The 57,671-nt window shown below is 60.6% G+C and carries 49 protein-coding genes and 1 tRNA gene (2 of these 50 running past the window's edge); 20 read left to right on the top strand and 30 right to left on the bottom strand.

The annotated features are described in order from the left end of the window. From ACIROY_RS12025 to ACIROY_RS12000, 6 genes are all read left to right on the top strand, one after another. A protein-coding gene (locus ACIROY_RS12025; protein WP_402272869.1) for a DUF1120 domain-containing protein crosses the window boundary here: on the top strand, positions 1-347 show its 3' portion. The gene continues 337 nt to the left of window position 1, outside the view; the window shows 347 of its 684 coding nt (coding positions 338-684); the start codon falls outside the window, past its left edge; the stop codon is at positions 345-347. A gap of 148 nt (positions 348-495) precedes the next feature. After that, positions 496-1,206 (top strand): fimbria/pilus chaperone family protein, encoded by a 711-nt coding sequence (locus tag ACIROY_RS12020; RefSeq protein ID WP_402341714.1) that lies wholly within the window; start codon positions 496-498, stop codon positions 1,204-1,206. Between the two features lie 35 nt (positions 1,207-1,241). Next, positions 1,242-3,824 carry a fimbria/pilus outer membrane usher protein gene (locus ACIROY_RS12015; protein WP_402341712.1) on the top strand — a complete coding sequence of 861 codons (2,583 nt, stop codon included), beginning with the start codon at positions 1,242-1,244 and terminating at the stop codon, positions 3,822-3,824. Next, on the top strand, positions 3,811-4,401 hold the full coding sequence (locus tag ACIROY_RS12010) for a hypothetical protein (RefSeq protein WP_402341711.1): 591 nt from the start codon (positions 3,811-3,813) through the stop codon (positions 4,399-4,401). Before ACIROY_RS12015 ends, ACIROY_RS12010 begins: the two co-directional genes overlap by 14 nt. Positions 4,402-4,519: 118 nt before the next feature. Then, entirely contained in the window at positions 4,520-6,031 is a 1,512-nt protein-coding gene (locus tag ACIROY_RS12005) for a DUF1800 domain-containing protein (protein WP_402341709.1), read from the top strand. Between the two features lie 8 nt (positions 6,032-6,039). Beyond that, a complete protein-coding gene (locus tag ACIROY_RS12000) occupies positions 6,040-7,356 on the top strand; it encodes a DUF1501 domain-containing protein (RefSeq protein ID WP_402341707.1) in 1,317 nt (438 codons plus the stop codon). A gap of 70 nt (positions 7,357-7,426) precedes the next feature. On the opposite strand, the gene iscX is transcribed toward ACIROY_RS12000, so the two are convergent. From iscX to ACIROY_RS11945, 11 genes are all read right to left on the bottom strand, one after another. Next, on the bottom strand, positions 7,427-7,621 hold the full coding sequence (gene iscX, locus ACIROY_RS11995; protein ID WP_402272884.1) for a Fe-S cluster assembly protein IscX: 195 nt from the start codon (positions 7,619-7,621) through the stop codon (positions 7,427-7,429). A gap of 40 nt (positions 7,622-7,661) precedes the next feature. Then, entirely contained in the window at positions 7,662-8,000 is a 339-nt protein-coding gene (gene fdx, locus ACIROY_RS11990) for an ISC system 2Fe-2S type ferredoxin (RefSeq protein WP_053198809.1), read from the bottom strand. A 27-nt stretch (positions 8,001-8,027) separates the two neighbouring features. Then, positions 8,028-9,893, bottom strand: coding sequence for a Fe-S protein assembly chaperone HscA (hscA, locus tag ACIROY_RS11985; protein ID WP_402341705.1), 1,866 nt, complete (start codon positions 9,891-9,893; stop codon positions 8,028-8,030). Between the two features lie 7 nt (positions 9,894-9,900). Continuing rightward, entirely contained in the window at positions 9,901-10,515 is a 615-nt protein-coding gene (locus ACIROY_RS11980) for a LysE family translocator (RefSeq protein WP_402272888.1), read from the bottom strand. A gap of 6 nt (positions 10,516-10,521) precedes the next feature. Further along, positions 10,522-11,037, bottom strand: a complete 516-nt coding sequence (hscB, locus tag ACIROY_RS11975; protein ID WP_402272890.1) for a Fe-S protein assembly co-chaperone HscB — start codon at positions 11,035-11,037, stop codon at positions 10,522-10,524. Positions 11,038-11,244: 207 nt separating this feature from the next. After that, on the bottom strand, positions 11,245-11,568 hold the full coding sequence (gene iscA / locus ACIROY_RS11970; protein ID WP_016834034.1) for an iron-sulfur cluster assembly protein IscA: 324 nt from the start codon (positions 11,566-11,568) through the stop codon (positions 11,245-11,247). 42 nt (positions 11,569-11,610) lie between these two features. Continuing rightward, on the bottom strand, positions 11,611-12,015 hold the full coding sequence (gene iscU, locus ACIROY_RS11965) for a Fe-S cluster assembly scaffold IscU (protein WP_016834035.1): 405 nt from the start codon (positions 12,013-12,015) through the stop codon (positions 11,611-11,613). A 66-nt stretch (positions 12,016-12,081) separates the two neighbouring features. Further along, complete coding sequence (locus tag ACIROY_RS11960) at positions 12,082-13,335, bottom strand: IscS subfamily cysteine desulfurase (RefSeq protein ID WP_007880055.1); 1,254 nt, start codon at positions 13,333-13,335, stop codon at positions 12,082-12,084. A 15-nt stretch (positions 13,336-13,350) separates the two neighbouring features. Continuing rightward, a complete protein-coding gene (gene iscR, locus ACIROY_RS11955; RefSeq protein ID WP_402272896.1) occupies positions 13,351-13,854 on the bottom strand; it encodes a Fe-S cluster assembly transcriptional regulator IscR in 504 nt (167 codons plus the stop codon). 201 nt (positions 13,855-14,055) lie between these two features. Further along, positions 14,056-14,928 (bottom strand): hypothetical protein, encoded by an 873-nt coding sequence (locus tag ACIROY_RS11950; RefSeq protein WP_402341703.1) that lies wholly within the window; start codon positions 14,926-14,928, stop codon positions 14,056-14,058. 91 nt (positions 14,929-15,019) lie between these two features. Next, positions 15,020-15,217 (bottom strand): hypothetical protein, encoded by a 198-nt coding sequence (locus ACIROY_RS11945; protein ID WP_402272901.1) that lies wholly within the window; start codon positions 15,215-15,217, stop codon positions 15,020-15,022. Between the two features lie 252 nt (positions 15,218-15,469). Here ACIROY_RS11945 and ACIROY_RS11940 point away from each other — a divergent pair, with 252 nt between their 5' ends. After that, entirely contained in the window at positions 15,470-16,612 is a 1,143-nt protein-coding gene (locus ACIROY_RS11940) for a glycerate kinase (protein WP_402341701.1), read from the top strand. Between the two features lie 141 nt (positions 16,613-16,753). Here the strand turns inward: ACIROY_RS11940 and ACIROY_RS11935 are convergent, their stop codons facing one another. Next, positions 16,754-17,791 (bottom strand): LLM class flavin-dependent oxidoreductase, encoded by a 1,038-nt coding sequence (locus tag ACIROY_RS11935; RefSeq protein ID WP_402341699.1) that lies wholly within the window; start codon positions 17,789-17,791, stop codon positions 16,754-16,756. A gap of 481 nt (positions 17,792-18,272) precedes the next feature. On the opposite strand from ACIROY_RS11935, the gene ACIROY_RS11930 reads away from it, so the two are divergent. From ACIROY_RS11930 to ACIROY_RS11885, 10 genes are read left to right on the top strand one after another with little or no spacing between them, the layout of a single operon-like run. Continuing rightward, positions 18,273-19,181 (top strand): SLBB domain-containing protein, encoded by a 909-nt coding sequence (locus ACIROY_RS11930; protein ID WP_402341697.1) that lies wholly within the window; start codon positions 18,273-18,275, stop codon positions 19,179-19,181. Positions 19,182-19,201: 20 nt separating this feature from the next. Next, positions 19,202-20,584, top strand: a complete 1,383-nt coding sequence (locus tag ACIROY_RS11925; RefSeq protein WP_402341696.1) for a Wzz/FepE/Etk N-terminal domain-containing protein — start codon at positions 19,202-19,204, stop codon at positions 20,582-20,584. Between the two features lie 24 nt (positions 20,585-20,608). Continuing rightward, a complete protein-coding gene (locus ACIROY_RS11920) occupies positions 20,609-21,562 on the top strand; it encodes a polysaccharide biosynthesis tyrosine autokinase (protein WP_402272912.1) in 954 nt (317 codons plus the stop codon). Positions 21,563-21,567: 5 nt separating this feature from the next. Beyond that, positions 21,568-22,845, top strand: a complete 1,278-nt coding sequence (locus ACIROY_RS11915; protein WP_402272915.1) for a lipopolysaccharide biosynthesis protein — start codon at positions 21,568-21,570, stop codon at positions 22,843-22,845. Further along, positions 22,842-23,768 carry a glycosyltransferase gene (locus tag ACIROY_RS11910; protein WP_402341694.1) on the top strand — a complete coding sequence of 309 codons (927 nt, stop codon included), beginning with the start codon at positions 22,842-22,844 and terminating at the stop codon, positions 23,766-23,768. Before ACIROY_RS11915 ends, ACIROY_RS11910 begins: the two co-directional genes overlap by 4 nt. Next, positions 23,752-25,143 (top strand): O-antigen ligase family protein, encoded by a 1,392-nt coding sequence (locus ACIROY_RS11905; RefSeq protein ID WP_402272919.1) that lies wholly within the window; start codon positions 23,752-23,754, stop codon positions 25,141-25,143. The genes ACIROY_RS11910 and ACIROY_RS11905 overlap by 17 nt, the downstream gene beginning before the upstream one ends. Continuing rightward, entirely contained in the window at positions 25,140-27,515 is a 2,376-nt protein-coding gene (locus ACIROY_RS11900) for a capsular biosynthesis protein (protein ID WP_402341692.1), read from the top strand. The genes ACIROY_RS11905 and ACIROY_RS11900 overlap by 4 nt, the downstream gene beginning before the upstream one ends. Beyond that, complete coding sequence (locus tag ACIROY_RS11895; RefSeq protein ID WP_402272925.1) at positions 27,508-28,896, top strand: hypothetical protein; 1,389 nt, start codon at positions 27,508-27,510, stop codon at positions 28,894-28,896. Before ACIROY_RS11900 ends, ACIROY_RS11895 begins: the two co-directional genes overlap by 8 nt. Beyond that, positions 28,893-30,020, top strand: a complete 1,128-nt coding sequence (locus ACIROY_RS11890) for an acyltransferase family protein (RefSeq protein ID WP_402341691.1) — start codon at positions 28,893-28,895, stop codon at positions 30,018-30,020. Before ACIROY_RS11895 ends, ACIROY_RS11890 begins: the two co-directional genes overlap by 4 nt. A 23-nt stretch (positions 30,021-30,043) precedes the next feature. Continuing rightward, on the top strand, positions 30,044-30,817 hold the full coding sequence (locus ACIROY_RS11885; protein WP_402341689.1) for a polysaccharide deacetylase family protein: 774 nt from the start codon (positions 30,044-30,046) through the stop codon (positions 30,815-30,817). On the opposite strand, the gene ACIROY_RS11880 is transcribed toward ACIROY_RS11885, so the two are convergent. Genes ACIROY_RS11880 through ACIROY_RS11870 form a run of 3 tightly spaced genes read right to left on the bottom strand, consistent with a single transcriptional unit; the run spans position 30,774 to position 34,208 of the window. Then, entirely contained in the window at positions 30,774-31,967 is a 1,194-nt protein-coding gene (locus tag ACIROY_RS11880; protein ID WP_402341688.1) for a GNAT family N-acetyltransferase, read from the bottom strand. The genes ACIROY_RS11885 and ACIROY_RS11880 overlap by 44 nt on opposite strands. A gap of 22 nt (positions 31,968-31,989) precedes the next feature. Then, complete coding sequence (locus ACIROY_RS11875; RefSeq protein ID WP_402272935.1) at positions 31,990-33,396, bottom strand: undecaprenyl-phosphate glucose phosphotransferase; 1,407 nt, start codon at positions 33,394-33,396, stop codon at positions 31,990-31,992. Then, the gene (locus ACIROY_RS11870) at positions 33,393-34,208 is read right to left on the bottom strand and encodes a WecB/TagA/CpsF family glycosyltransferase (RefSeq protein ID WP_402272938.1); all 816 of its coding nucleotides are present in this window, start codon (positions 34,206-34,208) and stop codon (positions 33,393-33,395) included. The genes ACIROY_RS11875 and ACIROY_RS11870 overlap by 4 nt, the downstream gene beginning before the upstream one ends. Before the next feature lie 265 nt (positions 34,209-34,473). On the opposite strand from ACIROY_RS11870, the gene ACIROY_RS11865 reads away from it, so the two are divergent. Continuing rightward, complete coding sequence (locus ACIROY_RS11865) at positions 34,474-35,409, top strand: glycosyltransferase (protein ID WP_402272940.1); 936 nt, start codon at positions 34,474-34,476, stop codon at positions 35,407-35,409. A 22-nt stretch (positions 35,410-35,431) separates the two neighbouring features. Then, the gene (locus tag ACIROY_RS11860) at positions 35,432-37,927 is read left to right on the top strand and encodes an aldo/keto reductase (protein WP_402341686.1); all 2,496 of its coding nucleotides are present in this window, start codon (positions 35,432-35,434) and stop codon (positions 37,925-37,927) included. Positions 37,928-37,933: 6 nt separating this feature from the next. Here the strand turns inward: ACIROY_RS11860 and ACIROY_RS11855 are convergent, their stop codons facing one another. The 13 genes from ACIROY_RS11855 to ACIROY_RS11795 form a co-directional block, all read right to left on the bottom strand. Further along, positions 37,934-38,461 (bottom strand): GNAT family N-acetyltransferase, encoded by a 528-nt coding sequence (locus ACIROY_RS11855; protein ID WP_402272944.1) that lies wholly within the window; start codon positions 38,459-38,461, stop codon positions 37,934-37,936. Between the two features lie 88 nt (positions 38,462-38,549). Next, a complete protein-coding gene (locus ACIROY_RS11850; protein ID WP_402272946.1) occupies positions 38,550-38,945 on the bottom strand; it encodes a MerR family transcriptional regulator in 396 nt (131 codons plus the stop codon). A gap of 14 nt (positions 38,946-38,959) precedes the next feature. Beyond that, on the bottom strand, positions 38,960-39,376 hold the full coding sequence (locus ACIROY_RS11845) for an integration host factor subunit alpha (protein WP_402272948.1): 417 nt from the start codon (positions 39,374-39,376) through the stop codon (positions 38,960-38,962). A 35-nt stretch (positions 39,377-39,411) separates the two neighbouring features. Then, positions 39,412-41,838 carry a phenylalanine--tRNA ligase subunit beta gene (gene pheT / locus ACIROY_RS11840; RefSeq protein WP_402341684.1) on the bottom strand — a complete coding sequence of 809 codons (2,427 nt, stop codon included), beginning with the start codon at positions 41,836-41,838 and terminating at the stop codon, positions 39,412-39,414. 113 nt (positions 41,839-41,951) lie between these two features. Then, positions 41,952-42,968, bottom strand: a complete 1,017-nt coding sequence (pheS, locus tag ACIROY_RS11835) for a phenylalanine--tRNA ligase subunit alpha (RefSeq protein WP_402272952.1) — start codon at positions 42,966-42,968, stop codon at positions 41,952-41,954. Positions 42,969-43,230: 262 nt separating this feature from the next. Continuing rightward, positions 43,231-43,590 (bottom strand): 50S ribosomal protein L20, encoded by a 360-nt coding sequence (gene rplT, locus ACIROY_RS11830; protein WP_007882754.1) that lies wholly within the window; start codon positions 43,588-43,590, stop codon positions 43,231-43,233. Positions 43,591-43,615: 25 nt separating this feature from the next. Next, positions 43,616-43,813 (bottom strand): 50S ribosomal protein L35, encoded by a 198-nt coding sequence (rpmI, locus tag ACIROY_RS11825; RefSeq protein ID WP_083830894.1) that lies wholly within the window; start codon positions 43,811-43,813, stop codon positions 43,616-43,618. 267 nt (positions 43,814-44,080) lie between these two features. Further along, positions 44,081-44,602, bottom strand: coding sequence for a translation initiation factor IF-3 (infC, locus tag ACIROY_RS11820; RefSeq protein ID WP_083457935.1), 522 nt, complete (start codon positions 44,600-44,602; stop codon positions 44,081-44,083). 65 nt (positions 44,603-44,667) lie between these two features. Further along, on the bottom strand, positions 44,668-46,575 hold the full coding sequence (thrS, locus tag ACIROY_RS11815; RefSeq protein WP_402272956.1) for a threonine--tRNA ligase: 1,908 nt from the start codon (positions 46,573-46,575) through the stop codon (positions 44,668-44,670). 1,005 nt (positions 46,576-47,580) lie between these two features. Next, on the bottom strand, positions 47,581-50,586 hold the full coding sequence (locus ACIROY_RS11810; protein ID WP_402341682.1) for an FAD-binding and (Fe-S)-binding domain-containing protein: 3,006 nt from the start codon (positions 50,584-50,586) through the stop codon (positions 47,581-47,583). A 45-nt stretch (positions 50,587-50,631) separates the two neighbouring features. Further along, positions 50,632-51,396 (bottom strand): 2-keto-4-pentenoate hydratase, encoded by a 765-nt coding sequence (locus tag ACIROY_RS11805; protein WP_402341680.1) that lies wholly within the window; start codon positions 51,394-51,396, stop codon positions 50,632-50,634. A gap of 68 nt (positions 51,397-51,464) precedes the next feature. Continuing rightward, positions 51,465-52,748, bottom strand: coding sequence for an MFS transporter (locus tag ACIROY_RS11800; RefSeq protein WP_402272965.1), 1,284 nt, complete (start codon positions 52,746-52,748; stop codon positions 51,465-51,467). A 189-nt stretch (positions 52,749-52,937) separates the two neighbouring features. Further along, the gene (locus ACIROY_RS11795) at positions 52,938-54,155 is read right to left on the bottom strand and encodes a pyridoxal-phosphate-dependent aminotransferase family protein (protein ID WP_402341679.1); all 1,218 of its coding nucleotides are present in this window, start codon (positions 54,153-54,155) and stop codon (positions 52,938-52,940) included. 304 nt (positions 54,156-54,459) lie between these two features. Between ACIROY_RS11795 and ACIROY_RS11790 the strand changes: the two genes are divergently transcribed. Then, a complete protein-coding gene (locus ACIROY_RS11790) occupies positions 54,460-55,221 on the top strand; it encodes a GntR family transcriptional regulator (protein WP_402341677.1) in 762 nt (253 codons plus the stop codon). Positions 55,222-55,452: 231 nt separating this feature from the next. Here the strand turns inward: ACIROY_RS11790 and ACIROY_RS11785 are convergent. Both ACIROY_RS11785 and ACIROY_RS11780 read right to left on the bottom strand, forming a co-directional pair. Further along, positions 55,453-55,529, bottom strand: a tRNA-Val gene (locus ACIROY_RS11785). A 114-nt stretch (positions 55,530-55,643) separates the two neighbouring features. Beyond that, positions 55,644-57,671, bottom strand: the 3' portion of a protein-coding gene (locus ACIROY_RS11780; protein WP_402272973.1) for a RelA/SpoT family protein. The gene runs 231 nt beyond the window's last position; only the last 2,028 of its 2,259 coding nucleotides appear in the window; its start codon lies beyond the right edge, outside the window — the gene reads right to left on this strand; the stop codon is at positions 55,644-55,646.

Here is a 57,671-nt window from a genome sequence, read left to right as displayed (position 1 = left end):
GCAATCTCAACGACAGTTTCAACTTCGGTCTCGGCACCGCCTCCGGCAAAAGCATCGGCGGCTATGCGATCGTGTTTCAGCCCGGATCCTATACGGGCGATTACCAGCAGGCCCAATTGTTGTATTCGACCGACAGTGGTACGACATGGCAACCCTCGACCAACGGCTATATCGCCAAGAACCGCAGTTTCAGTTGGGGAGCGCCGGGCAGCAGCTACGTGTCTTCCCTGCGCACGATCTCCGGCACCGTCGTCGTGCAGCCGTATATCAACAAGCCTGAAAACCTTTCCCTGTCGCAAGAGATCTTGCTCGACGGTTCGGCGACGCTGGAACTTTCTTATCTTTAAGAGTCGCCGCGACACTGTTTATCGGTCCTGTTCGGCGTTTCAAACCATCCTGCATTTTGAGAATATTCTCAAATACTATTGAATCAATTTTTCCTAAAATCGGAGCTGTTCAACACCTACATATCTACAACGACCGGGGGTAAATGAAATGTGCGCCATTGTAAAGAAATTGATTTTTCTTGTTGTTGCCGGCTTTCTTTCCAACGCTTTCTTCCTGAGCATGGCTCACGCCAGCGGTATGCTCCCCGAGACCTCTGTTGTGATCATCAATGAAGCCGACGGCGAAGCCAGCATGAACGTCAAGAACACCGACGCCAATGCCACCTTGTTGTACACCTCGATTCAAAACCTGCCCGAAGACAAGGAAAACCTGCTGGTCGTCACGCCGCCCGTGGCGCGCGTCGAGCCGGACGAAACCCAGCTGGTGCGCTTCATCCTGCAAAGCAAGGAGCCGCTCAAGACGCAACGGTTCAAGCGCGTCATCTTCGAAGGCATTCCGCAACAATCCAAGGACGGCGGCGTCAAGGTGACGATGAACGTGCGTCAGAACCTGCCGGTCATCATTCATCCCAAAGGCCTGGCCCCCAACCGCGAACCATGGAAGCTGCTGACCTGGTCCGTGCGCAATGGCAACCTCGTCGCAATGAACGACAGCGCCTATGTCGTGCGGCTGGCGCAAACCGTGACGCTGCTGCCGGGCAAGGCCGAGCTCGATCTCGGCAAGACCTATTTCCTGCCGGGCGAAACCATCAGCGTTCCCATACCGGCGGCCGCTGCCGCATCGACAACGGTGCGCCTGGCGCCTGCGACCGTATATGGCTTCTCGGTGGACAGTTACGACGCTGCACTGACCAAGTAAGTCCCGCTTTTTCCTCCCCCCCGCAATGAGGGAAAATGAATAATAAAATCCGCGGAAAAAATGGCGCTTTCCTCGGCCCGCCCGGCGCTCGCCTGAAGCAATGCCTCATCGCCTTGTCCGGCTTGGCCGGCGGCGTTGCGGCTTTGCCGTCGCATGCAGCCGACGCTAGTGGATTCGATCTGAACATGCTCAAAGAGCGTGGCATCGATCCTCAGCTGGCGGATTATTTTCGCGAGGCTGCACGCTTCCGTCCGGGCGTGCAGGTCGTGACGCTGTTCGTCAACGGCAGCAAGCGCGGGCGCGTCGATGCGCGTTTCAATGCCAAAGGCGATTTATGCTTTGAAGTCGGACTGCTCGATAAAGGCGGATTGATCGTGCCGCCACAGTTGAAGAAAACCGAAAAGTCCGCGCCGACGCCAGGAACAACTGCGGCACCGAGTGCGGCGGCCGCGGCGCCGGCCTGCTTCGATTACAAGGAAGCCTTCCCGCAAACCCAGGTCGAACTGCGTCCCGGCAAGGAAGAGGTCGCGCTGGTGGTGCCCACCGACGCTCTGCGTCCCACCGAGGACGACTTCGCCGGCTACAGCAGCGGCGGCACCGCGGCCATGCTGAACTACGAAATACTCGGCGTGAACAGCAAATTCGCCGGCGGAGGCAGCCGCTTCATGTCCGGCAACGCGGAACTGGGATTCAACTTCCGGGACTGGATCGTGCGCAGCCGCGAGATCTACACCGCGCAGGACGGCAAATCGCAGCGCCAGCATGTCTACGCCTATGCCCAGCACACGCTGATGGACTACAAGTCGATCCTGCAGACCGGCCAGATCAACATCGCCAACTCGGCAGTGTCGGGCGGCTCCATCACCGGCGCACAAATCATTCCGGAAGGCGCGCTGATGAGCCTCACCCGCAATAACGTCATGGTCGAAGGCATCGCGCAATGGCAGGCGCGCATTGAAGTCCGCCAGGCCGGTGCGCTGATTTACACCACCGTTGTTCCGGCCGGGCCATTCGCCTTGTCCGACCTGCCGCTGCTCAACTCCGGCAGCGACCTGGAAGTTACCGTGGTGGAAGCCACCGGCGCGCAACGCCGCTTCATCGTACCAGCCGCTTCGCTGCACAGCGGCTCGCTGGGCAGCCAGCGCGGCTATTCATTTGCAGTCGGGCGTCAGCGCAGTTTCGGCGGCAGCACCGCGCGCCAACCGTGGATCATTACCGGTTCCGGCGGCTGGAAAATCGGCAATGACAGCAATGCCAACGCGGGCCTCATGGCGGCTACTTCGTATCAGGCCGGCGCCTGGGGCATGGACACGCGGGTATTCAACAGCACCAGCGTGAGCCTGCAGCAACGTCTGTCCAATGCAACCGGCGAAGGCGTGCGCGGCACCCAGCTCAGCCTGTCCAGCAGCAGCCTGCTGTCGACCACGCTCTCTGGCAGCTTTTCAGCAACCCAGCAAACTCTGGGTTATCGCGACCTGGCCGACACCATCGTCGATACGCCCGCCAACGCCGGCGACCTGCAGCACAATCGCTATCGCGGACAGTACACCGCGTCGCTGAGCTGGAGCAATGCGACACTGGGTTCGTTCAACGTTGCCTATTCACGCTCCTCGCTGTTCAGCGGCGTCGCCACCCAGCGCGTAACTGCGGCATGGGGCCAGACTTTTGCTTTCGGCACGGTGTCGTTCAACGTCGAACACAATCTCGGCAGCAGCGGCAACACCGACGCCAACAGCAGCAATACGGTTCCGATCAACACCTTTTACCTGACCCTGAGCATCCCGCTCGGACAGCGCAACGTGCGCACCTATGTCAACAACAGCAGCGGCTACAAGCGTTACGGCGCCTCCTATAACGAGACCATCAACGAATACGCCAACTACACCGTCTCGGCGGAGCGCAACACCCAGAACCAGGAAACCGATCTCTCGACGCAGGCGTCGATACTGCCGCGCTATACCCAGGTCAACCTCGGCTACTCGCGTGCTGGATCTGGGGCCACTTCCATGAACGGCGGTCTGCGCGGCGGCATGGTGCTGCATCAGAATGGTCTGACGCTGTCGCCCTATCCGATCCAGGACACCTTCGGCATCCTGTCGGTGGGCGACGAATCCGGCATCCGCGTCAGCACGCCCTACGGACCGGTGTGGACCGATCCATGGGGACAGGCGGTGATCTCGCAAATGGCGCCGTATGCCAGCAGCCGGCTGGAGATCGCCACCAAGAGCCTGCCGCGCAATGTCGACATCAAGAACGGCTACAAGCTCGTCGAGCCGGGACGCGGCTCGGTCAACTTCGTCACGTTCGACACCATCAAGGTGCGGCGCATTCTGCTCAACACCAAGGGGGCTGACGGCAACCCTCTGCCCAAGGGCGCTTTCGTGCTGGACGCCGAGGGCCAGTTCGTGACGACGGTGGTTGATGACGGCCAGATTTTCCTGATCAACGGCGTGCCCAACTCCAAACTCGAAGTCTCTCTTCCGGACGGCAGGCAATGTTCACTGCAATTCGAACTGCCCGCCAAAGCGGATCCCAACATGTTCTTTGAAACTGCAGAGGCGCGCTGCGGCCCTACTCTGCAAGTGCAGATACAGAAAGCGTCCCATGCTCAATCGTAAATTCTTTGTACGCAGCGCCATGACCCGGCATGCCTTGGTTGCCGCGGTGGTCGCATTGATCTCGTTGCCGACGCACGCCGCGCCCAACGACAATTGCCAGATGCAGATCAGCAATACCGTGATCGACTACGGTCAGGTCACGCGCGCGGAGCTGCTCGGCCGCCAGGTGACGCCCACCACGTTTGCGTTGGGCAAGCAAACCATGACGCTGTCGGTGAATTGCCGTCAGCCGGCGCTGATGACGATTTACTTCCGCGGCGCCGCCGGCGATGGCAATGGCTACCGCTTTGGCAACGGCGGCAACTTCGTGCTGAATCTGTCGCTTGCGCAACTCGACGGCAAACGCGTCAAACTCGGCAACGTCAGGGTCACCGGCCAGCAGCCGGACAATATTGCCGAAACCATCCTGTTGACGCCTGGCGTAGGCATCGTGCCGGTACAGGACGAACGCACGCTCAAAGGCACCAGCTTCTCGGTGCAGGTGGAAATCAATACCAGCGTCACCGGCACGGCCAGCCGGGTTGCCGACCGCACCACCTGGCGCAGCAGCGGCAGTTTCGAACTCGTGGAAAACTGACGGAAAGCTGAGGGACTGCTGACGACATTTCAGCAGAAGCGGTTCTTTTACACTTTATTACAGCGACGTTCGGTGAGGATGCGATACTTTAAGCATTCTCTTTTCCATATACGGCGTCATGCAACTCTCCCGCAGACATGGTGTGATCGGCTTGCTGGCATGGGGCCTCGCCGGCGCTTGCGGCGGCGTGTTCGCGCAGACGCTGAATTCGCAGGAGCAGGCCCTGCACGTACTCAATCGGCTCGCCTATGGACCACGGCCGGGCGACGTTGCTGCAGTTGAAAAAATCGGCGTCAAACGCTACATCGACGAGCAGCTCAATCCGGAACGCATCCCGCTTCCCCAAGAACTGCAAAGCCGCCTCGACAGCCTGACGACATACCAATTGAACACCTCGCAACTCTACGTCGCCTACGGCCCGCCCTCCTTCCCGCCCAACACCGCCAGCGCCGACGAGAAGAATGCCGCACGCCAGCGCGCCGCAAAAGAAATCACCCCGCAGAGCCACGCCGCGCGATTGTGGCTGGCCACCGAAAGTCCGCGCCAGCTGCAGGAAGTGATGACCGAATTCTGGTTCAATCATTTCAATGTCTTCGAAGGCAAGGAATGGGTGCGCTACTGGAGCGCCGACTATGAAAAGAACGCCATCCGTCCCAACGCGCTCGGCAATTTCCGCCAGTTGCTGGGGGCGGTCGCACATCATCCGGCGATGCTCTATTACCTCGATAACTGGCTCAGCAGCGGCGCCAACACACCGCAAGCCAAAGGACGCTTCAAGGGACTCAACGAGAACTACGCGCGCGAGCTGATGGAGCTGCACACGCTCGGCGTCGACGGCGGCTATACGCAAGCCGATGTCATTTCACTGGCGCGCATCCTGAGCGGGTGGACCATCGATGAGGTGAACATGAAGCAAGGATCGGACAGCGCCGGCTTCGTGTTCAATCCGCTGCGACATGACGGCGCAGCCAAGCAATTCCTCGGCCGCACGGTTGCGCCGGGCGGCCAGCAGGAAGGCGAACAGGCGCTCGACATGCTGGCGCGCAATCCGGCCACGGCACGCTTCATTTCGACCAAACTGGTTCAGTACTTCGTCTCCGACCAGGCCGATCCGGCCCTGGTCGGGAAGCTGGCGCAACGCTTCCTCGCCAGCGATGGCGACATCAAGGCCGTGCTGCGCGTCTTGTTCGATAGTCCGCAGTTCTGGTCGCGCCGGAACTACCAGAGCCAGTTCAAAACGCCGTATCAATACGTGGTATCCAGCCTGCGCGCCACCGCCACGCCGGTCATCAACGCCAAACCCGTCAGCGGCGTGCTCAGCCAGTTCGGCATGCCGCTATACGGCTGGCTGACGCCGGAAGGCTACAAGTTCTCCGAAGAAGCCTGGCTCAATCCCGACGCGCTGCTGCGTCGGATCAATTTCGCCAACGGCCTGAGCAACGGGAAGTCGCCGATTGCCCGCGCCGAGAATACGCAACCCGCGGCCAACACCGAAGCCGTCGATCCGGTGCGCCTGATCCAGACGCTGTCGCCGCTGCTGGACCAGAACGCCGTGACCACAATCGCTGCGGCGCCGCCCAACCTGCAAGTCGGCCTGATCCTGGGCGGGCCTGCCTTCATGAAACGCTAGGAGCCGCAATGAAACGTCGAGACTTCATTCGCTACATGGGCCTGGCGGGCAGCGGCGCCATCCTGGTGCCGGTCGGCTTGTCCGGCTGCGCCGTGGCGCCCGCCGGCAAGGCGACCGCCGCCAATGCCAACGGCAACGCGCCATTGTCCTACGGCTCCCCACGCCAGCGCGCCCATGCCGAGGGCGACGGCACGCCGCGCATGGTGGTGGTGTTCCTGCGCGGCGCAGTCGATGGCCTCAATGTCGTCGTTCCGCACGGCGACAAGGAGTATTACCAGGCGCGTCCCGGCATCGCCGTCGCGCGTCCCGGCCAGAATAACGGTGTCATCGACCTGACCGGCTACTTCGGCCTGCATCCTGCCTTGCGTCCGCTGATGCCGTATTGGGACAGCGGTCAGTTGGCCTTTGTCCACGCCTCCGGCTCCCCCGACGGTTCGCGTTCGCATTTCGAAGCACAGGACTACATGGAAACCGGCACGCCCGGCCAGCACAACACCCGCGACGGCTGGATGAATCGCCTGCAAGGGCGCCTGCCGCCCTCCGAATCGCCGGTGCAGGCGCTCACGCTGGGTGAATCAATTCCGCGCATCCTGAGCGGCCGGCAAGTGGTGGCCAACATGCCCACCGGCCGCGACGCAGCGCGCCCCACCCTGATCGATCAACCGAAGATCAGCCAGGCCTACGGCGCCATGTATGCCGGCAACGATGCGCTCGACAAGGCCTATCGGGACGGCATCGCCGCACGCAAGGAATTGATGGCGGAGATGAGCAGCAATGAGCAGCGCATGGCCAACAACGGCGCGCCTCTGCCGAACGGCATGGCCATCGATGCGGCGCGGCTGGGTCGCCTGATGCGCGGCGATCCGAAGATCCGGCTGGGCTTTCTCGCCGTCGGCGGCTGGGATACCCATGCCAACCAGGGCAACGGCGCAGGGCAATTGGCCGGACGGCTGGCGCCGCTGGCGACCGGACTGGCGACGCTGGCGCAGGAGCTTGGTCCGGCATTCAACGATACGGTGATTGTGGTGATTTCGGAGTTCGGTCGCACCTTCCGCGAAAACGGCAACGGCGGTACCGATCACGGTCATGGCAATGTGATGTGGCTGCTGGGCGGCAATGTGCGCGGGCGCACGATCTACGGGCAATGGCCGGGGCTGAACAAGACCGAGCTCAATGAAGGGCGCGACCTGGCGATCACCACTGATTTTCGCGCTGTGATGTCGACGCTGGCGGAGAAACACATGCGCATTCCGGACAGCGCCTTGCAGCAGATTTTCCCGCAATACACGACGGGCATGCAGCATGTATCGAATATCCTGGTGTAGAGAGCACGTATCGGACGGGCAACAAAAAAGGAGCGATTTCGCTCCTTTTTGTTTTCATGCTGTCGCCGAATTATTCCGCTTCCTCGATCCACGCAGCCTGAATCGCTTCGAGAATCTTCTCGCCGGAGCGATTGGCATCGTCGTCGAAACCGTCCAGCTCCATCACCCAACGATGCAGGTCGGTGAATCGAATGGTCTTCGGATCGATGTCCGGGAATTTATCGCTGAGTTCTTCAGCGATATGTTGAATGTCGGTCCATTTCATGGCTGCCTCGCAAACGTAGGTCGCACACTACCAGATAGAATCAATGATTCTCGCTGGCGTGGTTGATGGTGTACTTCGGAATTTCGACAACCAGATCGTCGTCGCCCAGCACCACCTGGCACGACAGGCGCGAATTCGCCTCCAGGCCCCAGGCCATGTCGAGCAAATCTTCTTCCTTGTCGGTCGGGTCATCCAACGTGTCGAAACCTTCGCGGATCACCACGTGGCAGGTGGTACAGGCGCAGGATTTTTCGCAGGCGTGTTCGATATCGACGTCGCTGTCGAGCATGGCGTCGCACAGGCTCTTGCCGGCCGGCGCGTCGATGACGGCGCCGTCAGGGCAAAACGTGGGGTGTGGAAGTATGACGATTTGTGGCACGGTATTTACCTTTAATGACTTTGTCTTTTACGAAACTTCATCCAATTTCTTGCCTGCCAGCGCGGCGTGGACGCTGCGATCCATGCGGCGGGCAGCGAATTCTTCAGTGCCCTGCGCCAGGGCTTCGACGGCCGCCTTGATCGCCAGGTGATCTTCGCCCTTGGCCTTCTCGCGCACGATCTCGATCAGCGCGGCGATGTCGACGCGCTCCTGTTCGTTGAGCAATGCGCTGTCGGCATCCAGCGCCGATTGCGTCGCCAGGATGATGCGTTCGGCCTCGACCTGCTCTTCACGCAGGGCACGGCGCTTCATGTCTTCATCGGCAGACTGGAATGAATCCTGCAGCATGCGTGCAACGTCGTCATCTTCCAGGCCGTAGGAAGGTTTGACGGTGATTGCCGCCTCCACGCCCGACGTCATCTCGCGCGCCGACACCGACAGCAAACCATCTGCATCGACCTGATAGGTCACCCGAATACGCGCAGCGCCTGCCGCCATCGGCGGGATGCCGCGCAGCTCGAAGCGCGCCAGAGAGCGGCAATCGGTGACCAGCTCGCGCTCGCCCTGCACCACATGCACCGCCAGCGCAGTCTGGCCGTCCTTGAAGGTCGTGAACTCCTGCGCGCGCGCGCACGGAATCGTGGAATTGCGTGGAATGACTTTCTCTGCCAGGCCTCCCATGGTCTCGATGCCCAGCGATAGCGGGATCACGTCGAGCAACAACCAGTCGTCGCCGGCGGCGCGGTTGCCGGCCAGCAGGTTGGCCTGGACGGCGGCGCCCAGCGCCACCACTTTGTCCGGATCGATGTTCGCCAATGGCGTGGTCTGGAAGAACTCGCCGACCGCCTTGCGCACGTGCGGCATGCGCGTGGCGCCGCCGACCAGCACGACACCATCGACGTCATCAACTGACAGCCCGGCATCGCGCAAAGCCTTGCGGCTCGGCGTGATGGTTTTGGCGACCAGGTGCTGGGTCAGCGCGACGAACTCTTCAGCCGTAATCGAGAGATGCACTTCTTCGCCGGAATTGAGCACGGCGTCGATCTGCGTGTAAGCCTTGGACGACAGCAATTCTTTCACTTCGCGCGCCTTGACCAGCAGGATGCGGGTGTCTTCGTCCGACAATGGAGCCAGTTGCGATTGTTCGCAGATCCAGCAGAACAGGCGCTGGTCGAAATCGTCGCCGCCCAGCGCGGAATCGCCGCCGGTCGACAGGACTTCAAACACGCCCTTGGCCAGTTTCAGGATCGAGATATCGAAGGTGCCGCCGCCGAGGTCATAGACGGCAAACGTGCCTTCCGAACCGTTGTCGAGGCCGTAGGCAATCGCTGCGGCAGTCGGCTCATTGAGCAGGCGCAACACATTCAGCCCGGCCAGTTGCGCGGCATCCTTGGTGGCCTGGCGCTGCGCATCGTCAAAGTAGGCCGGCACGGTGATCACGGCGCCGACCAGATCGTCGCCCAGTGCGTCTTCCGCGGTCTGGCGCAAGGTGGCCAGAATCTGTGCCGAAATCTCGACCGGGCTCTTCACGCCGGCCACCGTTTTCAGTTGCACCATGCCCGGCGCATCCTGGAAATCGTAGGGCAGGTTTTCAACGTAGGCGATGTCTTTCAGGCCGCGACCCATGAAGCGCTTGACCGACACGATGGTGTTCTTGGGATCGGTGGTCTGCGCGGCCTGTGCCTTGTAGCCGATGTTGGCATTGCCGTTGGGCAGGTAGCGCACCACCGACGGCAACAGACTGCGCCCTTCTTCGTCGCTGAGGACTTCAGGGATGCTGTTGCGCACGGTGGCGACCAGTGAATTGGTGGTGCCGAGATCAATGCCGACCGCCAGCCGATGCTGGTGCGGCGCGGTGGACATGCCCGGTTCGGAGATTTGGAGAAGAGCCATAGTCGATTTATTCCGGCAAGGCGATGCGGATACCGAGTCCCACAAACGCACAGCCGGCAAGCCTGTTCAAATAGAGAGCGGCACGCGCCTGACGCTGGAAATACGCGCCGACGATACCGGAGAAAAACGCAATCGCGCTGAAGATCGCCAGCGCCTGGAGAATGAAGACCACCGCCAGCAACAGCATCTGCCAGGCCACATGGCCGGCCTGCACGTTGACGAATTGCGGCAGGAAGGCGATGAAGAACAGCGTCACCTTGGGATTGAGGATATTGGCGATCACGCTCTGCCAGTAAATGCGCGACAGCCTGACCGGCGTCATCGTGGCGTCCAGCGACATCGATGCCGCCGACCGCAGGGTACGGATGCCGAGATACACCAGATACGCGGCGCCGGCATATTGCAAGGCGTGATAAGCGGCCGGATACGCCTTGATGATGGCCGCAAAACCCAGCACCGCCAGCAAGGTATGGAAAAACAATCCGGAAGAAAAGCCGAGTGCCGCCACGAATCCGGCCTTCTTGCCCTGCGCGATGCCGCGCGTGAGCACGTAAATATTGTCAGGCCCCGGCGCCAGGGTCAGCATCATCGCGGCGACAAGAAACAGGAACACGTCAGGCATGGCGCATCAACCTTCGATCAGGGCGAAAGCGTTACCGATCTCTTCGCCGAATTTTTCAAGGAACATCAATTGGCGTACGAGTTGTGCGGCGCCGGCAAAGTCGTCGGCGTCGAGCAGTGTTTCGATGCGGGCGACAGCATCTTTCTTGGCGCCGCGCAAAGCGCCGTCCAGTTGTTCCAGCGCATCGATGTTCTTGCCTGCACGCGCGTCGTCGAGTTCTTCGCGCCATTCCATCTGCTGCATCAGGAACGCGGTCGGCATGGCGGTGTTGGATTCGGTTTCGAGATCGACGCCATTGAGCTCGCACAGATACGTGGCGCGCTTGAGGGGATTTTTGAGGGTCTGGTATGCCTCGTTGGCGCGCGTGGCCCATTGCATGGCGACGCGCTTTTCAGCGCCGGTCGCATGCGCGAACTTGTCGGGATGGGCCTGGTTCTGCACCCCGTGATACGCCTTTTCCAACGCGGCCAGATCGACGGCAAAGCGTTGCGGTAATTGGAAAAGCGCGAAATGATTTTGCATACGTTGTGCAAACGGGGAGCGGATGGGTAAAAAATAAAAAGCCTGTTCGGACTTCAACAGGCTTGGCAGAACAACGCTTCAGAGGCTATCGCTACGACTATTCTGGCTAAGCACGAGACTACATTTGCACATCAATCCACAGACCCAAGACGCCGCCGCATCGTGCGGCGTCTCAGCATGCAACGATCAATCCGGATCAGACTCAGATCAGATACGGAAGCTTTCACCGCAGCCGCACTCATCCTTCATGTTCGGATTCTGGAACTTGAAGCCTTCGTTGAGGCCTTCGCGGGCGAAGTCGAGTTCAGTACCGTCAATGTACGGCAAGCTCTTGGGATCGACAAAAACGCGAATGCCGCGCGATTCGAACACCTGATCTTCGGGAGTTTCTTCGTCCACGTATTCCAGCTTGTAAGCAAGGCCGGAACAGCCTGTCGTGCGCACGCCAAGGCGCAGGCCGAGGCCTTTGCCGCGACGTTCCATATAGCGGCTGATGTGCTTTGCAGCTTTTTCAGTCAGTGTGATTGCCATGATGCTTGCCCTTCGCGTGCTTCTCGTTTGCTGCAACCTGAATTAGGCCGCAACCTTTTGTTCAACGCTGCCGTGCTTGGCCTTGTAATCTTGCACCGCCGCCTTGATGGCGTCTTCCGCCAGGATCGAGCAGTGGATCTTCACCGGCGGCAAGGCCAGTTCTTCGGCGATCTGGGTGTTCTTGATCGACAAAGCCTGATCCAGCGTCTTGCCCTTAACCCATTCGGTCACCAGGGACGAGGAAGCGATGGCCGAACCGCAGCCGTAGGTTTTGAACTTGGCGTCCAGGATCACGCCGTCGGCGCCGACCTTGATCTGCAACTTCATGACGTCGCCGCAAGCGGGCGCGCCGACCATACCTGTGCCTACGGTCTCGTCGCCCTTTTCGAAGGCGCCGACGTTACGTGGGTTTTCGTAGTGATCGAGTACTTTTTCCGAGTAAGACATTTTGATGCTCCTTGATGATGGTCGCCCCTGATATTCATATGGGGGCGGTTTTCATTTTCGCGATGTTTAGTGTGCAGCCCATTGGATCGTGCTGATGTCGATCCCGTCCTTGTACATATCCCACAGCGGCGACAGTTCCCGCAGCTTGCCGACCTTGCTCTTGATCAGGTCGATCGTGAAGTCGATGTCTTCTTCGGTCGTGAAACGGCCGATGGTGAAACGAATCGAGCTGTGCGCCAGTTCGTCGCTGCGGCCCAAGGCGCGCAGCACGTACGATGGCTCCAGGCTGGCCGAGGTGCAAGCCGAGCCGGACGACACCGCGATGTCCTTGATCGCCATGATCAGGGATTCGCCTTCGACGTAGTTGAAGCTGACGTTCAGGTTGTGCGGGACACGGTGTTCCATGTCGCCGTTGATGTAGGTTTCTTCGATCTCTTGCAAACCCTTGGCAAGGCGATCGCGCATGGCGCGGATGTGGGCCAGTTCGGTGTCCATCTCTTCACGGGCGATACGGAAGGCTTCGCCCATACCGACGATCTGATGGGTCGCCAGCGTACCGGAACGCAGACCGCGCTCGTGACCGCCACCGTGGATCTGCGCTTCGATGCGCACGCGCGGCTTGCGGCGGACGTACAGCGCGCCGATGCCCTTGGGACCGTAAGTCTTGTGCGCCGAGAAGCTCATCAGGTCTACTTTCCAGTTTTCCAGATCGATCTTGACCTTGCCGGTTGCCTGCGCAGCGTCGCAATGGAAAATGATGCCCTTGGAGCGGCAGAATTCGCCGATTTCAGGCACAGGCTGGATCACGCCGATTTCATTGTTGACCAGCATGACCGAGATCAGGATGGTGTCGGGACGCACGGCGGCAGCGATCTGCTCGACGGTCACCAGACCATTGTCCTGCGGCTGCAGGTAAGTCGCTTCGAAACCCTGGCGCTCCAATTCACGGAAGGTATCCAGCACAGCCTTGTGCTCGGTCTTGACCGTGATGATGTGCTTGCCCTTGGTCTTGTAGAACTGTGCCGCGCCCTTGATTGCCAGGTTGTTGCTTTCGGTTGCGCCGGAAGTCCAGATGATCTCGCGCGAATCAGCGTTGACCAGCTTGGCGACTTCTTCGCGTGCGTCTTCCACGGCCTTCTCTGCCGTCCAGCCGTACATGTGGCTGCGCGAAGCGGGATTGCCGAACTGCTCGCGCAGGTAGGGAATCATCTTGTCGGCCACGCGCGGGTCGACCGGCGTGGTTGCCGAGTAATCCAGGTAAATAGGAAAATGCGGCGCCTTGATGGTGTCCAGCAGGCTTTTTTCCAGAGGTGCGTTCATTTGTTCTAGCTCCAATCAAACCGCTGCGTGAGGGCGGTGCATGACAACCACGCTTTGTTCGGTACCGAGGGTTCTGTGTTCCGGATGCTTCTGTTCTTTGGTGTGCTGCTGGTTGACCAGGTCCTGCAAGGAGACCGAGTCGAGATATTCGACCATTTTTTCATTGAGCGTCGACCACAGGTCGTGCGTCATGCAGCGGGTGCCGCCGGGATGCGTGACACTGTGGCAATTTTCCTTGCCGCCGCATTGGGTTGCATCCAGGGGTTCGTCGACCGCGATGATGATGTCGGCAACCGAGACGTCCGCTGCTTTGCGCGCCAGGTTATAGCCGCCGCCGGGTCCGCGCACGGACTCGACGATCTGATGACGCCGCAATTTGCCGAACAACTGCTCGAGATATGATAAAGAAATTTCCTGTCTCTCGCTGATGGCGGACAACGTGACGGGGCCATTGCCCTGGCGCAACGCCAGGTCAATCATTGCTGTCACCGCAAAACGGCCTTTAGTAGTTAATCGCATGAACTCTCGACTCCAGAACAGTTTTCAGTCCCACTCCCTGAATTCCCGAATATTTAGGTCAAGTATAACAAACTTGAGTAATCTTGTCAGGTACTGAAAAACGCCATTCCGCGCTATGGGCAAGCCGTATGAATTAAAAGGCGAGAAGACATGCGGGCAAAGGACTTTACCCGTACGAAAAGGTAGAAATATGGTGCAAAATCAGCCGAAGAATTCGCGTAGCAGGAAAGCCTGCAAGCCGGCATTGTCCTGCACCCTGGCAGACAAAGTGACGACCCTGCCCAGCCGTTGGGAGTCAAAGGTAAAGTCGCCGGTCACATTTTCGCGGATGAGCGAGATCATGCTGTCAACGATCGCCTTGTCCATATCGCCGTTCAAGCCGGCATCCACGGTGATGGTGCGCCGCGACTTGTTGCGCGCATCCTTGGTCCATCCGTAGAACAGATACTGAGAGATGCGCGGCCCCTTGCTGATGATCTCGAACATCCCGTTGCTCGGTCCGCGGGCCTTGCGCGCCTGAAAGTCGACATTCGCCTGGGCAATCTCGTTGGCCGACGGCCCCTGCTCCGCAGCACGTGCAGCTGCGTTCTCGCGCGCGGCGGAATCTTCACTGGAACGCCGACGTTCGCGCGCGGCATTAAGCATGGTGGACATATCCATTTCCGGCGGCGCCTGGGTGATGGCGGTCGCTGAATTGGAGACCGGCGGCGCCTGACGCGCAACGGGTGCGGACGGACTTGGTTTGGCGCGCGCGATCTGTTTCGGCTGCGGCGCCGGCTTCCTGACGGGCTTGGCTTTCGGTTGCGGCTCGGGTTGCTTGGCGGTCTGCTTCGGCGGGCTCTGGACGAACGTCACCTCAAGCGGCTCATTGGAAGAACGTGCTTGTGGTTCGATTTTTTGCAGGCTGGGCCGCAAAACAAGAAACAGCAGCACGTGAATCAGAACCGACAGGCCGACGCCGACGATGGTCCTGTTGCGAGTGCGCGTTTTGGGGGAGGTTCGGGAAAGTGTCGTAAAAATCGCCATACCATGCAGCAACAACGAATAGCGTCCAATTTTTTCAGCGCTCATCATACCTGATGCGGCGCATCAGTCCGGATCAATGATGCGCCATGCTACTGCCTTGAATCTCGGAATGCAAACCGGCTAAACCTGAAAACCGTCCTCAATGGCGCCAGTGCCCGCGACCACCCCAACCGCCGCGATAACCGCCGCCCCAGCCATAGCCGTAATACACCGAAGGGGCAGGAACAACATAGACCGGCGCCGGCTGGCCATATCCATAGTAAGGATTGGGATCATACGGAACCGCCACGCAGCCGCCCAGCATCAGCGCCGGGATGATCCATAGCAAACGTTTCATGATGCCCTCCTGCCGGGAATATTCCACACTCATGATGCTCCGCAGCCCGTCGGCACACCAGCGCCATTACCTTTTGTTACCTCGCGTACCTGCAGGAAACAGGGGCGCTTGCTTATATAATCTCTGCTGCCCGTCCGCCAGGATGGCTACCATAAAACAATAATCGATCATCCCAGGAGACACGCAAGCCCGCGCCGCAACCCGTCAGCACATCCGCCCGCCTTGCCGATCTTCTATTACCGAAAAGCTTTCATGACCACCGCTTCCGCTCCCGTCGTCGTCATTGCACCCGATTCCTTCAAAGGCTCGCTCAGCGCGCAGGAAGTCGCCGAAGCCATCGGCGCCGGCGTACGCGCCGCTGCCCCCTCTGCAATCGTCCGCCTGTGCCCGATCGCCGATGGCGGCGAAGGCACGCTCGATGCGCTGCTACACGCCGGCGGCGAAGTCCGCCGACTGCAGGTACGCGGCGCTGCGGGCATATTGCGCGACGCCGCAGCCGGTATCCTCAGCGACGGCAGCGCCGTGATCGAATCCGCAGAAATCGTCGGCCTGACCGACCCCATCGGCACCGCAGTCACGGTCGAAAACCGCTCTACGCTGGGTATCGGCGATGCCCTGCTGACGCTGCTCGACGGCGGCGCGCGGCGCTTCCTGATCGCGCTGGGCGGCAGCAGCACCAACGACGGCGGCATCGGCATGCTGGTCGCGCTGGGCCTGAAGCTTTACGACGCCGACGGCAAGGAACTGGAGCCGGTACCGGCGCAGCTTGCAAGGCTCGCACGCGTGGACGTTGCCGGTCTCGATCCGCGGCTCAATGACATCCACATCGTCGCCATGTCCGACGTCGACAACCCGCTGTGCGGGGACGAGGGCGCAACCGCGATTTTCGGTCCGCAAAAAGGCGTGACGGCCGACCAGGTCAAACCCCTCGACGCCTTGCTCGGCCATTTCGCGACCCTGTTCGAACAAGCCAGCGGCCGCAGCGCAGCCAACTCGGCGGGAGCCGGTGCAGCGGGCGGTCTGGGCTATGCCTTGCTGATGCTCGGCGCTGAATTCCAGTCCGGTGCGCAAACCGTGGCGGATTACATCGGACTTGATGCGGCGTTGAAAGACGCCGATTGGCTGATCACCGGCGAAGGCCGCAGCGATGTCCAGACGCTGCATGGCAAAGCGCCGTTCATCGCCGCCCAACGCGCACGCCGGGCGGGCGTGCAGACTTCGCTGCTTTCCGGCGGCGTCGATCGCGCAGCCCTGGGAGAATTGCAGACCAGCTTCGCGGGGTGTTTCTCCATTACGTTCGGGCCGACAACGCTCGACAACGCCATCGCCAACGCCGCCGGGCTGCTCAAGGACAGCGCCGAACAGATGACGCGGTTATGGCTGTCCGGACGCTAATCGAAAGAAGAAAAGTTACTCACAAAAATTGGGGGTAACTTTGTGGATAACCTTGAGGAGTTCTTGCTATCCAATTGATTTTTAAAGAATTTATTGGATTGATAAAAGTGGATGCATTTTCACGCGCCCCCTCTCCCACCCTCAAACCAGAGCAAACTCCCCCGCAATCAGTTCATACGACCGCTTGCGCGCTTCATGGTCGTAAATGATGCTGACGATCATGATTTCATCCGCGCCGTAGGCCTGCGCCAGCGTCTCGATCTGCTCGCGCACCCGCGCCGGTGAACCGATCACGGCGCGGCGTCCCGACGGCAAGGTCGAGGACGGCAGGTCATGTTCCTCAAAGAAACGCAACGCCGTCTCCACCGAAGGAATCTTGTCCAGACGACGGCCGCTGTGCATGTGGATCAGGCGCATGCCGTAACTGGTCGCCAGCAATTTCGCTTCTTCATCGGTCTCGGCACAAATCACCTGCAAGGCCACGCCTTGGCGCGCTTGTGGCCAGTGCGGCGACGGCACGAAATCGCGCCGGTAACGCGCCGCCACGGTTTCACCTGCGGCCTGGATGAAGTCGGCAAACATGTAAGGCATGCCCAATTCGGCTGCCCAAACGCCACTCTGCGGCGAGGAGCCCAGCATCCACGGTTGAATCAGTTCGGGACTGCCCGGCATCGCCGGCAAACGCGCGAACGGATGATCGGCCGGCAACTCACCCCACAAGTAGGCCAGCAACTCATTCAATTGTTCGGGGAAATCGTCCTGCGGGCGCTGGCGCCGGTCGCGCTGCAGCGCCGACGCTGTCAGTGAATCACTGCCGGGCGCCCGCCCCAGTCCGAGGTCGATGCGGTCCGGATAAAGTCCGCTCAGCATGCTGAAGGATTCCGCTACCTTGAGCGGACTGTAATGCGGCAGCATCACGCCGCCGCTGCCCACGCGCAAGCGCGATGTGGCTGCGGCGATCGGCCCGATCAGCACCTCCGGGCTGGCGCAGGCCAGCGATTGCGTGCCGTGGTGTTCGGCGACCCAGTAGCGGTAATAGCCGAGACGGTCGGCCAACACGGCCAGGTCCAGCGAATTGCGGAGCGCCTGCGCGCTGCTCATGCCCTCGGAAACCGGGGCCTGGTCGAGCACGCTGATGCGCAGGGAGGACGAAGAAGAAATCGCGGTGGCAGCTGACATGGCGTAAAGGGCAAAAGACAATGCGCCAAGCATAGACGAAATCGCAAAAACGTTTTTTTGGAGCGCGATTCCGGCGGGACTGTCCAGGGACGCTCTTTGCGCTGCTCCGCCAACCGTCCGGCACGTTATAAAGCTGCAACATTGAATTGATATCGCGCAATATCTATGCTTAACTGGCCCCACACCCGGAGTTGCAACGCCATATCGCTGCAATTGAAAGAACTTCCGTGCATCGGAACGATCCATCGGCAAGATAAAAACAGGTAAAATTACCTCGCAGAAACATTTATTGCAACGAAGACTCAAATTGCAAAGATTTGTAGGCGCAATTAGAATTTTTTTGAAACCAGCCTGTTTTCGATTAATATGCACAGCTTAAGTTGTCATATTTACAAAACTTTTGCCTCTGATTCACGTTTATTGCCGGTGCATCCCTGTGCCGCACAAACAATCGTTTTGTAATCAGTCCCGGGAGTTCAGTTTGCGCCGATTCGTATTGTTCCTTGCCACCATCCTTGCCCTCCTGACGAGCTTTTCCGCTCTCGCGCAGGTGCCCACCGATCCGACCAAGACCGGCGAACTGATGTCCGCGCCGCCCGGCACGTTGTCCACGCTGGCGCTTCCCTCCTCCACTGTGACGAATACCCGCGTCGGTTCCGGCGACGTGCTGCGCGTGACCGTGTTCGGCCAGCCAGACCTGTCGGCGGAAGTCGGCGTGAACGACAAAGGCTTCCTGACATTGCCGCTGATCGGCGGCATCGACGTCAACGGCTTGACCACCAGCGAAATCTCGGCCAAGGTCGCGAACGGCCTGCGCCAGGGCCAATATCTCAAGAATCCCGAAGTCTCCGTGGAAGTCGTCCAACTGCGCAGCCAGATGGTGTCGGTGCTGGGCGAAGTCAGCCGTCCGGGCCGCTATCCGATTCCCGGCCACATGAGCGTGCTGGAGTTGCTGGCCACCGCCGGCGGCCTCACCGTGCAGGCCGACCAGACCGTGACGCTGCTGCGCAGGAAAGGCGATAAAGCGGGCGACAAATCCACCACCGGTGAAAGCGACGTCCGTATTCCCATCCTGCTGGGCGAAACCAGCGCCACCGAACGCACGCCGCTGGACGTCGAGCTCAATGCCGGCGACGTCGTCTACGTCAACAAGAAAAAACTCTTCTACATCCACGGCGAAGTCAATCGCCCGGGTTCCTACCCGATGGAACAGGACATGAACGTCATGCGCGCGATTTCGCTGGGTGGCGGCATGACGCAGCGCGCATCGCAACGCCGGATCTATATCAATAGGGAAATGCCTGAAAAGGGTGTGCAGGAAATCAAGGCAAAATTGACGGATCCGGTATTGCCCGGCGACGTCGTGTACGTCAATGAAAGTCTATTCTGAATAAACATCAAGGCTATAGCGTGAATCTTCAGGCTCCTGAAACCGGCTTATCGTCCAAACAGCTGGCGTCGATGATCTCGGCGCGGCGCGGCACCATTTTCAAAACGCTGATGGCGACCATGGCGGTCACTATCGTCGTCACCCTGTTGCTGCCGAAGACGTATACGGCGTCGTCCGACGTGTTCCTCGACTACAAGGGCAACGACCCGATCAACGGCCGCCTGTTCTCGCCGATGATGGACGAGAGCTACATGCAGACCCAGCTCGACATGATCAAGAGCCAGGCCGTGGCCGAGAAAGTCATCGACGCGCTGGATCTGGAACGCACCGCCGCTTATCGCGAATCGGTCGAACGCCAGGGCGAAGCGCGCGCCCATTCGCAACTGGTCAAGCGCATCAACGACCAGACCCTGGTGGTCACGCGCCGTTCCAGCCGCGTGATTGAAGTCGAATACGCGGCCGGTGCGCCGGAGCAGGCGCGCGACCTGGCCAATGCCGTGGTGCGTGCCTATATCGATCTCAATCAGCAGATTTCCTCAGCCTCGGCGCGTGCGCGCCGCGAGCAGTACAACGCCCAGCTTGAACACCTGCGCAAGGAAGCCGACTCGATCCAGGAGAAGCTGACCAAATACCAGCAGGACGTCGGCATCCTCGATCCGAACGAGCGCAACGACTTGCAGTCGCGCCAGCTCGGCGACCTCATGACCTCGCTGATTGCGGTCCAGAATCAGCAGCAGGAAGCCCAGGCGCGCAAGAACGCCACCGACAGCCTGGTGCGCGGCGGCCTGCGCATCGACGAATTGCCTGAAGTTGCTCAGCGCCCCAACATCAACGACCTGAAATCCAAGCTCAGCGATGTCAACAAGCGCCTGTCCGACATCCAGGATGTGCTCGGTCCGCGCCATCCGAAGACACTGGCGCTGATCAGCGAACGCGACGACATCGCCACCCGCATCACGCGTGAAGCGCGCAGCTCGCTCGACGCGCAGCAAATCGATGCGCGCCGACTGGCCATGCAGGAAGAAGCGCTCAGGAAGGAAGTCGACAGCCAGCGCGACAAACTGCTGGAACAGAAAAAACATCGCGACATCATCACCTCCTACCAGCGCCAGCTCGACAGCGTCGAACGCGTCTACAACACCGCGCTGGCGAAGTACGATGAAATCCTGATGGCCAGCAACATCAACACCTTCGATCTGACCGTGCTGCGGGTGGCCGAAGTGCCGAGTTCGCACTCCAAGCCGCTGCTGTTGCAGAACATCGCCGCCAGCATCCTGGTGGGACTGGCGCTGGGCTTCTGCCTCGCCCTGCTGTATGAACTAGGTCAGCGCCGCGTACGGTGCGAAGACGACCTGGTGCGTGGCATCCATCTCCCGTTAATCGGCCATATCGGCATTCGCTAGGCCCCGACCCCGGCACCCATGACCATGGCAACAGAAAACTCCACACCAGCAAACGCGGGCACCGCCGACAAGATGGGCTCCCGCTTCGTCGAAGCGGGCCTGCTCACTCAAGAACAGGTGGCGCGCGTCGTCGAGCTGCAGAACTCCGCCAACATCCGCTTCGGCGAAGCCGCCGTGCGGCTGGGTCTGTTGACCGAGCAAAACGTGCAGACGGTGCTGTCCGAACAATTCAACTACGCCACCGCGCTGGTGCCGACCGACAGCCTCGACGATTCGCTCGACATCGCCCTGGCGCCGTTCGGCCTGGAGGCCGAAGCCATCCGTCAGATTCGCGCCGAACTGTCGATCCGCCTCAGCGACCAGGAAAAGATTTCGCTGGCCATCGTCAGCACCGCCGAAGGCGAAGGCAAGAGCTACCTGGCCGCGAGCCTGGCGCTGGCGTTCTCGCAAATGGGCAAGCGCACGTTGCTGATCGATGCCGACATGCGCTCGCCGCGACAGCATGAGCTGTTCGGTCTCGAAAACAAGACTGGCCTGTCGACCATGCTGGCCGGACGCACCACCATTTCCGCCGGCGGCCTGGCCGAAGGTTTCCCGCACCTGCACATTCTCAATGCCGGTCCGAAGCCGCCAAACCCGCTTGAAATCCTGCTGCAACCCGCGCTGAGCAACCTGATGCGGCAGCTGGCCGACGACTTCGACGTTTTCATCGTCGACACGCCGGCGGCGCAGACGTCGTCCGATGCACAAACCATCTCCCAGCAAGTCGGCATGTGCCTGCTGGTAGCGCGCCAGCATCACTCGCGCCTCGACGACCTGCGCCAGACGCAGGCGCAGATGAAGACCGCCGGCGCCCAGATCATCGGCACGGTCTACAACGAATTCTCCGAACAGGATGCATTCGATCAGCTTGAGGGCAAGGGCAAAACACTATGGCGCCGTCTACGCAAATGGCTGAGCGGCCCGCTCCAGAAGTAGGCGGCGTGAGCAGCGTCAGCAACAAAAAGCTGCTGACCCACTCGCTGGCCTCGCTCATCGACCAGGCCCTGCTGAGCGGCCTGAACTTCGCGCTCGGCCTGGTGCTGATCCGGCTTGCCACCAAGGAATCCTACGGCGTTTACTCGCAGCTTTACGTCGCCGGTATTTTTGCCTCCACCGTGGTCGAAGCGCTGATCACCGGTCCCCTCACCACCATCGCTCCCGGTAAAACGCCGGAACAACGTGCGCGCCTGTCGACGCTGCTGCTGCGCTTCCAGTGGCAGCTCAGCATCGGCCTGGCCCTGCTGTTTGGCGTCGGCAGCGCGATCGTCGCCAAGGTCGCCGCCATCGACGCGCATCCGATCCTGCTCGGCATCGCCTTTGCCATTTATCTGTTCGCCAATGCGCAGCGCGAATATCATCGCAGCATCAGCTTCATCGAAGCGCGGCCACGGCGCGTGCTGCATACCGACGTCGCCTACGCGCTGGCAGTCGCTGTCGGCGTCGGCGTCCTGCTTCTGATCGGCTATTTCACGGTGCCCGCCATCCTGCTGGTGATGGGTCTGGCGAACATTGCCGGCATGTGGCGCAGTACCGATCATGGCTATGCGCGTGCACAACACGATCCGGTCGCTTTCCGCGCCGCCGTTGCCGAAGTCATGCAGCGTGGTCGCTGGGCGCTGCCGGGCGCACTGGTGGCTTGGGCCACCAACTACAGTTACCTCTATCTTGCGGCCGCGTTCCTGGGCGTCGCCGCCTCGGCCGACCTCAACGCTTCGCGCCTGCTGCTGATGCCGATTTCGCTGTCGGTGCTGGCCTGGTCGCGGGTGGCGCGTCCGATGGTCAGCCGCCTGTTCGCTGCGCGCGACTGGAAGCATCTCGACCGCCTTGCCTGGGCCTCTGTGGCCGGCATCGAAGTGCTGACCGTGCTGTACGTGATTGTCCTTTGGCTGGCGCTGCCATGGCTGCAAGCCCATGTACTGGGCGCCAAATACCATGGGTTGGAACCGATGGTGCTGGCCTGGGGCGGTTACTTCGCCATCAACGCGGCGCGCTGGATCGGCTCGTCGTGGATGACCAGCAACGACCAGTACAAGCTGCTGCTCTTGAGCGGCGTGGCTTGCCTGGTGATCATGCTGATTTCGGCGGCGGTGTTCATTCCGCTGTACGGCGCCTGGGGCGCGATCCTGTCGCTGATCATCGTGGAAGCCTTCGATCTGCTGCTGATCTGGGTAGTCTTCCTGCCCATGCTGCGGCGTAAAAACGCGAGCGCACAGCCATGACCGCTCCCATCGACATCAGCATCTGCATCTGCACGTTCCGCCGCCCTGCGCTGCTGGACCAGCTGCTGATGGCCTTGACCGAGCAGGCCTGCGACGGCCTGCGCGTGGAAGTCGTGGTGGTCGACAACGATCCGGCCGGCTCAGCGGGGGAAGTCCTGCGCGGCTGGCAAAGCCGCATGCCCATGCCCTTGCACGCTCGCCACGAAACCACGCCCAACATCGCCCAGGCGCGCAACGCCGCAGTTCATACGGCGCAAGGCGAATGGGTGCTGTTCATTGACGATGACGAAGCCCCCGACGCCGACTGGATCCGCCATCTGGTGCAGACGCAGCGCGAGTACAACGCTGACGCCGTGTTCGCACCGGTGCTGCCGCGCTACCTGGCCGACACACCAGACTGGATCCGTACCGGCGACTTCTTCAACCGTCGCCGCTTTGCCACCGGTACCGCCATTACCACCAAGGATGCGCGCACCGGCAACGTGCTCATCCGACGCAGCAAACTGATGGTGATGCCGGGACCATTCGACACCGCGTTCGGCCGCACCGGCGCGGAAGACACCATGCTGTTCCGCGACATGCTGGCCCACGGGGCCAGCTTCATCTGGTGCGACGAAGCCACCGTCAGCGAAGAAGTGCCGGCCCAGCGCGCCAATCTCAACTGGCTGCTGCGCCGCTCTTATCGACTGGGCCAGACCTATGTATTGTCGGAGATCGCCCGTCTCGGCGGCCTGCAGCGCTTCCTGCGGGCGACCCAGCTGGGCGTGCGTGCGCTTGTCCAGTTGCTGATCGCTGCCGGCGTCACGCTGCTGGCCCTCCCTTTTTCACGCATTGCGGCCGTTCGCTGGCTACGCACGACACTGGCGCAATGCGGCAAGTTAAGCGCCCTCGCAGGGCATCGATATCATGAATACGGCAACTGAATCCACGACGCCATCGGCGCCCTCGTCGCCATCTCCGTCGCCCTCCCGGTCGGGATCGGTGTTCGGCAACATCGATCCGTTCGTGGTGCGGCTGCTGATCGTCATGAGCATGACGTTCTCCCTGCTGCCGCCCGGCTTCAACTGGGGCCACACCGATCCGCAAGGCAGCTATGCCGAGGGCTCGCTGATCTTTCAGATGGAGTTCGGTTCGGTGTTTCTGCTCGGCGCCTGGCTGGCCTGGCGCAACCGCGGCTGGAGCTTGCGCCACATACTGCATCTGAATCCCATGCTGATCGCCATCATCGTGTACTGCCTGCTTACCATCGTGTGGTCACCCTACCCGGTGGTCACGCTCAAGCGCAGTATCCAGCTGATCGGCCTGACGCTGGTCGGCATCGCGATCTCGCCGCCGATCGGCGGCAAGCATCAACTGATCCGTACCATGCTGGGCACGCTCATGGCGCTCATGGCGGTGTCCTTCGTGGTGTCGCTGGTGCTGCCTCGCATCGGCGTCGACTATGAACTGGGCGGCGCCTGGCGCGGCATCCTGACGCAGAAGAATACGCTCGGCGCCATCTCTGGCCTGTGCGTGGTGTTGTGGATCAAGGAAAGCCTGGGCACCACCTTCCCGCGTTCGATCTGCTATTTCGGCATCCTGTTCAGCCTGTTCATGCTGGTGATGGCCAAGAGCAGCACCGCGATCCTGGTGGCGATGCTGGGCACCGGCATTTACCTGCTGGTGCGCCGGCGCTACCTCAACGGTGAATTCGACGGCCGCCGCCTGACGCTTTCGCTGGTCGTGGTGGTGCTGGTGTGCCTGCACATGTTCTATGTCGCGCAAGGCCGCCTGCCGGAATGGAATGAACTGTTCGCGCCCTTCGGCGCCCTCTTCAACAAAAGCACCGACCTCACCGGCCGCACCGACATCTGGCGCCTGGTGCTGCTGGAAGTGCAGCGCCACCCGGTCTTCGGCATCGGCTACGGCGCTTTCTGGCTGGGCGAAGGCAGTCCATCGCAGATGATCATCAATGCCTTGCACTGGATCCCGCTGCAAGCCCACAACGGCTATCTCGACATCCTCAACGAGCTCGGCATCGTCGGCCTGGTGATCATGGCCGGCGTCTTCATTTTCCACATTCTCAATCTCGTGAAGATGACGCGCATCGACCGAGAAGAAGCAGCCATTCACTGGGCCATGTTGATCCTGATTCTGATCAGCAACCTGTCGGAAAGTGAAATGTTTCGCGGCGTGCTGTTCCAGAATATTTTCTTTATCTATTCCTCGACGGCGATTTCCGCGCGCATCACCGTGCATCGCATGGAAAAGGCCGAGGCGGCGCGACTCGCGCAAGCCGAAGCGGGGGCAACACCATGAACGCATTCACACGGCTCCACGCGCTGACGCTGACAATAGCGACCGCCATCGCCGCTTTAGCGCCGCAGGTCCAGGCGCAAAATCCGCCTGCCGCATTCACCACCGGCGACAACGGCATCTCCTACTTCACCTTCGCCATCGATGAAGACAAGCTGGGCGGCGCCCCCGATCGCTCGGCCATGAACCAGCCGCTCGACGCCGGCTCGCGCATTTTCGTGCGCAACGGCCATTTCTACCGCGTCGGCGCCGACAATCGCCCCAACACCAACGATGACACGCGCGTGCGCCTGTACGGCATCAACCTCAGCTTCGCCACCAACTTCCCCTCCGACGCCGACGCCGTGCGGCTGGCCCAGCGTCTGCGCAAGCTCGGCATCAACGCGGTGCGCCTGCATCACATGGACAGCAGCCCGGGTGTGCAGGAAAACCCGCCGCGCAGCCTGCTGACGCCGGGTCCTTATCCGAGCTTCAACCAGACTGCCGTGACGCGCTTGCGCAACTTCATCGCCGCATTGAAGCAGCAAGGCATCTACGTCAACCTGAACCTCCATGTCGGCTATCGTTTCCGCCCCGACGTCGACCAGTTGCCGCCGCTGGACGGCAAGGCCGAATCGACGCCGCTCGGTGCGCCACTGCATGTGTATTACCCGCGCATGGTGGCATTGCAGGAAGAGTACGCGCGCCAGCTGATCCGCGGCCTCGGCCTGCGCGGCAATCCGGCGCTGGCGATGGTCGAGATCAACAACGAATCCTCGCTGCTGGCCGCCTGGCAGCGCCGTGAATGGACCGAAGCCGTGCCCAAGGCCTACGAGGCCGAGCTGCGCAAGCAATGGCAGCAATGGCTGGTCAAGCGCTACGGTTCCACCGCCAAGGCCTGCGCGACCTGGAACACCTGCGTCTCCAGCGACTCCGTCATCCAGCTGCTGACGCCGACCGATGCCTCGCAGATCGGCCAATGGCGCGATCGCCTCGACGGCAAGCTCAAGTCGCTGACCGAGAAAGTCCTCGGCCCCGGCGACCCCGGCACACCCAACACTTCCGGCGAATCGCTGCGCATCCGCGACTTCCTGATGTTCCTGGCCGACACCGACCGCGCTTATTTCAACCGCATCCGTCAGGTAGTGCAAACGGAAACCGACACCCTGGTGCCGGTGACCGGCACCCAGATGGGCTACGGCGGCGTGCTCAATTTCGATTCGCAGGCGCAGATGGATTACATCGACGAGCACTTTTACATCGACCATCCTGACTTCCCCGGCCCGGCCTGGGACCGCAACGACTGGCGCATCCACAACAGCGCCGCCAGCGACGGCGAACTCAATCGCCTGCTGGCGCTGTCGCTGCGCCGCGATGTGCGCAAGCCCTTCGTGGTGAGCGAATACAACCAGCCTTTCCCGAACAGGCAAAGCAGCGAAATCCAGCCGCTGATGGCGGCTTTTGCAGCGTCGCAGGATTGGGACGGCCTGTTCTTCTTCGATTATATGGACGGCGACAACTGGGCCAATACACCGTCCGCGTTCACGCTCGCCGGCGACTGGGGCAAATACGCCGCTACCGGCCAGAGCGCCATGCTGTTCCGCAATGGCCTGGTGGCGACGCTACCGACCTTGACCGCAATTCCGTTTGGCGCCGATGCGCGTCGCGCCGTCGCCGCCGCGCGTGAACCGGGCGCCTTCGAGTCGCATCTGGCGGTGCGCTACGGCGTCAAGCCGGAACTGGCCACGCAAGCGCGTCTGGGCATGGATCTGAGCGGCGCCGCCAAGCTGGCGACGCAAACAGCGTTGACAATGCCGCTGCGCGCGCCCAACGGCGAATTTGAATTCGACGCCCAACAGCGCACCATCCAGTTGCGTATGCCGCAAGCGCGCGGCTTCTTCGGCTTCCTGATGAAACGCCGCGTGGGCGACGACAACGCCGCCGTCGAATTGCTCGGCAAGAGCCGCGGCTTTACCGGCGTGCTGCTGACCGCGCTCGACAACCGTCCGCTGGCGTCGTCGCGACAGATCCTGATTTCCGCTTCGAGCGCCGTGACAGGCACCCAGCCCGGCTCGATGCCGTCGCGGCCGAAAGAACTGGTGCGCTACAAGAACGATCCGAAATGGTGGACGCTGGAGCGGGACGCCGGCATGAACGACAAACCCTCGGGTCCGCGCGATGTTGAAGGTCCGGTCTGGATGGAGCGCAACGAAGCGCGCATCACCCTGCGCACGCAGGCGCGCCGCATCGCTGTCTACCCGTTGGACGGCAGCGGCAAGCGCCTGGCTGCCCTCGATGCCGGCCGTACGGCGGTAAGCAATGGCGTGGCGACAATTCATATCCAGGCCGATATCGCCCAGGCCAGCCCATGGTACGAGGTGGTAACCGATGAGTGACGCCCTGCTTCCAACCATGTTCACCACGCGCCGGCTGGCCTGCGTCACTGCGAGCGCACTCGGCATGCTGCTGGTTGCTCCGGCTGCCCACGCCACCGCCGAATACGCATTGCAGAGTGGCCTGAGCTGGTATCGCATCGACAACCCTTTCATGTTCCCGAGCAACAGCGACAACAAGCTCAAGACTTCGGATTCGGCCTGGTCGACCGACGTGCGCGGCGCGTTGTTCCTGCCGCTGCCGAGCGAACGCACCAACCTGCAACTGACGGCGTCGCTGTCCAAGATGCATTTCGGCAGCGGCTTCGGCAACTACAACGACCTCAGCGGTGGCGGTCCGTACACCCTGAACAAGGACAAGAAGCAGTTTGAAGGCATCTACAACTGGGAATACAGCGACCTGTTCCGCGGCCGCATCCGTCATCGCACCGATGATCGGCTGTACAACTATTTCGGCGGTGAAATCGGCCGCAGCACAACGTCGCCGCCGCGCGGCATCACCAACGTCGAGCCGGAATTTCCGCACGTGCGCGAAGACAATATCGAAGTCGCCTACCGCGTCACAAACCGCTTCGACGTGCCGCTGACCTGGACCCAGCAAACCCTGAGCTACATGATCCCGGGCCGGGTCGAGATGTACAACATGAACAGCAATGCAATCCAGGCGGCAGTCCGCTACACCGCCGGCACCAAGTCGACGTTTTCGGGCGGCGTGCGGCGCAACAAGGTGCGCTTCCCGAATCGCACGCCGGACGAGATTGCCGATTTCGACTCCGGTTACACCGACACGGAGCTGTTCACCGACACCGCCTGGCGTTTTTCCGAGAACACTGTGTTCATCGGCCATCTCGGCACCATCGCGCGGCACTTCAATACGGTGCCCAACCGCGACAGCCGCCTGGTGTCGGCCGAGCTCGGCATCGACTGGCACTACTCGGCCAAGACCACCTTCTACGGCCGCATCTGGGACCGCCCGCAAGCCAACGACGAGGCCGACAGCCGCCTCTATGTCGTAACCAAAGGCATACAAGGCCGCGTGGTCTGGCAAGCCACGCCGAAGACGCGCGTGTCGTTGCTGAGCTCGCTGGAGTCGCAGAAATCGGCCGGCTTCGCGACCAGTCAGATCAGCACGCCGACCAGCGGCAACGACCAGCTGCTGCGCTTGGGTTTCCGCTACGACTACGACATCACGCGCCGGCTGGCTTTCCGCATCGACGCCATGCGCGAGCAGACCACCTCGAAGTCGGGCGGCAATGTCGATTACCGGCGCAGCACGGTGCAAGTCAGTCTGAACTACACCTTCGACAACATCACCGGGCCGTTCATTTACGAAAACCAGCAGGGCTACAATCGCGCTCGCCAACAAATTGAGGATCTGCGATGACCGCCAACGCGCTCGCCAGTGCACGACCTTCGTTCGACTACATCCCCGGCCTCGACGGCCTGCGCGCCTGCGCAGTGCTGCTGGTGCTGGTGGCGCACATGGGTTTCAGCACCAGCATCCCGGGCGGCTTCGGCGTGACCGTATTCTTTTTCATCAGCGGCATGCTGATCACGCGCCTGCTGTTGGCCGAGCATGCACAGAACGGCCGCATCGCGGTCGGACGTTTTTATGTACGCCGGCTGTTCCGGCTGTATCCAGCGTTGCTGATCGCGGTGGCGCTGGGCGCGCTGGTGTTCACGCTGGCAGGTGGCATCATGAGCTGGGGCAAAGTGTTCGCGTCGTTGTTCTATTACGCGAATTACTACGGCATCTTGGTGCATTTCGGCCAGGGCCGCGACGGCTTCGATCCGTTCAGCATCCTGTGGTCGCTGGCGGTGGAAGAGCAGTATTACCTGGTCTTCCCCTTCGTCTGCGTGGCGCTGCTGGCAGGTGCCGCGAACCTGCGCCGGTTCGCCTGGGTGCTGGCGGCCAGCGTGGCGCTGGTGCTGTTGTGGCGCGTGATCGTGCATCACAACGGCGGCAGCAGCGACTACATCTACATGGCCACCGACACGCGCATCGACTCCATCCTGTACGGCGCCTGGCTGGCGTTGATTCTCGCCAATGACACGCAAAAACACTGGCGGCGTTTTTCGTCCAGCCACATGGTCCAGGCGGTCTGCCTGCTGTTGCTGCTGGCGTGCTTCACGCTGCGCCATCCGGGCTTTCGCGACACGCTGCGCTACTCGCTGCAAGGGCTGGCGCTGATGCCGCTGGTGACCGCGATCTGCTTCACCGACAAGCTGACGCCGCTGACGCGCCTGCTGGAAACCAAACCGGCGCGGCGCGTGGGCAACTGGTCGTACTCGCTGTATCTGTATCACCCGATCGCCATCGTGATCGCCGAGATCTGGTGGGGACCGGGCAGCATCGGACCACAGCGCGTCGGCTGGCACATCTTCCCTTACTTCGCGGCGACGGCGGTGCTGCTATCATTTGCACTCGCGGTTGCGTCCTATAACTTTGTCGAAAAGCCCTTCCTGCGCTGGCGTCGCCGTTTCGGCGCGCATGTGGTCGCGAATTAGGGCAACGATTCCGGAAAAATCCCATGCCCGATTCCGCCTCCAAACTGGCCCTGCGCATCAGTCGACGACTGGCGCAGCATGCGTTCAAGGAAATATTGCCGCTGCGCGCCGATGTCGGTGTGGTCAGCTTCACCTTTGACGACGTGCCTGCTTCCGCTTGCGTAGCCGGCGCCCAGGCGCTTGAACGACACGGCGCGCGCGGCACCTTTTACGTCGCCGGCGGCCTCACCGATGCGCTCGAAGAAGGCAAGCCCTGCCATTCACGCGAGCATCTGCGCACGCTGCTGGCCACCGGCCACGAACTCGGCTGCCACAGCTACTCGCACGTCCGCTGCGACACGCTCACCGCTGCCGAACTGGAGCAGGAACTGGACCGCAACGCGGCTTTCCTGGCGGAACTGGGCGTCGATCCGCGCACGCTGAATTTCGCTTATCCATTCGGCGCCTATGCCTACAACGCCAAACGCATCTGCGGCAAGCGCTTCCGCTCCAGCCGCATCACCGGCGGCGGCACGCATGAAGATTCCGCCGACCTGAACGCTCTAAAGACACATCGTCTCTATGACGTGCACGTGGACGCCGAAAACTACGACGCGCTGCTCCAGCGCACGGTGCGCCGCAAGGGGTGGCTGATTGTGAATACGCATGATGTGGAAGATCCGCCGAGCCGCTACGGCTACACGCCCGAGCGACTCGAACGTGCGGTAGCGGCGGCGCTTGCAGCCGGCTGCAAGGTGTTGCCGGTGAATGCCGCTATCGACTATCTGCAGCAGTACGCCGCCCCCGCAAGCGCCTGACCAGCGAGCGCAGGATCTCGTTGGCGCGCGCCCGTTCACGCAGGCGACGGTAGGTCCGGTCCAGCGTTACCGCCAGCTTGCCGCGCAGGCTATGGCCCTGCTGGCCGGCATACAGTGGCAGGATGTGGTCGGCCCACTGTTGCTTGTAGGCTTCGTCCCCGACCGTGAGATCGAACAGCGCCAGGCCTTGGGCGATGCAATCGCGCACCACCGCATCGAGCAGGATGCGTCCCACGGAATAACGCCCCCAATCGCCGTCTTCATACCCCGGCATCAGCCAGTAGAAGCGTTTGCCGTAACGAATGCCCCAATGCGTGGCGACCAGGTGCTCGTCGACGTACAGCGCTGACACCACCACTGCGCCGCCGCCCAGTCCCTGTGCGGCGAGGTCTTGATAGAAGGATAGATACCCGTCTTCCGCAAACAAATCGCGGCTGCCTGTTTCATGCCAGCGCCGCGCCTTTTGACGCGCCATGGCGTCTACCACTTGTGCGCGCTGCGGCGGCGATGTATCGATCAGCAATTGCACCGCGCCGAGCTCGCCCAGCCGGCGCAATTGCCGGCGCGTATCGGCGAAGACCTTGGCGCTGCGCTGCTTCTGGAATTCTTCAAAGCTGCTCGTCAGCGTCGCCACATGGGCCTGTTCGGTATGCTGCATGCCGGCCAGCGTGGCCAGCGGATTGGCGACGCCTTCAACGTGCAGCGGCATGCGGCGCGCGCGAAACACGTCGACGCCGCCCAGCAGCCGCACGATCAGCGGCCACAATGCAGCAAAAGCCGAGACATCGAAATCAGCGCGCAGCAAGGGCGCGTTATAGTCGGTGACTTCACCACCGAGGAACCCGGCAATGCGCAGGCCGTATTGACGTCGCCGCCCCAGCGGCAACAGCATCAGGGTGTGATCATCGGCATCGGTCAGCTCGACCAGCAGGACTTCCCAGCCCTGCCGCCGGCCCAGGTTCTTGTACCAGGTCGCCAGCCAGTCGTAGCCCTGGAAGCCGTAGCAGGCGCACACATCCTGCGCGGCGCGCCAGCGTTGCTCGGCCTGTTCGAAGGAAGTATGGACGCGGATGGCGACGCCGTCGGCAAAGCGCCCCGCGATGTCCGGGGCCAGCTCGCTGAGCAAGTGTCGGGATACGGCGTTCACCATGGCTGCATGCGCGACGCCCGGCCTAGTAGGCGTTGCGGTCTTTGACGACCACCAGCACCGTGCGCAGAATGATTTTAAAGTCCAGTCCGAGGGACCAGTTGCGGATGTAGTACAGGTCGTATTCGATGCGGCGCTGCATCTTGTCGAGCGTGTCGGTTTCGCCGCGCAGGCCGTTGATCTGGGCCCAGCCGGTGATGCCGGGCTTGACCTTGTGGCGCAACATGTAACCCTTGACCTGCTTGCGGTACAACTCGTTGTGCTGGACCGCATGCGGGCGCGGTCCGACGATGCTCATCGAACCTTCCAGCACGTTGAAGAATTGCGGCAGTTCATCCAGCGAAGTCTTGCGCAGGAAACGTCCGAACGGCGTCACGCGCGCATCGCCGACCGTGGCCTGTTTGATCTCGCCGGTTTGCGGCAAGGGATCGTTGCGCATGGAGCGGAATTTCGACACCACGATCTTCTGCCCGCCGACGCCGTAACGCATCTGGCGGAACACCACCGGCCCCGGCGACGACAGCTTGACGCCGATGGCGATGGCCAGCAGGATCGGGCTCAGCAGCAGCAGGATCAGGAACGACATGATGACGTCGACGAAGCGTTTGAGCAAACGCGTGATGCCGATGAACGGCGTCTCGTAAGCCACCAGCACCGGCGTGCCGGCCATCTCGGCATATTGCATGTGGCCCAGCCCGAACAGTTTGGAATCCGGCACGAAGTACACCGACGCCACCGAGTCATGCAAGGCGTCCACCACCGGCGCGATGTCGCTGGTGCGCGCGTGCACCAGGCCGACGAACACGACGTCGACCGGATTGTGCTCGATCCAGTCGATGGCTTCCATCAGGCTGCCCAGGCGCGGCAGTTCGGAGCCGACGCGCTGCGTTCCCTGGCGGTTGTCAAAGAATCCCACCGGCGTGATGCCCAGCATTTTTGAGGCCTGGAACGACTCCGCCAGGCGCTGCGCATCCTCGCTGAAGCCGACGAAGATAGCGGTGCGGCGCTCGCCCTTGCCTGTATACATGCGCAAGGCCCACCAGCGGCATCCCAGCGAGGTCAGCGTCAACGTGAACGGCGTGACGGCCAGCCACAGTATCATCACCACGCGCGAAAACTCGGGGCCCGTTTTGGTCAGATACAAAGCCAGCACCACCACAAAGAAGGTGCCGATCCACAGCTTCACGATGGTGCTGAAACGATGCACCATGAGTGCCGCGTTGTCGACGGCATAGCGCCGCAGGTCGCTGAAGACGATGAAGCCGGTCACGCCGGCGACGGCAGCGACGAAATTGAAGGTGGCGAAATCCGCCCATTGATAAATCGCGACGCAGATTTCCAGCGTCAGGATGATCGTCAACGCATAGGCTGCGCCGATGGCCAACCCGAGCAAGGTAGTGTGGTGGTTGCGCTTGTCTGTGTAAAAGCTCAATGGCCGCTCCCTGTCTTCTGCTTGTCATTGATTGTACGCTGCAGCCGCTGTTGTTTCCGTTCACGTCGCAGCAGTCCGGCGAACTTCGAGCCCTGCACGATGTAGCGACGCCACAGGCGACGCGGTTCCGAAGCGAGACGCCAGAACCATTCCATGCCGATCTTTTGCATCCACAGCGGCGCACGCGACTTGAAGCCGAGCGCGAACTCCATCGCCGCGCCGACGCACATGACGACGCCGGCCTGCATGTTGTCCTTGTGCGCGAACGCCCAACGCTCCTGCTTGGGCATGCCGAGACAGACGAACACAATGCCCGGCCGTACTTCATTCACTCGCCGCAGCGCCTCCAGGCCTTCGTCACCGGTCGGATCAAACCGCATTGACGGGCAATACAGCTCCACCGACAAACCCGGATAGACGCGCGCGAAGGCTTCGGTCAGCATGGCTTCCTGGCCGGGCATGCCGCCGATGACGAATACCGGTAATTTTTGCACCGCCGCTTCGCGCGCCAGTCTGACGAACAGGTCGGAACCGGTGACTCGCTCAGGCAAAGGCGTTGCGCTGAGACGGCTGGCCCAGACCAGCGGCATGCCGTCGGCAAAAATATAGTCTGCCCGCACATACAACTGGCGAAACTGCGCATCGGCATCGAGCCGCACCACATGATCGACATTGGGAGTCACCACGATCGACGGCGGCCCTTCCCGGTGGGCGGCCAGTTGCATCAATTGCGTGGCTGCGCCGGTGAAACTCGCGGCACAGATATCGAGTCCGAACAGGGAAGACGTCGGGAAGGCGGTTTGTTTAGTCATGCGTTCCGGCGAAGTAAGGAGGCGATTCGAATCAAAGAGCCCGGTATTGAATAGTCACTTGCCACTCAAATAGTTGACCATATTGCACCACTAATTTGATATCATTTTAACAATATTACGAAGCGCGCACGCGTTATTTGACCTAAATTTACTCATTAATTCTTGATTTGACTGTCTGTATCAGACAGCATACGCAAGCATAAGCAAGACTGAGCCCGGCTACAAATTTATTTACACACGACAAGACATGCACAAGGAAAACCTTATGCAAGACGCTCAGAAACAGCCTCTTGAGCCGGTGGAAGCGCCTCCAGCGACCAATCCGCGCATTGTGCCGCTGGTCATCATTTCACCGGTGCGCGACGAGTCGCAATACCTGCGCCTGACGATGGACTCGATGGTGGCGCAGACGTTCCGCCCGCTGGAATGGATCCTGGTCGATGACGGCTCAGCCGACGCCACCCCGGACATCGTGCGTGAATACGCCGAGAAATACCCGTTCATCCGCCTCGTGCCGCGCCAGAATCGCGGCTTTCGCAAGCTGGGCGGCGGCGTCATCGCGGCCTTCAACTTCGGCGTCGAACACATCCAGAACAAGGATTACCAGTACATCGCCAAGCTCGACGGCGACATGTCGTTCGGTCCGCAATACCTGGAACACATGTTCCGCAAGCTTGATGAAGATCCCAAGCTGGCCGCTGTATCGGGCAAGGTCTATCGTCATGAAGACGGCCAGTTCATCGAAGAAAGCCATATCGACGAACAGGTCGCCGGCCAGTTCAAGCTGTACAAACGCACCGCGTTTGAAGACATCGGCGGCTTCGTCCAGCATCTGTCGTGGGACGGCATCGACGTCCATACCGCGTGGATGAAGGGCTGGAAAACGTTCTGCTACTACGACCCCAAGGCATGGCTGTGGCATCACCGCATCATGGGCTCGTCCGACAAGCACATCTACGAAGGCCGCTTGCGCTGGGGTCGGGGCAACTGGTACATGGGTTACCACCCGCTGTACGCGATCGCCACCGGCGTCAACCGCATGCGCGAAAAGCCGGTGGTCATCGGCGGCCTGCTGATGATCTTCAGTTATTTCTGGTCCGGCCTGCGCCGCCTGCCGCGCTACGAAAACCTGGAGTTCCGGCGCTATCTGCGTCAATGGCAGATGGCCCGCCTGAAGAACCACTTCTTCGGCAAAAAATGACCAACACGCTCTTTTCGCTTCCATGCCGATACTGACCGCGCTGCCTGCCGACCGGACCTTCGATCTCTGCGTGGTCGGCGCCGGTCCCGTCGGATTGACGCTGGCGCTGGAAGCTGCGGCACGCGGCCTGCAAGTACTACTGCTGGAATCCGGCGGCGCCGCCAATAACCCGGCGACGCAGCAATGGTCGCACGCCACCGTACTAGACCAGCAAGCCCACGCGCCCATGGAACTGGCGTCGAACCGCGCACTGGGCGGCAGTTCATGGTTATGGGGCGGACGTTGCGTACCATTCGAAGCGATCGACTTCGAACCGCGTAAGTACGTGCCGCATTCCGGATGGCCGTTTACGCTGGACGAGGTGCTGCCGTGGTACGACAAGGCCGCCGACTACCTGGACTGCGGCACGGCGCAGTTCCGTCAGGCCCCGCAGCACTGGCCTGAAATGAATGAAATCGAACTGTCGCAACTGGAGCGCTGGGCGCGCCAGCCGAAGCTGGCCGGCAAGCTCGGTCCGCGCGTGCTGGCCTCGCCCTGCATCCATATCCTGTTCGACGCCACTGTCACCGGCATCGTTTTCGACGACGATCAGCGCAGCGTCAGATCGCTGCAGGCGCGTCACAAGAATGCCACCATGACGGTACAGGCGGCCCACTACGTGCTGGCCGGCGGCGGCCTGGAAACCACGCGTCTGCTGCTGTCCGCGCAGCAGGGACATCCAGACCTGTTCGGCGGCCTCGGCGGACCACTCGGCCGCTATTACATGGGCCACATCTTCGGCAGCATCGCCAGCCTGACGCTGACGCAGCCGGGGGATTTCGCCGATCTCGATTTTTCCGCCGACGACACCGGCACGTATGTGCGCCGCCGCTTCACCGTATCGGAAGAAGCGCAGCGCAAGCATCATGTGCTGAACACCTCGTTCTTCGCCGACAATCCGCCGTTCTACGACGAGCGTCATCGCAATCCGACGCTGTCGCTGGTGTTCCTCGGGTTGTCGTTCCCGGCCATCGGCCGCCGCATGATTTCGGAAGCGATCCGGCTGCGGCACGTAGGGCCACCGCCGTACCGCTACGGCGCGCATCTGCTCAATGTCCTGCGCCGTCCCTGGCAAGCCGCCGCCGACGTGCTGACCATCCTGCGCCTGCGCTACGTCTCGCCGGTGCGCAAGCCTGGCTTCGTGCTGCGCAATCAGGGCGGCACGTATGCGCTCAACTACCACGCTGAACAAATTCCCAATCCGGATAGCCGCGTCACGCTGAACCGGGAGTACGACGCCCACGGCATGCCACGCCTGACCATCGACTTCCGCTATCTCAAGGACGATGCTGAATCTGCGCTCAAGGCCCACGAGATCCTGGATCGGCAATTACGCGCTGCCGGCAAAGGCAAAGTCGAATACCACCGTTCGCCGGATCAGCGCATCGGTCACATCCTGGAACAGGCCACCGACGGTTTCCACCAGGTCGGCACCACGCGTATGCACGATGATCCGCAACTGGGCGTGGTGGATCGCGATTGCCAGGTGCATGGCGTCGCCAACCTGCACATCGCCTCGAGCAGCGTTTTCCCGACCACCGGCGAAGCCAATCCGACCTTTTTGGCAGTGGCCTTGGCAGCCCGGCTGGCGGATCGGCTGGTTCAGCGTCTGAGCACGCCGGTCGCGCAAGATGCAGCTGCGTCGACGAGCACCCCTCTTCTCTTCCAACCTGGATCCCAGCGCATGCAAACCATTCGTATCCCCGGCACGTCGCTCGACGTCAGCCGGCTGTCGTTCGGCACCGCCAGTTTGCATCATCTGTTCAAGGGACCGCAGCGGCAGGCGCTGCTGACGGCGGCGCTGGACGCCGGCTTCACGCACTTCGACACGTCGCCGTATTACGGCTTCGGCCTGGCGGAAAAATCGCTGGGGGAACTGCCGGCAGCAGAATTGCAGCGCATCACGATCGCCAGCAAGGTCGGCCTGTACGGACCGAACGGCGCCAGCCCCAGCGTGCCTGAAATCCTGCTGCGCAAAGTCGCAGGCAAAGCCATCCCTGCCTTGAACAAACCGGTGGTCGACTGGAGCATCGCGCGCGCGCAAAAGAGCCTGGAAGACAGCCTGCGCCGCCTGCGACGCGGCTGGCTGGACGTGTTGTTCCTGCATGAGCCGGTGCAGGCGCTGATCGCTACCGATGAATGGCAGCGCTGGCTGGAGTCGCTGGTGCAAGCCGGCAAGATCCGTCACTTCGGCATCGCCGGCGAGGCGCCCATGATCGCCGCCATGCTGCAAGCCGCACCGTCGCTGGCGCAGATTGTGCAAGTACGCGACAGCCTGGACAAGCGTCAGGCCGACGTCCTCGCGCAGCATCAGCGCGCATTGCAATTCACGTATGGGTATCTGGCGGGCGGCGGGCAACCGGGCAGTGATGGCGTGGCGGTACTGCGCCAGGCGCTGCAACGCAATCCGGGTGGTTCCATCCTGGTATCGACGCGACGCGTGGAGCGCGTGGCCGAGCTGGCGCGCGCGGGATCGTAGTCTGAACTAGCACCCGGCAGCCAGCACCAGGTATCGGGCGTCGCTGTCGTAGCTGGCGATCTTCTTCGCCAGTGCGGCGTCGACATGTTCGTACGGCATGAAGCCGCGCCGTTGCCAGTACGCCGCCGAGTTGTTGACCGCCATCAGCGCAGCGCAGGCAAATCCATGGGCTGCGGCCAACTCCCTGATGTAGTCAACCAAGGCGCCGCCCAGACCTGACCGGCGCGTCTGCGCAGTTAACGCGACGTCGTGCAGATACAGGCAATCAGCCTGCGGCGACAAACCATCCAGCAAGGAATTCAAGGCCGGCGGTTGCCCGAGCACGCCCGGATGCGCGATGGCGTAACCGAGCGCGGTCCCCTTCACATCGACCGCAAGCAGGCAGCCCTGAGCAAACAGGCGCAGCCGCTCCGCAAACACCGCCGGCGACTCCGGATAGTCCGGATGCACTTCTGCGGCGATCGCCGTCACGGTCGGCAAATCGGTGTCCAGCATGGCGCGCCAGGTAACACCGTTGCGTACGTCATTGTTCATGTTCTGTGCTCTCCAAAAACAAAAAAAGCCACCGTTGCCGGCAGCTTTTTGTCATGCATCATCGCAGCAGCAATGACACCGGGCCCAATCAGGCGCGCGGACTCAGCAATTGCAGGATGCCGTTGAGCTCGACGCGCACGGCTTCGATTTCGTCCGCTCCCATCGAGATTTCGATGTCTTCGGTGATATCCGACTGGTCTTCATGCAGATGGCCGTCGAGCTTGTTGCGGGCGCCGCTGATGGTGAAGCCTTGCTCGTACAGCAGTTCGCGGATGCGGCGAATCAGCAGCACTTCGTGATGCTGGTAATAGCGGCGGTTGCCGCGCCGCTTGACCGGTTTCAGCTGGGTGAACTCCTGTTCCCAGTAGCGCAGCACGTGCGGCTTGACGCCACACAGCTCGCTGACTTCACCGATGGTGAAATAGCGTTTGGCGGGAATCGGCGGCAATACGATCACCGCAGGTTTATTGACACGTTCGTTCATGGAATGGGATTACGTTACACAGCAGCAAGGGCGAGAGGCTGGCCGCTCGACATCTCGACCATTTCCTTGAGTTTCTGGCTGGCGTGGAAAGTGACAACGCGGCGCGCAGTAATCGGAATCTCTTCGCCCGTCTTCGGATTACGACCCGGACGCTGCGGCTTGTCGCGCAACTGGAAATTACCGAATCCAGACAGCTTCACCGCTTCGCCACGTTCGAGCGCATTGCGAATTTCATCGAAGAACGTTTCAACCATGTCCTTCGCTTCGCGCTTGTTGAGACCGACCTGCTCGAACAAAAGTTCGGCAAGTTCTGCCTTGGTCAGCGTGGGGAGGTTTTTTTCCGCCTGCGAGCGCACCTCGGATTCGAGTACCGCGCGTTGCAGGTCGGCATCCAGCACAGATTGAAATTCGTTTGAATTCACGTTGTTCATGACGGGTGAGTCGCCTCTTACCGATTTATAAATTGTTATGTACGCAATCTGGCGGCAAGCTTACCCGTTGCAGCGGCTACGATAGCGGCCATTGCAGCGTCAACTGTGTCGTCCTGGAGTGTGTTTTGAGTATCTTGCAAGGTGAATCGGAAAGCAAGACTTTTTTCGTCATTTTCCAAGCCCTTTCCTTGATATTCATCAAATAAAACAATGGCTTGGATGATTCCGCACGCAGCGTTGCGCTGCTGTTCCGCAGCGAAAATATCACGCAATTCCTGGACCTGAACAGCCTGCTTGACGACCAGTGCGAGATCGCGCGTGACCGCCGGGAATTTGGAGATTTCCGCGTAGGCCGGCACGTCGCGTTGCTGCAGCGCCGCTGCATCAATCTCGAAGACGACCGGCGCCAGCGGCAGGTCGTATTTCTGTTGCAGGCGCGGATGCAGTTCGCCGATCAGGCCGATGTTCTTGCCGTCCAGCTCAACCTGGGCCGAACGTCCCGGATGCAGCGAAGGATGCTCGACGCGGGCGAAGCGCAGGACGCGCGGCGCGAACAAGGCTTCCAGATCCGCCTTGACGTCGAAGAAGTCGACGTTGCGGGTATCCTGCCCCCATTGCTCGTCAGCCACCGGTCCATAGGCCAGGCCGGCGACGCGCTTGGGTTGGTGATAGCCGGCCACTTCCAGCGGGCCGTCCTGCACTTGCGCATCACGATGGAACACGGCGCCGATTTCAAACACCCGCACGCGGTTGGCCTTACGGTTGATGTTGTAGCGCACGTTGGCGACCAGGCTGGCGATCAGCGAGGAGCGCATCACGTTCATCTGGCTGGCGATCGGATTGAGCAGCTTGATCGGCGCCTGGTTGCCGGCGAAGTCGGCTTCCCATGCGCTCTCGACGAAGCTGAAATTGACCACTTCCTGATAGTCGAGGTCGGCCAGCAGATGACGGATGGCGAACAGCGAACGAACGTTTTCCGGCGCGATCTTCATCTCGCTGGCGGCCACCGGCGGCAAGGCCGGGATGTTTTCAAAGCCGTACACGCGCGCGATTTCTTCGATCAGGTCTTCTTCGATTTCGATGTCGAAACGGAAAGACGGCGGCGTCACCGCAAACAGGCCGGGCTCTTGCGTGAACTGCAGGCCGAGGCGGGTGAAGATGTCGGCGATCATGTCGTCGGTGATGGCCACGCCGATCACCTTGGTGGCGCGCGCAGTGCGCACCTTGACCGGCTCGCGCTTGGGCAGGTTGACGATCTGGTCGTCGACTGCGGCGACCTTGGTGTCGGGCGTGCCGCAGATTTCAATCAGCAAGGCGGTAATGCGCTCGATGTGTTCGACCACGGTGGCGAAGTCGACCCCGCGTTCGAAACGATGCGCGGCATCGGTCGAGAAGTTGAAACGGCGCGCACGGCCTTGGATCGCCTGCGGAAACCAGAACGCGGCTTCGAGATAAATATTCGTGGTCTCGAGCGAAACGGAAGTCGCGTCGCCGCCCATGATGCCGGCCAGCGATTCGAGTTCCTTGTCGTCGGCGATCACGCCGACCCATTCGTCGACTTCAACGGTGTTGCCGTTGAGGAGCTTGATCTGTTCGCCCTTCTTGCCCCAGCGTACGTCGAGGCTGCCGAGGATCTTGTCCAGGTCGAACACGTGCGACGGACGACCGAGTTCCAGCATGACGTAGTTGGAGATGTCGACCAGCGCCGAGATCGGGCGCTGACCGCTGCGCTCGAGGCGCTGCTTCATCCATTGCGGGGTTGCCGCCTTGGCGTTCAGGCCGCGGATCACGCGACCGGCAAAGCGGCCACACAGATCCGGCGCGGAAATCTTGACCGGCAGTTTTTCATCGAGGTTGACGGCAACCGTCTGGAACGTCGGCTGCTTCAGCGGGGTATCGGTCAGGGCCGACACTTCGCGCGCCACACCAAGCACGGACAGGCAATCGGCCTTGTTCGGGGTCAGCTTGATGGTGAACTTGAGGTCGTTGAGCAGGAAGTAATCGCGGAAATTCTGGCCGACCGGTGCATCATCCGGCAACTCGAGCAGGCCGCCGTGATCTTCCGACAGCTTCAGTTCGCGCGCGGAGCACAGCATGCCTTGCGACTCGACGCCGCGCAGCTGGCCGACCTTGATCTCGAACGGCTTGCCGTCGGCGCCCGGGGGCAACACGGCGCCTGCCATCGCGCAAGGCACCTTCATGCCGACGCGAACATTCGGCGCGCCGCAGACGATGTTGAGGATGGTGCCGGTCTTGACATCCACCTGGCAGACGTTGAGGCGATCGGCGTTCGGATGCTTGGCGACTTCCAGCACTTCGCCGACCACCACGTTGGAGAACGGCGGTGCGACCGCTTCGACTTCTTCCACTTCCAGGCCCGACATCGTCAGCATGTGCGACAACTCATCCGAAGTCATCTTCGGATTGACCATGGTGCGCAACCAGTTTTCAGAGAATTGCATGATGAATACTTTCAGCTATCGTCCGCTTGCGTGCGCGCGGACATTCAGACAGTTCGCGGGGCGGCGCCATGGATCTCGGCGCCGGTCCTGCCTCGGCATTGTTCAGTTGAGCGTCAGTTGAATTGCTTCAGGAAACGCAGATCGCCTTCATAGAACAGGCGCAAGTCGTTGATGCCATAGCGCAGCATGGTCAGGCGCTCAAGGCCGGAGCCGAACGCGAAGCCGATGTATTGCTCGGGATCGAGACCCATGTTGCGCACCACGCTCGGATGCACCTGACCGGCGCCGGAGACTTCCAGCCAGCGGCCCTTCAGGGGACCGCTGCCGAAGGCGATGTCGATTTCCGCCGACGGCTCGGTGAATGGGAAATACGAAGGACGGAAGCGCACCTGCAGGTCGTCGGTCTCGAAGAAGGCCTTGACGAAGTTGAGGTACACACCCTTGAGGTCGGCGAAACTGATGTCTTCGGCAATCCACAGGCCTTCGACCTGGTGGAACATCGGCGAGTGGGTTGCATCGCTGTCGACGCGATAAGTGCGGCCCGGGGCGATGACCTTGATCGGCGGCTTGTTCATGCGCGCATAGCGAACCTGCATCGGGCTGGTATGCGTACGCAGCAGCAGCGGTTTGCCTTGCGTGTCGTTGCCTTCGATGTAGAAGGTGTCCTGCATCGAACGCGCCGGATGATTTTCCGGGCTGTTCAGTGCGGAGAAATTGGTCCAGTCGGTTTCGATTTCCGGACCATCGGCGACATCGAAGCCGATCGAGCGGAAGATTTCTTCAACGCGTTCCCACGAGCGCATCACCGGATGGATGCCACCCTTGGCGCGGCCGCGGCCCGGCAAGGTGACGTCGATCGCTTCGGCGTTCAGGCGCTCCTGCATCTGGGCGTTGGCAAGAGCGTCGCGGCGCGCGGTCAGCGCGTTCTCGATCTGCTCCTTGGCGGCGTTGATGACGGCGCCCTGCACTTTGCGCTCTTCCGGCGCCAGCTTGCCCAAGCCCTTCATCTGCTCGGTGATCTGGCCGGTCTTGCCAAGATATTTGGCTTTGGCGTTTTCCAGGGCGGCGGCGTCAGGTGCGCCGGCGAAATCGGCCTGGGCCTGTGCAACGAGTTGTTCTAGGGAATTCATGCGGTAAGTCTCGCTCCATTCAGATGGAAGTCTGAGTAATCCAAAAGCCGTTCGGCTTTGACGACGAAGTCGAAAAAATGAAATCGAAAGTGAAATCGAAATGAAAACAGCTGCTTCAAAAACCGCTGCAAATTTCAGTGTGAAATCGCCATGTAAAAGCGACTGTCTGAAACGACTGCGGGGCACAGGTATTTCACCTCTGCCCCGCAGGATTTTTGCAGTGCCGTCCGGCACCGGACGACGACTGCAGCAACACGGCTAATTACTTAGCGATGTTGGCCTTCACCTGATTGACAATCGCAGCGAACGCTGGCTTGTCAGTCACGGCCATGTCGGCCAGAACCTTACGGTCCAGTTCGATCGAAGCACGCTTCAGGCCGTTCATGAACACGCTGTATGTCACGCCATGCTCACGAGCAGCAGCGTTGATACGAGCGATCCACAGTGCACGGAAAACGCGCTTCTTGTTGCGGCGGTCACGGTATGCGTATTGACCAGCGCGCATGACTGCTTGCTTGGCGATACGATAGACGGTGCTGCGGCGACCACGGTAACCCTTGGCTTGCGCCAGGACTTTTTTATGACGGGCACGTGCTGTTACCCCACGTTTAACTCTAGGCATAGTAGCTCCTTAGTAATGAGTGAGGTTAGGCGTTCGGCATCATGCGCATGACTGATACGACGTCTGCAGCATTGACATTGGTAATACCGCGCAACTGGCGTTTAACTTTTGTGGTTTTCTTGGTCAAGATGTGGCGCTTGAAAGCGTGACCACATTTGATCGTTCCACCTGGACGTACACGGAAGCGCTTTTTGGCGCTGCTTTTCGTCTTCATTTTTGGCATGACACTATCTGTCCTTTTTTGGACAGCTCCATTTTTTGATGATTGCAGGTGGCAGCAATGCGCTGCTCTTTGATGCCTGCTCTCACTTATTGGCAGCAGTTTTCACTGCTGCTTTTGCGAGAAACAAAAGAACTGCTTCCCGACAAAATCTTCGGCTTCGCTACAGCTATCGCTTGCGGACCGGGATACGCATCGCAAAGACTTATCCTGCGATGCGCGAAGAAGCATGGCTGCTTCTTCTTGCTTTATGGAAGAAACAAGTTTTGCTTACTTCTTCTTTTTTGGCGCCAGGACCATGATCATCTGGCGTCCTTCCATCTTCGGAAACTGCTCGACCTGGCCAAACGGCTCCAGATCAACCTTCAGGCGCTCCAACACGCGCATGCCGATTTCCTGGTGAGCCATCTCACGGCCGCGGAAACGCAGCGTGATCTTGGTCTTGTCACCCTCTTCCAGGAACTTGGTCAGGTTACGCACCTTGATGTTGTAATCGCCGTCATCCGTGCCAGGGCGGAATTTGACTTCCTTGACCTGAATGACTTTCTGCTTCAGCTTGGCTTCATGAGCTTTCTTCTGCTCCTGATATTTGAACTTGCCATAATCCATCAGGCGCGCAACAGGAGGTTGTGCGGTCGGTGCGATTTCCACCAGATCCACATTAGCCTCTTCCGCCAGACGGAAAGCTTCAGCCAAATTGACGATGCCAAGCGGCTCGTTATTGACCCCGGATAAACGCAATTCCGGTGCTGTAATTTCACCGTTGATGCGATGCGACTTGTCAGTAGCTATTGCAGTTTCCTTTTAACGTCCAATAAATTAAGCCGTGCTCTTGCGCTGGAAGGAGCTTGGCTCCTTTAGGCTTTGGTTTCCACCTCGGTTTTGAGGCGTTCCACCAAGACATCGATAGGCATGACACCCAGATCGACATTGCCCCGCGCACGCACGGCCACTGTGTTTGTATCGCGCTCTTTATCGCCGACCACCAAAATATAGGGCGGCTTCTGTAAAGAATGCTGCCGTATTTTATAGGTAATCTTCTCGTTACGCAAATCGGTCACGACTCTAAACCCTTGTTTTTTCAGCGTTTGAGCAACGTTTTTGACGTATTCGGCTTGCGCATCGGAAATATTCAGGATTACAACTTGCTCGGGAGCAAGCCACAGCGGCATGGCGCCGGCGTGATTTTCGATCAGAATCGCGATGAATCGCTCCAGCGAGCCGACAATCGCACGGTGCAGCATGACCGGGACCTTGCGGTCGTTGTCTTCCGTGACATATTCCGCACCCAGGCGCGCCGGCATCGAGAAATCGACCTGCATGGTGCCGCACTGCCAGGAACGGCCGATCGAATCCTTCAGGTGGTATTCGATCTTCGGACCGTAGAAGGCGCCCTCGCCCGGCAACTCTTCCCACTCAGTGCCGGAGGCACGGATGGCTTCGCGCAAGGCGTTTTCGGCCTTGTCCCACACGGCTTCTTCACCGATGCGTTTTTCCGGGCGCAACGCCAGCTTCACGGCGACGTCGGTAAAGCCGAAGTTGTCATAAACCTCGCGCACCACCTTGTTGAAGGCGGCTACTTCGTCCTGGATCTGGTCTTCGGTACAGAAGATGTGACCATCATCCTGGGTAAAGCCGCGCACGCGCATCATGCCGTGCAAGGCACCGGACGGCTCGTTGCGATGGCATTGGCCGAATTCGCCGTAGCGCAGCGGCAGGTCGCGGTAGCTGTGCAGACCGGAGTTGTAGATCTGGATGTGGCCAGGGCAATTCATCGGCTTCAGCGCGTAAGCGCGATTTTCCGACTCGGTCGTGAACATGTTTTCACGATAGTTTTCCCAGTGGCCGGTCTTTTCCCACAGCGAGCGATCGAGGATTTGCGGCGCCTTGACTTCCTGGTAGCCGCTGTCCTGGTACACGCGACGCATGTATTGCTCGACCTGCTGCCAGATCGACCAGCCCTTCGGATGCCAAAAAATCAAACCCGGCGCTTCGTCCTGGAAGTGGAAGAAGTCCAGCGCGCGGCCCAGCTTGCGGTGATCGCGCTTCTCCGCCTCTTCCAGCATGTGGAGGTAGCTTTCCTGGTCTTCCTTCTTGGCCCAGGCGGTGCCGTAGACACGCTGCAGCATCTCGTTGTTGGAGTCGCCGCGCCAGTAGGCGCCGGCCAGCTTCATCAGCTTGAAGACCTTCAGCTTGCCGGTGGATGGCACGTGCGGGCCGCGGCACAAGTCGGTGAAGCTGCCTTCGGTGTAAAGCGACACATCCTGGTCTTGCGGAATGGATTCGATGATTTCGGCCTTGTAGGCTTCGCCGATGGACTTGAAGTAAGCCACCGCCTCGTCGCGCGGCAATACCTTGCGGGTGACGGGCTCGTCCTTCTTGGCCAGCTCGGCCATTTTCTTTTCGATCGCGACCAAGTCTTCCGGGGTAAACGGACGCTTGTAGGCAAAGTCGTAATAGAAGCCGTTGTCGATCACCGGACCGATGGTCACCTGGGCATCCGGGAACAGCTCTTTCACCGCGTACGCCAGCAAGTGGGCGGTCGAGTGACGAATCACTTCCAGGCCATCCGCATCCTTGTCGGTGACGATGGCCAGGTCGGAATCCTTTTCGATCAGGAAAGACGTATCGACCAGCTTGCCGTCGACCTTGCCGGCCAGCGCCGCTTTGGCCAGGCCGGCGCCGATGTTGGCGGCGACTTGCGCCACGGTGACGGGCGCATCGAATTGACGTTGCGAACCATCGGGGAGACGAACTGAGACCATTTTGAACTCCATCCCGGCAAATTTTGCCGAAGCTTGATTTATAGAATGCGGAAAATGCGGACGAAAAAAAACGCGGACCAGCCGCGCTTTTTCAGAAGACGAAAAAGAACCCGACTAGCGTCGCGTAGTGACCTTGGTGGTAGTTCGCGGTGTCATAACCGGTTTGCCTTTCTCGCTCTTACAGATGTTGGGGTGGTGCTGAATAGTTCGATATTGCAGGACATGGCAAAAACAACCATGAAGCAGGCAAGGATTATAGCAACAATCAAAAAATGTCGCATCCCATACGTGGAAATACCGATACAAGAACAGACTCCCAAGGCCCAGCCCTATCTGGAAAGTGGCCTCAAGAGGAACCTGCTCTTGTATCGGTACGGCAAGCGAAGACGCGCGGCAATTGGAATAGAGTACCGATACAAGAGAAGATTCACGCCACCCAGTCCTATCTGGAAAGTGGCGGCGCGAAAGGTGAATCTACTCTGGTATCGGCACAGGAAATTGCAATGCACTGCTTGGAGTGCCGATACAAGAGAAGATTCCGGCCACCCAGTCCTATCTGGAAAGTGGTGGCGCGAAAGGTGAATCTACTCTGGTATCGACACGGCAACCGACAATGTACAGATGTGCACGCGCAATGCGGATACAAGAGTAGATTCCCGTCGCCCAGTCCTATCTGGAAAGTGGCAACGACGAAAGGTGAATCTGCTCTGATATCGGCACGAACGCCGAAAACTGAACATGCGCAAGAAAGCCGCGTGCGAAAAACAACTTGTGTATCGAGGAAGATTTACAGATGAATTGCTGCTACAGACATGACCGGGAACCGGTCAAAAATGAAGAAGTAATGCGGAGTAACCTTCACCAGCTGACCGAACACTTTTTATTGATTTTCGGCCTGCCGCCCGGTTGTGAACCGAGGAACAACGAACAATATAGCACATAATTTGATTATGTCAAAGCCGCAGGCGCAAATAAATTACGCGCCTGCGGCACACCATGCATTAACTAGGCGTTCAGCGCGGCCGCCAGCACGCGCGCAACGTGGACGGCCTCCCTCCCCGCGCCGTCGTGGATCTGGTGACGGCAACTGGTTCCATCGGCCACCACGATCGCATCCGCCGCCGCCTTGCGCACCGCGGGCAACAGCGACAGTTCGCCCATCGCCATCGACGCTTCGTAATGTTCCTCTTCATAGCCGAAGCTGCCGGCCATGCCGCAGCACGACGATTCCACCACGGACACTTCCGCCTGCGGAATCCATTGCAGCACCGTCGGTACAGGGCGGAAGGCGTCGAAGGCTTTTTGATGGCAGTGACCGTGCAGCACGATCTTGCCGGACGCCAGCGGCTTCAGGTCGAGCTTCAGCTTGCCTGCCTTGTGTTCCTGCACGAGGAATTCTTCAAACAGGAAAGCCGACTTCGCCAGTTGTTTCGCTTCGTCGCCATAACCGTAATTGAGGAATTCGTCGCGCAAAGAGAGCAGACAGGATGGCTCCAGCCCGACCACCGCCACGCCCCTGCGCACGTACGGCATCAGCGCATCCAGCGTGCGGCGCGCTTCCGCCTTGGCCTGATCGACGAGCCCGGCGGCCAGGTACGTGCGGCCGCAACACAAGGGCCGTTGCCCGGGCAAGGTATTGAAATGCACCTTGTAACCGGCGGCCTCCAGCACCTGCTGCGCGGCACGAGCGTTCTCCGGCTCGATGTTGTTGTTGAAGGTATCGACGAAAAGCAGGGCTTCCTTGCCGGTATTCGGCTCCGCTGTACTGCTTGCGTTACTCAAAAACGATTTTCGGAAACGCGGCAATGACCGCTGCGGCGCCAGCCCCATCAACCCTTTCACCCATCCCGAAATCAGCGGGATCTTTTCCGCCAGCGCCAATGCACCGCCGACACTACCGGCATAGGATGCGTAAGCCGGCATGTAGGCGATCAGCTTGTCGCGCAGACGGGTACCGTTTTTGGCGGCCCATGCTGCGCGTGCTTCGATCTTCACCTTGGCCATGTCGACGCCGGTCGGACAATCGCGCTTGCAGCCTTTACAGGAGACACACAGGTCCAGCACTTCCTTGACCTCGGGACTGGCCAGCCCGTCACTGCCCAGCTGCCCCGACAAGGCCAGCCGCACGGTGTTGGCGCGGCCGCGCGTGACGTGTTTTTCGTCGTGCGTGACGCGATAGCTCGGACACATGGTGCCGGCGTCGAACTTGCGGCAGTGGCCGTTGTTGTTGCACATCTCGACCAGCTTGGCGAGGCCGCCGCTGCGGTCGCCGCCGCTGCCGGGCGCGCTTTCCTTGCCGGTCAGGGGATCGCGCTTGACGTTCCATTGCGACCAGTCCAGCGCCGGGCTGTACGGCAATTCGCGGTAACCTGGAGCGAAGCGGAAGTTGACCGCATCGTCCATCTTCGGCGGCCGCACGATCTTGTCCGGGTTAAAGCGATTGTCCGGATCGAACAAGTCCTTGATCTCGCTGAAGGCGGCATTGAGTTTCGGTCCGTACTGCCACGCCACCCACTCGCCCCGGCACAGGCCGTCGCCGTGTTCGCCGGAATACGCGCCCTTGTATTTGCGCACCAGCACGGCGGCGGCTTCCGCGATCTCACGCATGTCCTTGGCGCCGCCGCGGCGCATGTCGAGGATAGGCCGCACATGCAAGGTGCCGACGCTGGCGTGGGCGTACCAGGTACCCTCGGTACCGTATTTGTGGAAGACTTCGGTGAGCTGACGCGTGTACTCGGCCAGATGCTCCAGCGGCACGGCGCAGTCTTCGATGAAAGACACCGGCTTGCCGTCGCCCTTCATGCTCATCATGATGTTCAGCCCGGCCTTGCGCACATCCCACAGCGCCTTCTGCTCGTTGGCGACCGGCATGTCGACGACGGAGCCGGGCAATCCGAGGTCCCCCATCAGCTCGCTCAACAGTTTCAGTTTTTCAAGCTGTTGGTCGAGATTCTCGCCGGCAAATTCCACCAGCAGGATTGCTTCGGGCCGTCCGACCAGCGCCTTTTCGATTACCGGTTTGAAGGCCGGATTGCTGATCGCCAGGTCGATCATGGTGCGGTCGACCAGCTCGACCGCGGTCGGTCCCAGTTTGACGATGTGCTGGGTCATGTCCATCGACTGGTAAAACGTCGGGAAGTTGACCACGCCCAGCACCTTGTGCGCCGGCAGCGGCATCAGCGCCAGGGTGATCTGGCGGCTGTAGGCCAGCGTGCCTTCGGAGCCGATCAGGATGTGCGCCAGGTTGGCGACGCCGTCATCGGTGTAGGCGCGCGGATTCTGGCAATCGAAGATGTCGATGTTGTAGCCGGCCACGCGCCGCAGGACCTTGGGCACGCGCTCGACGATTTCGCCGCGCTCGCGCTGCGCGATGGTTTGCAAGCCGCGCACGATGTCGCCGATGCGGCCGCTGCCCGGCATCTCGGGCAAACGACCGAAGCGGCCTTCGGTACCGTCGGCCAGCACCGCATCAATGGCCAGCACGTTGTGCACCATGTTGCCGTATTCGATCGAGCGTGAACCGCAGGAGTTGTTGCCCGACATGCCGCCTATCGTGCATTGCGCCGCCGTCGACACGTCGACCGGGAACCACAGGCCGTGCGGCTTGAGCCAAGCGTTGAGATGATCGAGCACCATGCCCGGTTCAACCGTAATCGTCCGCGCAACCGGATCGAAATCAACCACCTGATTGAGGTATTTGCTGTTGTCGATGACCAGCGCCTCGCCCACGGTCTGGCCGCACTGGCTGGTGCCCGCGCCCCGCGCCAGCACCGGCAGGCGATGCTGGCGCGCGATGTCGAGCGCCAGCTTCAGGTCGGCCTGATCGCGCGGCACCACCACGCCCAGCGGCATGATCTGATAGATGGACGCATCGGTGGCATAACGGCCGCAGTCAGCCTTGCCGAACATGACGTCGCCGCGCATCTCGCGCTGCAATTGCATGGCGAATGGCGTAGCGGCTGCAGAGTTCCGCCCGCTTGGCGGAACCAGATGGATGGGCTTGACCAGCATGAAGTAGTCCTGTCAAAAACAAAGATAAGAGCCGGCTGAATATGCTCAGCTCAATTCAAAATGAATCGGCGGCAAGCCGGCGACCTGTCCAATCACCATGCCCGGCTCTTGCGGGAAAAACATGTCGGTGTACGAACCGGCGGTGATCACCGTGCCGCCCGGAATCGCAATGCCGCGCGCGCTGCAATGATTGACCAGCCAGCTCAGCAAGCGACGCGGATCGCCGGCCGGATTGACACCCTGCCCCTTGAACACGTCGGCGCCGTTGAAGGTCAGATGCACGTCGGGACGGCGGAAATTGAAATCGTCGCGATAGTCGGCAAGCTCGCCGATCACCAGTGCGCCGTGATTTTGCAAATCGGCCAGTTGATTCAGCCTGGGTACATCGGGCCAGCCGGCCAGGCGACTGGAGACGATTTCGATGGAAGCGCCCATCGACGAAATGCACTCCATCACTTCGGCATCCGACACCGGCGCATTGCGCGGCTTGAAATCGCAGTCGAAGCAAAACATGATTTCCAGCTCCAGCCCGAGCACCGCAAACGCACTGCGCCGAATCACCGAGGAAGCCGGGTGAATGCCGCCCAGCGGCAACGGCGCGCCCTGGATCGGTCCGGACTCGGACTTGGCGCCGATCTTCCAGCCGCCGATGGTGGCGTGGCTGCGCCGCAGGAAAGCCTGTTGCGCCAGATAGGCGTCGTCGCTGTCTGCCGGCTCCAGCTCAGGCGGCACGATGGCCGTCGCCTGCTGTGAATAGGCGTCGCTCAGAAGATGGCCGAGTTCCTCGGCTGCGGAAAGTAAAGTCGTCATGGCTATCCCGATGGAATGTTGCAAGGAGAACGCCGCCGGTCAGGCGCGGCATTCTCACCTGGACGCAATCAGGCGCGGGCCTTGATCGCCTGGCCGCCGGCATCCGGCGTGGTGTTTTCGAACTTGCTGTCCGGCTGCATGCGGAACGCCAGCAGCACGCCAAATCCCATCAGCACCATGCTGCCGAGGAACGGCAGTTCCCAGTTGCCGGTCTTGTCGATCAGGTAGCCCGACAGCACCGGCGAAATGATCGCGGCCAGTGCCGAACCGGTATTCATCATGCCGCTGGCGGTGCCCGAATATTCAGGCGCGATATCCATCGGAATCGCCCACATCGGACCGATCGTCATTTCAGCGAAGAAGAAACCTGCGCTCAGGCTGATGATGGACACATACAGGTTGTGCGTGAACATCAGCGGCAGCAGCGACAGCAAGGTCAGCAGCATGCACACCGACACCATGTAGCTGCGGGCGCGCTTGAGGTTGCCGGTGTTTCTCAGGATCTTGTCGCTGACGATGCCGCCTAGTGTGTCGCCCACCACGCCGGCGAAGAACACGCTGGAAGCGAACAGCGCCGATTTCTTGATGTCGAGGTCATAGCTATGCAGGAAGTACTGCGGGATCCAGCTCAGGAACAGCCACAAGGTCCAGCCGTAGCAGAAGTAGACGATCGTCACGGGCATCATGCGCTTGAACAGCGGCCCCCATGGAATCTTCGGGCTCTTCTTTTTTCCGGGTGGCAGGATCGCCAGTTCTTCCGACGTGATGCGCGGATGCTTGGCCGGATCTTCGGTGAACACGAAGGCCCACACAATCACCCACACCAGGCTGAACGCGCCGAAGATGTAGAACGATTCGCGCCAGCCGTGCACCGCCATGATCCATACCACCGCCGCCGGCGCCACCGCATTGCCGATCCGTGCGAAGGCATGCGTGATGCCCTGGGCGAAACCCCGCTTGTCTTTCGCCACCCAGCGCGACATCGCCGTGGTCGCCGCCGGGAAGGTTGCGCCTTCGCCCAGGCCGAGCAGCAAACGCGCCAGCAGCAACGACACCAGGCCTCCCGCGAAACCGGTCAGCACCGTCGCCAGCGCCCACAGCAAGCCGCAGTAAATCAGCGTGCGGCGCGCACCGAACTTGTCGCTGACCCAGCCACCGATGATCTGAAACACTAAATAGGGATAGGCGAAGGCGGAAAAGACCAGACCGATTTCCGTCTTCGAGAGATTGAATTCCTTGGCAAAACCGGCCGCGGCGGTGCTGACGTTGACGCGATCAAGGTAAGTGATGAAATACATCATGCATAACATCAATAGCACGACCGTAGTCGCGCGCAAGCGCAGGTGTCTCATTGCTTTGTCTCCAGTATTGGTGCGCCGGCGCGCCGTGAAACCTGTGGTTTCGATTCCTCTGTGGGATGTTGCAGCACCGGTCTTTCGTTATTGATCCACTTTGCCGGTGCCGTCCTTGCGTAAGGTCTGCACCGGCGTTCTTTCCTCCGTTATTGCTTTTTCTTTTGCCAAACCAGGCAGGTCAGATGATCACGCGACCTTCAGCGCCGGCTTGTTTTTCTTCGCCGTCAGGTTGTCCATCGCGGCCTGTACGCCACTGCCGGCCAGCTTCACGCCCGCGAGCTTCAGCCCCATTTCGCAGCCGGCCAGCGTCGCCATCAGCGTCAGGTCGTTGGCTTCGCCCAAATGGCCGATGCGGAACATGCCGCCCTTCATCTTGCCCAGGCCGGTGCCGAGCGACATGTTGAAGTTCTCGTAAATCACTTTTCGGATCGCATCGGCGTCGAAGCCGGCCGGCGTCATCACGCCCGTCAGCACCGGCGAATACACCGCAGGATCGGCGCACTGAATCTCCAGACCCCAGGCCGTGACGGCTTGGCGGCAGGCTTCGGCCAGACGCTCATGACGCGCGAAGACGTTGTCCAGGCCTTCGCCCAGAATCATTTCCAGCGCTTCGTGCAAGCCGTACAGCAGGTTGGTGTTGGGGGTGTACGGCCAGTAGCCGGTGGCGTTCATCTCGATGATTTCGCCCCAGCTCCAGAAGGCTTTCGGCAACTTGGAGGATTTACTCGCTTCGATCGCCTTCTTCGAGACGGCGTTGAAACTGATGCCCGGCGGCAGCATCAGGCCCTTTTGCGAACCGGAGACGGTGACGTCGACGCCCCACTCGTCATGGCGATAATCCGCCGAGGCCAGGCCCGAGATGGTGTCGACCAGCAGCAGCGCCGGATGGCCGGCGGCGTCGATGGCGCGGCGCACCGAGGCGATGTCGGAAGTCACGCCGGTCGAGGTTTCGTTGTGCACCACGCACACCGCCTTGATCTGATGGCCGCTGTCCTTGCGCAGGCGCTCTTCGATCAGGTCGGCCTGCACGCCGCGGCGCCAGCCTTCGATGCCGGGCAAGCCGAGGAACTCCGGCTTCAGGCCCAGCGCTTCGGCCATCTTCTTCCACAGCGTGGCGAAATGACCGGTTTCGTACATCAGCACGGTGTCGCCTGCGCTCAGGGTATTGGTCAGCGCCGCTTCCCAGGCGCCAGTACCGGAGGCCGGGTAGATGATGACCGGTTGCTCGGTCTTGAAAATCTTCTTGATGCCGGCCAACACCTGCAGACCCAGCGCGCCGAATTCCGGGCCGCGATGGTCGATGGTCGGCAAGCTCATGGCGCGCAAGATGCGATCAGGCACAGGGCTCGGACCCGGGATTTGCAGGAAATGACGGCCGGCTGGATGAAAGTCGAGTTTTAACATTTACTTCTCCTTTGAAATTCGTCTCTGGAAATTGCTCTTTTATCGAATTTTGTATTTTGAATGCAAAATACTTTATCAGTGAGATCAGGAGAGGTAAAGGATTTTTTGATCGTTGCAGTCCTTACTCCTGGTACGGAGTCGGGGCGATGATTTTGGTAGAAAACCCTGTATATATAGGCACTTGGGATCACCGACACGCACTTGGCGGCAATATTTTTCATCCATACAACACACAAAAGCTGGTATTTTTGCAATGAAGCGATGGATGCTAAAATAGCGCCAAGCAGCAAATTAAGGATTTTGAATGCAAAATTCAGCCATTGAATTGATTAACAAGCCCGACCAGACCGAGCAGCAAACCAGCCCCGCCGCCCTACCGAAACTGGAGCGCCAGCGCCTGCACGACACGGTCGTCGAGCATCTGCGCAACCTGATCGTGGAAGCGGTGCTGATGCCGGGCACCAAACTGAACGAACGCGAACTGTGCGAGACGCTGGGCATTTCGCGCACGCCGCTGCGCGAAGCATTGAAGGTATTGGCCGCAGAAGGCCTGATCGAAATTTCGCCAAATCGCGGCGCCTCGGTGTCGAAGATGACCGAGACCGAGATCTGGGAAACCTTCGAACTCATGAGCGGCCTGGAAGCCATGTCCGGCGAGCTGGCGTGCGAACGCATCACGCCGGTGGAAGTGGCCGAGATCAAGGCGCTGCACTACGCCATGCTGGCCTGCAAGGCGCAGAACGACCTGCCCGGCTATTACAGCCGCAACCAGGCCATCCACAACAAGATCAACGAAGCTGCACGCAACTCGGTGCTGCACCAGACCTACCTCGGCCTGAACCGCCGCCTGCAGGCGCTGCGCTTCAAATCGAACTTCCGTCCGGAGAAATGGGACAGCGCCGCGCACGACCACGACGAAATGGTTAAGGCGCTGGAAGCGCGCGACGGCAAGCGCCTGGCCGCGATCCTGCGCCAGCATCTGCTGGACAAGCGCGACGCGGTGTTGAACGTGCCAGTGCCGCCGGTCGCAAACGAAGCGCCTGCGGGGAAAACGAATAATCAATAAAAACAGTTGGGAAGTTGTCGCTGAAGGCCATCGCTTGCGGTGGCTTTTTTTTGGCTGGAAGAAAAATCGAGCGCGGAAGAAAAGAAGAGAAAATCCGAAGAGAAAATCCGGAAGACAAAAAGCAAAAATGGAAGCCGGGACTGCGCTTCCATTGTGTATTTGCTTTTGATGCTGTTTTTACGAAGCCTTGCTGCCTGCTTCGATACCAATATTCGACAACATCAAGAATATTGGTAGGCACGATTGGACTCGAACCAACGACCCCTACCATGTCAAGGTAGTGCTCTAACCAGCTGAGCTACGCGCCTAGTGAAGAAGCGAGATTATAGGGGCATTTTTTATTTTTGGCTAGTCTTGGCGAAAAGTTTTTAAAAATATCTTCTCGGACAGCTTTTCAAAAATCAGGCAGCCGCCCGCAACCCCTACTGCCGCCTGGCTTCCAGCACACCCTTCACTTCGCGGATCACGGTCAGCGCCTTTTGCAATTGCGCAGTCGAACCGATCTCGGCGGTGAAGCCCATGCGCGCCTGTCCTTTCATGCTTTGCGTGCTGACGCCGATGACGTTGATCTTTTCGCGCAGGAAGATTTCCGAAATATCGCGCAGCAAACCCTGGCGATCGCCCGCCAGCACAAAGATATCGACCGGGTAGACCGTGTCCTTGCCGGAAGCGCCCCATTCGGTCTGGATCACGCGTTCAGGCGCCTTGCTGCTCATCTCGGTGAAATTCTTGCAGGTCAGCCGATGAATCGACACGCCCTTGCCGCGCGTGACGAAGCCCACGATGGTATCCGGTGGCGCCGGCTTGCAGCAACGCGCCAGCTGCGTCATCAGGCCTTCAGTGCCGACCACCAGCACGCCGGACTTTGCCCCCTGCACCACGCTTGAGGCGCGGCTCTTGCGCGTGATGGAGGCCTCATCGGGCTCGGTGTGCTTATTTTCCTTGCCTTCCTCGCCTTCATGCAGCATCTGCTCGATCTGGCGCGGGCTGAATTCATCCTTGCCCAGCGACAGGCACAGATCATCGACCTTGCCGAAGCCGAGCTTGTGCGCCAGCTCTTCCAGGTTGACGGCGGTCTTGCCTTCGCGCTGCAGCGTTTTTTCCAGCACGGTGCGGCCGTGCGCCAGCGTCTCTTCCTGTTCGATGGCGTTGAACCAGGCGCGCACCTTGGAGCGCGTGCGCGAACTGGCGGCATAACCGGTGCTCAGCCAGTCGCGCGAGGGGCCGACGCCGGGGCCGCTCTTGACGGTGATGATGTCGACGGTCTGACCGTTCTTCAACGGCGTATTGAGCGGCACCATGACGCCGTCGACGCGCGCACCGCGGCAGCGATGGCCGACGTCGCTGTGCAGGTGATAGGCGAAGTCGATCGGCGTGGCGCCGTTCGGCAGTTCGATAACGCGCGCTTGCGGGGTCAGGACATAGATGCGCTCGTCGAGCGTGGTCGACTTGAGCTTCTCGACCCAGTCGCGGCGCACTTCTTCCTGCTCCACGACAGCGTCCGACACTTCGCTCTTCCATGCCAGCAGCTGACGCAGCCAGGCGATCTTTTCGTCGTACTTCTGCGCGGCGAAATTGGAACCGCCGCTTTCCTTGTAACGCCAGTGCGCTGCCACGCCGTATTCGGCGAAGTGATGCATCTCGCGCGTGCGGATCTGCACTTCCAGCGGACGGCCGTCTTCGGCCACCACGACAGTGTGCAGCGACTGGTAGCCGTTCTGCTTGGGCCGCGAAATGTAATCGTCGAATTCCTTGGGAATCGGCACCCAGATGTTGTGGATGATGCCGAGCACCGTGTAGCAATCCTTGACGTCGTCGACGATGACGCGGAAGGCGCGCACGTCGTACAGCTCGGAGAAGTCGATGGACTTGCCGCGCATCTTGTTCCAGATGCTGTAGATGTGCTTGGGACGCCCCGAGACTTCCGCCTTGATCTCGGCGGTAGTCAATTCGGTGCGCAGGCGCTCGATGGCGGTGGCGACAAACTCCGCGCGCTCGATGCGCTTCTCTTCCAGCATCTTGGCGATGCGCTTGTACGTGACCGGCTCGATGAAACGGAAGGACAGATCCTCCAGCTCCCATTTGAGCTGCCAGATGCCGAGGCGATTGGCCAGCGGCGCATAGAGATCGAAAGTCTCGCGCGCATATTGCGCGGTGGTCTCGTTCTCCATCTTGTTCTCGGCGAAGTAGCGCAAGGTCGTCACGCGCGAAGCCAGGCGCACCAGCACCACGCGCATGTCGGTGGCCATTGCCAGCAGCATCTTGCGCAGCGTTTCGATCTGCGCCGCGGCCTGTTGCGCGGCATTCTTGCCGCGCAGGACTTCCTGCGGATGCTGGAAGGTCAGGCCGTGGAAACGCATCAGCTGGCGCACACCGGCGACCAGGTCGCCGATGTCCTTGCCGTAGCGCTCTTCAATTGTCGCCGCCACATCGAGGTCGAGGAGATGCAG

It is taken from the genome of Herbaspirillum sp. NPDC101396, assembly GCF_044767365.1.
GTDB lineage: Bacteria > Pseudomonadota > Gammaproteobacteria > Burkholderiales > Burkholderiaceae_D > Herbaspirillum.
The sequence above is the reverse complement of the archived record's forward strand: the minus strand, read 5'-3'. Positions and strand labels throughout refer to the sequence as shown.

Bases quoted from the DNA above. Each gene is read 5' to 3' on its own strand.
- ACIROY_RS12020 (WP_402341714.1), top strand. From the start codon at position 496: ATGTGCGCCATTGTAAAGAAATTGATTTTTCTTGTTGTTGCCGGCTTT.
- ACIROY_RS12015 (WP_402341712.1), top strand. From the start codon at position 1,242: ATGAATAATAAAATCCGCGGAAAAAATGGCGCTTTCCTCGGCCCGCCC.
- ACIROY_RS12010 (WP_402341711.1), top strand. From the start codon at position 3,811: ATGCTCAATCGTAAATTCTTTGTACGCAGCGCCATGACCCGGCATGCC.
- ACIROY_RS12005 (WP_402341709.1), top strand. From the start codon at position 4,520: ATGCAACTCTCCCGCAGACATGGTGTGATCGGCTTGCTGGCATGGGGC.
- ACIROY_RS12000 (WP_402341707.1), top strand. From the start codon at position 6,040: ATGAAACGTCGAGACTTCATTCGCTACATGGGCCTGGCGGGCAGCGGC.
- iscX (WP_402272884.1), bottom strand. From the start codon at position 7,621: ATGAAATGGACCGACATTCAACATATCGCTGAAGAACTCAGCGATAAA.
- hscA (WP_402341705.1), bottom strand. From the start codon at position 9,893: ATGGCTCTTCTCCAAATCTCCGAACCGGGCATGTCCACCGCGCCGCAC.
- ACIROY_RS11980 (WP_402272888.1), bottom strand. From the start codon at position 10,515: ATGCCTGACGTGTTCCTGTTTCTTGTCGCCGCGATGATGCTGACCCTG.
- hscB (WP_402272890.1), bottom strand. From the start codon at position 11,037: ATGCAAAATCATTTCGCGCTTTTCCAATTACCGCAACGCTTTGCCGTC.
- iscA (WP_016834034.1), bottom strand. From the start codon at position 11,568: ATGGCAATCACACTGACTGAAAAAGCTGCAAAGCACATCAGCCGCTAT.
- iscU (WP_016834035.1), bottom strand. From the start codon at position 12,015: ATGTCTTACTCGGAAAAAGTACTCGATCACTACGAAAACCCACGTAAC.
- ACIROY_RS11960 (WP_007880055.1), bottom strand. From the start codon at position 13,335: ATGAACGCACCTCTGGAAAAAAGCCTGCTGGACACCATCAAGGCGCCG.
- iscR (WP_402272896.1), bottom strand. From the start codon at position 13,854: ATGCGATTAACTACTAAAGGCCGTTTTGCGGTGACAGCAATGATTGAC.
- ACIROY_RS11950 (WP_402341703.1), bottom strand. From the start codon at position 14,928: ATGATGAGCGCTGAAAAAATTGGACGCTATTCGTTGTTGCTGCATGGT.
- ACIROY_RS11945 (WP_402272901.1), bottom strand. From the start codon at position 15,217: ATGAAACGTTTGCTATGGATCATCCCGGCGCTGATGCTGGGCGGCTGC.
- ACIROY_RS11940 (WP_402341701.1), top strand. From the start codon at position 15,470: ATGACCACCGCTTCCGCTCCCGTCGTCGTCATTGCACCCGATTCCTTC.
- ACIROY_RS11935 (WP_402341699.1), bottom strand. From the start codon at position 17,791: ATGTCAGCTGCCACCGCGATTTCTTCTTCGTCCTCCCTGCGCATCAGC.
- ACIROY_RS11920 (WP_402272912.1), top strand. From the start codon at position 20,609: ATGGCAACAGAAAACTCCACACCAGCAAACGCGGGCACCGCCGACAAG.
- ACIROY_RS11910 (WP_402341694.1), top strand. From the start codon at position 22,842: ATGACCGCTCCCATCGACATCAGCATCTGCATCTGCACGTTCCGCCGC.
- ACIROY_RS11905 (WP_402272919.1), top strand. From the start codon at position 23,752: ATGAATACGGCAACTGAATCCACGACGCCATCGGCGCCCTCGTCGCCA.
- ACIROY_RS11900 (WP_402341692.1), top strand. From the start codon at position 25,140: ATGAACGCATTCACACGGCTCCACGCGCTGACGCTGACAATAGCGACC.
- ACIROY_RS11895 (WP_402272925.1), top strand. From the start codon at position 27,508: ATGAGTGACGCCCTGCTTCCAACCATGTTCACCACGCGCCGGCTGGCC.
- ACIROY_RS11890 (WP_402341691.1), top strand. From the start codon at position 28,893: ATGACCGCCAACGCGCTCGCCAGTGCACGACCTTCGTTCGACTACATC.
- ACIROY_RS11885 (WP_402341689.1), top strand. From the start codon at position 30,044: ATGCCCGATTCCGCCTCCAAACTGGCCCTGCGCATCAGTCGACGACTG.
- ACIROY_RS11880 (WP_402341688.1), bottom strand. From the start codon at position 31,967: ATGGTGAACGCCGTATCCCGACACTTGCTCAGCGAGCTGGCCCCGGAC.
- ACIROY_RS11870 (WP_402272938.1), bottom strand. From the start codon at position 34,208: ATGACTAAACAAACCGCCTTCCCGACGTCTTCCCTGTTCGGACTCGAT.
- ACIROY_RS11865 (WP_402272940.1), top strand. From the start codon at position 34,474: ATGCAAGACGCTCAGAAACAGCCTCTTGAGCCGGTGGAAGCGCCTCCA.
- ACIROY_RS11860 (WP_402341686.1), top strand. From the start codon at position 35,432: ATGCCGATACTGACCGCGCTGCCTGCCGACCGGACCTTCGATCTCTGC.
- ACIROY_RS11855 (WP_402272944.1), bottom strand. From the start codon at position 38,461: ATGAACAATGACGTACGCAACGGTGTTACCTGGCGCGCCATGCTGGAC.
- ACIROY_RS11850 (WP_402272946.1), bottom strand. From the start codon at position 38,945: ATGAACGAACGTGTCAATAAACCTGCGGTGATCGTATTGCCGCCGATT.
- ACIROY_RS11845 (WP_402272948.1), bottom strand. From the start codon at position 39,376: ATGAACAACGTGAATTCAAACGAATTTCAATCTGTGCTGGATGCCGAC.
- pheT (WP_402341684.1), bottom strand. From the start codon at position 41,838: ATGCAATTCTCTGAAAACTGGTTGCGCACCATGGTCAATCCGAAGATG.
- pheS (WP_402272952.1), bottom strand. From the start codon at position 42,968: ATGAATTCCCTAGAACAACTCGTTGCACAGGCCCAGGCCGATTTCGCC.
- rplT (WP_007882754.1), bottom strand. From the start codon at position 43,590: ATGCCTAGAGTTAAACGTGGGGTAACAGCACGTGCCCGTCATAAAAAA.
- rpmI (WP_083830894.1), bottom strand. From the start codon at position 43,813: ATGCCAAAAATGAAGACGAAAAGCAGCGCCAAAAAGCGCTTCCGTGTA.
- thrS (WP_402272956.1), bottom strand. From the start codon at position 46,575: ATGGTCTCAGTTCGTCTCCCCGATGGTTCGCAACGTCAATTCGATGCG.
- ACIROY_RS11810 (WP_402341682.1), bottom strand. From the start codon at position 50,586: ATGCTGGTCAAGCCCATCCATCTGGTTCCGCCAAGCGGGCGGAACTCT.
- ACIROY_RS11805 (WP_402341680.1), bottom strand. From the start codon at position 51,396: ATGACGACTTTACTTTCCGCAGCCGAGGAACTCGGCCATCTTCTGAGC.
- ACIROY_RS11800 (WP_402272965.1), bottom strand. From the start codon at position 52,748: ATGAGACACCTGCGCTTGCGCGCGACTACGGTCGTGCTATTGATGTTA.
- ACIROY_RS11795 (WP_402341679.1), bottom strand. From the start codon at position 54,155: ATGTTAAAACTCGACTTTCATCCAGCCGGCCGTCATTTCCTGCAAATC.
- ACIROY_RS11790 (WP_402341677.1), top strand. From the start codon at position 54,460: ATGCAAAATTCAGCCATTGAATTGATTAACAAGCCCGACCAGACCGAG.